Origin of the sequence: Acinetobacter celticus (assembly GCF_001707755.1) — a bacterium.
Classification (GTDB): Bacteria; Pseudomonadota; Gammaproteobacteria; order Pseudomonadales; family Moraxellaceae; genus Acinetobacter; species Acinetobacter celticus.
The window spans coordinates 1-57,671 of sequence record NZ_MBDL01000013.1; the positions used below are offsets into that span (position 1 = coordinate 1).

Sequence of the window (57,671 nt, forward strand, 5' to 3'; positions counted from 1 at the left end):
GTTTTAACCACGTGATTGTCTGCAACACGGCAGCAAAAATTGGTCAAGAGCAAGCATGGAACGACCGTGCACAACTTGTTCGTGAACAAGGCTTAAAACCCATTGCAGAGACAGCAGCATCACGTTGGTTTACCGAACCCTTTATCCGAAGCAACACAGCAATTGTAGAATCTTTGAGTAACGATCTTGGTGCTGGCAGCCCAGAAGGTTATGCAAGTTGTTGTGAAGCTTTGGCTAAAGCGGATGTACGTGAACAACTGAAAAATATTATTATTCCAACGCTGGTGGTTGCTGGTCAAAAAGACCCTGTTACCACAGTGGCAGATGCGCAATATATTATTAATCATGTTCGTAGCAGTTCATTATTTGAAATTAATGCGTCGCATATTTCAAACATTGAACAACCGAAAGCTTTTAATCAGGCTATTTTCAGTTTCTTGCAACAATAAAGTTCTGAGTCATTTTAAATTTGAGAAATCTATTCTCAAATCAAAGCCCCAGTTTTTCTGGGGCTTTTTTTCTGCTAATTTTTTTGTTTTAATAGCCACACAAAAAATGAAGATAAGACAATTCAAACAATGAAAAGCTCATATCAAAAACTCAGCATAGCCTTACTTTTGATCTTAACCACTTGCTTCAGTTCTGTCGTTTTCAGTGCACCTGACGTAACTAAAAATACTAACGGTATTCAAGCGTATACCTTAGTGAGTGGCGGTGGCATCGATGATCTATCTATCAGGCTAAAAGATGCCAAAAATCAATATATAAGTGCATATTGCCTGCATCAATGCGGAAATTGGTTTGCCTCTGATCCCGAATCTGATGGTTACCGTCTAAAGAAAAAATATAAAGGTGCAAAAGTTTGGGCTGAACTTTCCTTTGAGCGAAATAACGACCGTATTATTGGCCCAGGAGACGATGCAACACTTTATTTTGTCAAGAAGATTAAACTTGAAAGCATTCGGTAAATCATGGATACGTGGTCTATCCATATGCGCTTAGGCATAATCATTAATATCTTAATTTTATAGCTTTAATGAATAGCCAAAAGCCTATTTCACTAAAATCTCATGAAGCATATGACGTAACCATTGATGGCTCGCTTTATGATGGCAAGACATATGCCAATACTGTTTTACGCCATAACTTGGAAAGGCAATCGGTGCATCAAAAATTTTTAAATTACCACGTGATAGTAAAACCTCACTTAAATAATACGGGACTGTGGCAATTGCATCGGTGTCTTGCACCACCAGCCCGACCCCTAAATAACTAGGTAAGCGCATTAAAATATCGCGTTTTAATTCAAGGCTGAGTAATTCATTTTCAATATGGTAATGCCCCATTCCTGCATCAATATCAATATGCAATTCAGATAGATACTGCTCCGTTGTGATGCTGTCACCTGTTAAACGCGGATGATCTTTGGCTGCAATGACCACATAATATTGTTCAAAAAGCTTTTGTTGATAAAAACCACTGTCTAAATGCGGTAAAAAACCTAAAGCCAAATCAATTTCACCATTGGCCATTTGATAGCTGGTTTCAGTAGTAATTGGGCGAATATTTAAACGCACATGTGATGCATGATTTTTTAAATATTGTGAAATTTTAGGCAGTAAAACCAAATGTGATACATCGGTCATAGCCAAAGTAAATTGCTGGTGTGATGTTGCCTGATCAAAATTAATGGTGAAATTATTGATAATTTCAACCTTATTTAAGGCTTCACTGACCAATGGAAACAATTGTTTAGACAACTCTGTTGGCACCATTTCATTGCCAATACGCAAAAATAGTGGGTCGTTATAATGCTGTCTAATTTTATTTAAAATATTGCTTACAGTCGGCTGGCTCATTTCTAAATGATCAGCAGCAAGTGAGACACTTTTAAACTTATAGACGTAAAAAAAGATGCTTAATAATTTACAGTCCAATTCAAACACGAAAGACATTTTCCTTCTATTCAATCATCATAGGTCAATGCTTAATCATCTACCTATTTTTCATTATACCCAATGCTTAAATATTACTTTGAAACGTGTGCATTATCTAGGGTTGTTCACAGACTAAAATATATTTCTGCCCCTATCTACCATCCGATTTTCACCAAAAAGTGTTTCATTTTTTAACTTAGATTCTACTTAGAAGATGTCGATCATATTGTCTTGTAATAAAAATAGCGTAAAAACTGACTTCATTTTGCTTTATGCACCACGCATACTTGGCATATATGAAATTTGATGTCATGCACATGTTACAAAATAAAAAGTTGGTTTGTTTTGATTTAGATGGAACGCTCATTGATTCGGTTGGGATATGGAATCAAGTAGATGCACAATTAATTTATGAGCTATCGGGCCAAACGGTTGATTTAACGATTATTCAGCAACAACGTGATGATCAGCTCAAGAAATTTAAACAGGCGACTGACCCTTATTTGGAATATTGTGGCTTTCTTCAAGAACACTATTCAATTACCCAATTGGCTAAAAAAGACATTAAAATACGGCGCTATGCAGTCTCACACTATTTTTTAGACAATGTGATTGAGTTAAAACCACAAGCAGAAGTATTTATACACACGTTGCGTAGGCGGGGAATTTTAACAGCCTTAACCACGACTACAAGTTTGAGTAATATTCTACGCTATCAACAGAATAATCAAAAAATTTACTCAAAGCTTAATTTTAAAAATGATTTTGATTTAATTTTAACCCGTGAAAATGTACAAAATATAAAACCGCACCCAGAAGTTTATTTAAAAGCTATCGAGTATTTTAAACTGCAAGCCAAAGATTGTTTAATCTTTGAAGATTCTCTTATTGGTATTGAAGCCGCTCAACAAGCAGGAATTGATGTGGTTGCTATTTATGATCAATACTCGGCCCATGAATTAACAGAAATTAAAGCTCAGGCTAAATACTTTGTACCAGATTATGTAGGTCTTATACAAAAATATAATGATTAAGAGCGCATACTCAATAAAACACGTCAAAATTAGATTTAATTTAAATTGGACTCTCATTTTTTATATTAAAAATAAAAATGCGTTTTAATCGTGTAATTTTTAGGCTTAAAATATAGTTATTGCTTTAAACACAAAAAATAATAATCAAAATACAATCACACAAAAGTGTCGCGCATGGCTTAATTTTTAAGCAATTATTTTCATTCAAATCGGCAGTGCGTTCTAAGCTTGATTTAAGCGCTTACTTTTAAGCCAAACTATCGTGTCTTTCGCCACCATAGTGGAATGTAGACTTGCTTATTTTTGCAATATACTCTTAGAGTACTTTATTGATCTCTAGATGATGGAACGGAAAAGATGAGTTCAGTTCGCCAACAAAATTTTCTATTACGCAAAGAGAAAATTTTAGCCACGGCAGAAACCTTGCTACTGGATAATAATCAGGATATCACGCTCAGTGAATTAGCCAGTGAATTAGATATTGCCAAAGGCACTATTTACAAACATTTTAAAAGTAAGAATCAGTTATATTTAGAGTTAGTTATTTTAAATGAACAACGGTTATTAGAAATATCTAAAAAATATAATCATGATATCAAAATCTATGTATCTCAATATATGCTTTATAATATGTTAAATTCGAATAGAACAATATTATTACATATCATTGAAGAACGATTAACCAACAATGAAAAAAAACTGAAAGAGTTATTTGAAGAATTATATCAAATTCGTGAACAACGTATTTTAGAAATTAAAGAGTTATTTTCTCAACATCTCAAATTTTTAGACAGTGCCATGTCTATTCGTGATTATTTGTCCTATATTTGGACTGTTACCTATGGCGCTTCACTCTTATTAAACTCGACACATTATCAAAAGTCTATTGGTTCACGTGAACGATTAATTAAGCTCTATGTCAATCAGGCTTTGATGACACCAGATAAAATTTCATCACTTTAAAATTGGTATAAAAAAGCCTACATTTGCAGGCCTTTTTATTTTTAGGCATTTAACGCAGGAAAACCATCTTCTGCTAATGCCTCTTTAATTTTCTGTTCATCTACACTACTTTGAACATTGACCAGTTTGGTTGCAACATCAATATCAACCGTTGCATTTGGGTCAATATTTTTGATTGTTGCCGTTACGCTACGTGCACAGCCACCACAAGTCATATTTTCAATACGTAATTTCATACAATGTCTTCCTTATGTTAGGTTTAGAAAAACTATAAAGCTTCCCATAATGTCAAAGTCAAGCACTTCACTGCTGTTCTCAAAAATCTGTTTTCTTAATTCGTCAAGATGAATGAGCACCCTGCTCAATCTGATTTAAAATCACACATTCTGCTTGTTGGTCGCCTGCGCAACAATTCACGGATTGTTGCAAGGTATTGACCATTGCCTGCAAGTCGGTAATTTTTTGATTTAATACATCAATGTGTTTTTGTGTGAGTTGTTTTACTTCGGCACTTTGTCGGTCTTGATTTTTCCACAGTCCTAAAAGCTCTTTCATTTGCTCTGTCGAAAAACCCAATTTGCGCGAATGCTGAATAAAATTTAAGGTTTTAATATCCTGTTCGTTATACATGCGATAACCCGCATCTGTCCGTTTCGGTGTTTGTAGCAACCCAATTTCTTCATAATATCGAATCATTTTGGCTGAAATACCTGACTGTTTTGCTGCCTGTCCAATATTCATATCAGTTCTCCTGCACTTTCATCCAAGTCGGTTGATATCTTTTTAAACGTAATGCATTTGTAATGACAAACACTGACGACAGTGCCATGGCTGCTGCTGCAAAAATAGGCGACAGCAAAATACCAAAGAACGGATAGAGCACGCCAGCAGCCACGGGAATGAGCGCTGCATTATAAACAAAGGCCCAAAATAGGTTCTGACGGATATTATTCATGGTGGCTGTACTTAAGCCAATAGCAGTCGGTACAGCTTGTAAATTACCTGACATCAACACAACATCTGCGGCTTCCATTGCAATATCTGTTCCTGTTCCTATTGCAAGGCCAACGTCTGCTTGCGCCAAAGCAGGTGCATCATTAATACCATCGCCAACAAATGCAGTACAACCATATTCCTTTTGAAGTCTTTGCACGGCTTGAACTTTTTCATCGGGCAAAACTTCAGCAATGACTTCATCAATATTCAGTTGTTTAGCAATAGCTTCGGCTGTATGGCGGTTATCCCCTGTAATCATTGCGACCTTCAGGCCTTGATCATGTAACGCCTGTATGGCACTAAAGGTGGTTTCTTTAATTGGATCTGCCACTGCAATAATTGCAGCCAACTGATGATCAATCGATACATAAAGCGGTGTTTTACCTTGTTCACCCAAAGCCATGGCTTTCGTGGTAAATGCATCTGTATTTAAACCTAAATCTTGCATTAGGCGGTCTGCACCAATATGCAATTGTTGTCCGTTTACTTTGGCCTGAATGCCTGCGCCTGTAATAGAGTCAAAGGCATCGACCTCTAACAATGGAAGCTTCAGCGCTTGGGCTGCTTGTACAATGGCATATGCAATGGGATGCTCTGATTTTGCTTCTACAGAGGCCACTAAACTTAAAACTTGATCTTCATCAAAACCATCTGTCACCTGAAAATCTGTTAGTGCAGGTTTCCCTTCCGTTAAAGTTCCAGTTTTATCTACAGCCACGACTTTGGTTTCTTTTAAGCGCTGTAAAGCTTCACCTTTACGAAATAGCACCCCTAATTCTGCACCCCTACCGGTACCAACCATAATCGATGTTGGTGTTGCTAAACCCATCGCACATGGACAAGCAATAATCAGTACCGCTACGGCATTAATTAAGGCATACGTAAGGCTTGGTTCTGGGCCAAAGAAATACCAAACAAGGAATGTTAATGCAGCCAATGCCATAACAATGGGTACAAACCAGAGCGTGACTTTATCGACCAAAGTTTGAATTGGTAGTTTAGAACCCTGCGCCTGTTCTACAAGCTGAATAATCTGCGATAAAACAGAATCTTGCCCAACTGATGTTGCTTTTACTGTTAAATGACCATTTTGATTGACAGTTCCGCCAACGACTTGATGTCCAGCAATTTTTTCAACAGGAATCGGTTCCCCACTAATCATGGATTCATCAATATAACTTTTACCTAAAATAACTTCACCATCTACTGGAACTCGCTCTCCGGGACGAATTTCTAACACCATACCAGATTGTACTTGATCGATACTGAGCTCAATAAATTGACCATTTTGTTCAACACGTGCAGTTTTGGGTTGCATACCAATTAAATACTGAATCGCCTGCGAAGTACGGCCTTTGGCTTTCGCTTCTAAATAACGACCCAACAATATTAAAGCAATAATAACGGCAGCCGCTTCAAAGTACACATAGACCGTGCCTTGTGGTAAGACTTCGGGTACAAACGTTGCAACGCATGAAAAAATATAGGCAGAGAATGTTCCTACAGCAACCAAAGAGTTCATATCTGGTGCTGCGCGCAATAAAGCAGGCACACCATGCATATAAAAACGGCGACCAGGTAACAACAAAATTAAGGTTGTTAAGATAAATTGAATATACCAGCTGTTTTGTGTACCAAGGTTACTCTGAATGAAATGATGAAATGCAGGAATCATATGTGATCCCATTTCCAATACAAAAACTGGAATAGCCAATACCAGAGCAATAATTAAATCACGCCTTAAGGTATTCAATTCCTGTTGTTTTTTATCTGCGTGGGTTTGATCATTGGTCTGCACCAACTGTGCTTCATAACCTGCTTTTTTTACAGCGACAATTAAGTCGCTCAGTTGCCCACCTTGTATAAAGGCTTTTTCAGAAGCTAAATTGACCACGGCAGTCTGAACACCCGCTACATTTTTAAGTGCTTTTTCCACACGAGCAACGCAAGAAGCACACGTCATGCCTTCAATATTTAATTCAATGCCTTTAGAAACAACATTAAACCCTGCTTTTTCAATCACTGCATTTAACGCTGTAGATTCGACAGTGCTTAAAACCTGAACTGTCGCCTTTTCAGTGGCTAAATTGACCGAAGCCTGAATAACACCTGCTGTTTTGTTCAAGGCTTTTTCTACCCGTGCAACACATGAAGCGCAGGTCATTCCTTCAATTTTCAATTCAATGGTTTTCACGGGTACAGCGTAACCTGCTTTTTCAACAGCTTGAACCACTGCTTGCGTGATAATTGGTTTTGAACTAACGACTGTGACTTTTTCTGTCGCTAAATTCACTGTTGCTTGTTCGATGTTTTCAACTTTTTTAAGTTCTTTTTCAACACGTGCAACACATGAGGCACAGGTCATGCCCTCAACGTCAAAACTGAATTGATTTTTTACCGATGAATTTGGCATATTCATACATCCCTCATGCATCACTGAATATTGAATTTATAGCTTAAACATTCCCATATTGGTAAGGTCAAGCCCTTAAATAAACAAGAATGCTTTAACAAAAAATTCTCTACATAATTACTAAGTGAAAATTAAACTTAAGGCTTGATATTACTCTAAAAAATGATCATATAATTTAATAGCTCTATTTTTTATAATGCTACTTTTAGACACCAATACCAAAAATCTTCAAATTTCTTTTTTTAATATAAGTTCTTTATTTAATTCATTTTATCTTATTCTTCTGAACAAAATAATGTCAATATTGATGTAAATTTAGTACTCATTCCTATACTTTTAATTTCTACAGAACTTGATATCTACTTTAAAAATATTAACCAAACATTTACCCATCTAAAACAGATCAGCCTTAAAGATAAAAAGCCAAACAACATAAGTCATCTGGCTTTTTATAATGCAACACTTAATTTACAGTTTAATCGGCAGAAATATCTTCAAACAATACAGAAGATAAATAGCGTTCACCGCCATCAGGTAAAATAACCACAATGGTTTTACCTGCATTTTCTGGACGTTCAGCCAATTGAGCGGCAGCTGCCATAGCGGCACCACTCGAAATTCCCACTAAAATACCTTCGTGAGTCGCCGTCTTACGCGCCCATGCAATCGCATCGGCACTTTCAATTGCAATCACTTCATCAACCAAGTCTAAATCTAAATTTTTAGGAATAAAGTTTGCGCCTATACCCTGAATTTTATGTGGCCCTGGCGTTAAAGTTTCACCGCGCTTGGCTTGGCCAATAATTGGCGACTCCGCAGGTTCTACAGCCACTGAATAAATCGGTTGATTTTTAACTTTTTCAAAATAGCGTGAAATACCTGTAATGGTTCCGCCCGTACCCACACCTGCAACCAAAATATCAACTTTACCACCTGTTGCTTCCCAAATTTCAGGGCCTGTGGTCAATTCATGAATTTTAGGGTTTGCTGGGTTTTCAAATTGTTGTGGTAAATAATACGTTTCAGGATGCTCTGAAACCAAACGCACGGCTTCATCAATTGCACCCTTCATGCCTTTGGCAGGTTCAGTTAAAACCAAATTAGCACCAAAAGACTTCAGCACTTTACGGCGTTCAATACTCATACTCGCAGGCATGGTCAGCGTAATATCGTAACCTTTGGCAGCCGCAACAAAAGCCAAAGCAATACCCGTGTTACCACTGGTTGGCTCGACAATATGCATACCGGGTTTAAGTAAACCTTTTTCTTCTGCATCTGCCACTAAAGCGGCACCAATACGGCACTTTACGGAAAAAGCAGGGTTTCGGCTTTCAATTTTAGCTAAAACGGTAGCACCATTTGGAATTGAGCGGTTTATGCGTACCAATGGCGTATTACCAATTGCTTCTGCATTATTGTTATAAACCGCAATACCTAAATTTGCAGGTGCTGGAAAAGCTGAATCTGTGGTCATGAGTCTTTCCTTGATATTTTTACATCAAAAACTTCATTATGCATCATACATATATTTCGTCGAATGCGTATGTAAATTCGTGCAACAGATTAAAATTGCTTAATTTTTCATAAAAAATTACATCCGTATTAAACACTAAAAATAACTGATGCATCAATAAATTACATATCAATATAAATAATATTTGTTTTCACTAAAAATCATAAAAATTGTTCTATTTATTCAATGTATTAAACTACGATCACCGTATACTTAAGCCCTTGCAAAGCTTGAATGGACACTCTAAATGAATAGCGACCTAGAAATCAGCAATATGCACGATTCTGCAAATGTTGTGGTCGGCGTATTAAAATCACTGGCCAATACAGATCGGTTGTTGATTTTATGTCATTTGGCTCAAATGGAATTGAACGTTTCTGAAATTGAAAAAATCACCCAAATTAACCAACCAACGCTTTCACAGCAACTGATGATGTTACGCAAAAGTGATGTGGTAACGACTCGCCGCGACGGTAAACAAATTTATTATTCAATCAAAGATCAAAACTTAATTACGGTACTACAGACCCTGTATGAACTGTATTGCACGACACCTAAGAAAAATTTTGAAATTTAAGTCTTCATTGCTGACAGCAGAATCTTATAACTACACCGTTGACAGCGTTCATTTATTTTCCTTGCTCAATTTTTTCAGTCTTTAGATATTCTTCATTTTGACTTTACATCCCCAAATAAAATTGAATTTTCAGACTGGCTAAAAGCAATCAAAGACTTCTTAGCATTTTTTATGCATAATATATAATAAATTATGATTTAGATTTTTTTATGTCCGCTTTTAAACATCGCGTCTTACCGTATCTTCCTGCTTGGCACTGGCTGAAAGATTATAACGCTGGCAAATTTAAATCAGATCTAATGGCTGCGCTGATTGTTATTGCTATGCTTGTTCCTCAAGGCATGGCTTATGCAATGTTGGCAGGTCTACCACCGATTATGGGACTGTATGCCAGTATGATTCCCATGATTATGTACGCGTTGGTCGGAAGCAGTACCACTTTGTCTATTGGCCCAGTCGCGATTATCTCTATGATGACATTTGCGACATTAAATCCATTATTCGAAGCAGGGTCGCCTGTTTACATCGAAGCGGCCATGTTGCTCGCACTGATGGTCGGTATTATTTCATTATTGCTTGGCCTACTACGTTTTGGTTTTTTAATTCAACTGATCAGCCATCCTGTCATTAAGAGTTTTATCATTGCTTCAGCCCTATTAATTGCTTTGGGGCAGTTTAAATTTTTAGTAGATGTCCCACTGAATGGCAACAATATTTTAGATTTTGCAAAAAGCCTGTGGGAATACGGCGCATATAGCCATATGACGTCTTTCGTATTTGGTCTTGCCTCTATTCTCTTTTTAATTTACATCCCTAAAATTTTAAATACTCAATCTGTACAAAGCCGAATGGGTTCAACTAATTTTTTGATTAAAGCCGTACCATTAATTTTGGTGGTGATTTCAATTACATTCACTGTGTTTTGGGGATTAAAAGATTTTGGCATAAAAACTGTTGGAGAAATTCCTTCAGGTTTCCCACCTGTCCGCCTACCGCACTGGAACTTAGACCTAGTTTTAATGCTCCTGCCTGGTGCAGCCATGATTGCCATGATCAGTTTTGTGGAATCGCTTTCAATTGCGCAAGCCACTGCCTTACAGCAAAGAAGCAACTTAAACAGCAATCAAGAGCTCATTGCATTAGGCCTAGCCAATATCAGTGCAGGTTTAACCACAGCCTTTCCTGTGACAGGCAGTTTGTCACGTACTGTAGTCAATGCCGACGCTGGCGCAAAAACACCTTTGGCAGGCGTAATTTCATCACTATTAATTATATTAGTCACCCTATATTTCACAGGTTTTTTTAAAGATTTACCTTTAGTCATTTTAGCTGCCACGATTATAGTTTCCATTTGGAAACTGGTCGACTTCAAACCATTTTTTGATACTTGGCGCTATTCTAAAGCAGATGGTATCGCCATGTGGATTACCTTCTTTGGTGTTATCTTTATTGATATTTCCACAGGCTTAATTATTGGAATTGTTTCAACATTTATTCTCATGTTATGGCGAATTAGTCGCCCGCATATGGCAGTTATTGGCTTAGTCGAAGGCACACAGCATTTTAGAAATATTCAACGTCATCATGTAAAAACCTCACCAGCTCTCATGTCTATTCGTATTGATGAAAATCTAACCTTTTTGAATACCAATAGCTTAAAAGGATTTCTGATTAATCAAATGAGCCAATCGCCTAAATTACAACATGTGATTATTAATTGTTCCAGTATTAGTAGTATAGATTTTAGTGCCTTGGAAATGCTTGAGGACATGAATAGCGAACTCAATAAACTCAATATCCGCCTGCATTTTTCTGAAGTCAAAGGCCCAGTGATGGATAAGCTACAGCACTCTAAATTATTGAAACATTTAAGTGGTCAAATTTATCTAACACATTATCAAGCCATACAAGATCTATCTTCTAGCACTGCTGAATATCAAATTTAAATGATGAAATTTCTTATTTTATAGCGTCATGAATAGATGACTTGCATGAATCTAAAGGTGTTTAATATTCGTTTTAAAACAATCAGTACAGCCTCCATTCGGTTGGCTCAATTTTATGTCTTTTCGTCGGCATTAGGATGGGAAATGTGTAGTATCCATGCCACACTGATGAGTCTAATGCCTGTTAAAAAATTATTTTTGGGCTTTAGTTATGATTTTTTTGATTAAAAAGTGACTTATGAAAGGAATCTAATGTATCTAGTTTCATTATTTACATCTAAATGTGAAACATAAATACAAAATATCAACTGTAAAAATAAGTACTTAATTTTTATATTTAAATTTTTTCAAAGCATGAAAGCTTTTCAGTATAAAATATCGGGCTTATTTTTAATATTTTGTCATCGTAATTCTGACAAGGCTTCTCTATGTTTTCAGCTTTTACGCGTTTGAGTTTAGTAACCCGAATTATTATTGCCATCATTCTAGGTATATTGGTTGCTATTCTATTTCCAAACGCCGCGCCGTATTTAAGTTTGCTTGGTGACCTATTCATTAAAGCACTTAAATCCGTTGCGCCAATTCTTGTATTTGTCTTAGTGCTATCATCTATTGCTAACTTTAAAGTTGGTAGCAACAATGCCTACATTAAGCCAATTATGCTGATGTATGCCTTAGGCATGCTTTTGGCTGCATTTAGTGCAGTAGTTTCAAGTGTTTTGTTCCCTAGCACTTTATTTCTAGATGCACCTGCACAAGGTGCATTAACACCTCCTGGCAGTCTTGCAGAAATTTTGAAAAATTTATTGCTTAGCTTTATTGCTAATCCAGTGACTGCCATTAGCGAAGCCAACTTTATTGGTATTTTGGCTTGGGCCGTTGCTTTAGGTGTTGCTTTTCGTCATTCATCTGATCAAACAAAAGCATTTTTATCTGATGCTGCAGAAGCGGTCAATAAAGTCATCCGCCTCGTCATTAACTTTGCACCAGTGGGTATTTTTGGTTTAGTTGCTGTCACTTTTGCAGAGACTGGTTTTAGCACCTTAGTAAGCTACGCCCAACTTTTGGCTGTATTACTCGGTACAATGTTATTTGTCGCTTTAGTGGTCAACCCCATTATGGTTGCATTTATAACACGTGCAAATCCATATCCTTTGGTTTTTCAATGCTTACGTGAAAGCGGAATTACCGCATTTTTCACCCGCAGTTCGGCCGCCAATATTCCAGTAAACTTAGATTTAGCAAAACGCTTAGGTGTGCCTGAATCTACAGCCAGCGTGGCTATTCCACTTGGTGCTACTGTCAATATGGCAGGTGCTTCGGTCACTATTACAGTATTGACGTTAGCCACAGTACATACTTTAGGCATTTCGGTGGATTTCACCACCATGCTTATTTTATCTGTGGTTGCAACTATTTCTGCTTGTGGCGCATCGGGTGTTGCTGGTGGCTCATTATTACTTATTCCTGTCGCATGTGGCTTATTTGGTATTTCTTCTGATATTGCTATGCAAGTTGTTGCAATTGGTATGGTCATCAGTGTATTGCAAGACTCAACCGAAACTGCACTTAACTCTTCGACTGACGTATTATTTACTGCGGCGGTAGATCGTGGTTTAAGATAATATACTGATAAACGTATATTAATTATTCTACGGACTATGCCTTTTCAAATACTACCTCTCTGGATTCAATTCGGTGCATTTTGCCTTGCAATGAATGCGGGCATGATTAATGTTCTTGGACTGGTGACCGTGCTTCACCAGTCCGTTTCTCATATGACAGGCAATGTCAGTATGCTGGCTATGGCAGTCTTGCATTGGCACCCGTCCTCCGTTTTGTATCTTTTTCTGATTACCTTTTCCTATGTCATTGGTTCTTTTTATAGTGGCTTAATTTTAGGAAGTAGTTCTTTCCGCTTAGATCGGCTTTATGGTATTCCGCTAAGCCTTGTCACAATTTTTATTCTTTTATGTTGGATTTTTCTACCTTATTTCCCCCGATACGCCTTGCTTTGGGCTTGTGTTGCCATGGGCGTGCAAAATGCTATGATTAGCCACTATAAAGGCACAATTATCCGCACGACACATTTATCGGGTGTACTGACAGATTTAGGCTTAGCCCTCGGCTATCGCGCAAGAGGCTTAGACGTAGACCGCAAACGAGTTATTCTGCATTTACTCATATTATGTGGGTTTTTTCTTGGCGGGCTTATTGCCAGTTTGATTTATCCTTTATTAAAATTAGATTCATTCATCGTTCCTGCATCATTTAGCTTTGTTTTAAGCATGGTGTACTGGATCATCTACTTACGTTATCGACATATTCAAAATTGAGTTTGGACAAATATTATGGTTAAAAATGCATTACAGGCACAGTTACTAAAGGCTGGGTTGGTCGATAACAAAAAAGCCAAAAAACTCTCTAAACAAGCTGTACATGAACAACGTACAGGTCAAAGTAATGAAGCTGACATTAAGGCAAAAATTGTTCAAGATAAAGAACTGAAACAGGCCAAAGACCAAGCTATCGAGCAAGAGAAAAAAGCAATTTTGCATGAAAAAGAGCTGAAAGCGTCTATCGCTCAAATGATTGATCAGCACAAAATTCGCCATACAGATGGTGATGCGATTTATCAATTTATTGATGAAAATAAAATTAAAAAATTGTATATCAATCAGCAAATTTATAATGCTTTAGTTTCAGGTAGCCTTGTCATTGCCAAAGAAAATGACAACTATGCTTTCCTACCAAAAGCATTGGCGGAACGTATTAATGCCAAAATGGAAGGCTTTATTATTGTCAATAATGCAGAACAGAATGACCAAGTCACAGACGAGGAAGATCCGTATGCAGCTTATGTTATTCCAGATGATTTAATGTGGTGATTTTTTAAATCTTAGATTCTCAGACGAAGTGCAACAAAGATTAATTTAGCTAAGAAGTGAGGTGAGAATCTAAAATCTTAGATTCTCACTTAAAATTACTCCACAAGCTCTCTTCTTCAATCACATATAAAAATGACTTCTCTGATGCACTGATAATTCTATTCAAGATCACTTTTAGCCTGAAATAGCCAAAGAAAATTTAAATTTCCCATAAAGAATCCCCATCTTTAAAAGTCGAATATTCCGATCAGAACCATCCTATTTTATTAAATCTAAATACTCTTCAAACAATATTTGATCCAATAATTTTGGAATAATAGAGAATTCAATCTCCCCCTGAAATAAGTTGTTCAACAAAAAAAGCCACTTTTTTAAAGTGGCTTTTAAATGAGCTAAACTACCAAGCAAATTAATAAATTCGTTAAATACAACCAAACGTCAACATGTTATTTTGCATTTGCTGAAACCATTTGTTCTGGGCGAACCATTTCATCAAATTGCTGTTCAGTCACTAAACCTAATTCAACAGCAACCTGCTTTAAAGTTTTACCCTCTTTGTAGGCCGTTTTTGCTACTTTGGCTGCATTCTCATAACCAATCACAGGGTTCAATGCGGTCACTAACATCAATGAATCATGTAAAAAATGATCAATTCTCTCACGATTTGGCTCTATACCAACTGCACAGTGGTCATTAAAACTATTGCAGGCATCACCTAATAGCTGAATAGATTGCAATAAATTAAATGCAATCACAGGCATAAAAACGTTTAATTCAAAGTTACCCGAAGCACCTGCAATATTAATAGTGGTGTCATTCCCCATCACTTGTGCAACCACCATCGTCATGGCTTCACTTTGAGTTGGATTGACTTTCCCGGGCATAATACTTGAACCAGGTTCGTTTTCAGGTATACGAAGTTCACCAAAACCACAACGTGGGCCACTGGCTAGCCAACGAATATCATTGGCAATCTTATTTAAGCTCGCGGCTAAGGTCTTTAATGCGCCAGATGCAAATACAGCGGCATCACGTCCTGCTAATGCTTCAAATTTATTTGGTGCAGTAACGAACGGTAAGCCAGTTAACTTACCCAATTGTTCGGCTGTTTTTACAGCATAGTCTGGGTGTGCATTTAAACCAGTACCTACAGCCGTTCCACCCAATGGCAGTTCATATAACCCTGAAAGCGCTTGATGTAACCGTTTTAAGCCATGATCCAGCTGAGAGACATAACCACTGAACTCTTGCCCTAAAGTTAAAGGCGTTGCATCCTGTAAATGCGTGCGACCAATTTTAACAATATCTGAAAATTCGACCGATTTTGCTTCTAAAGTATCTCGTAAACGAGTAACTGCTGGAATTAGCAGTTCATTAATTTGAAGGCAGGCTGCCACATGAATCGCTGTCGGAAAGGAATCATTGGTTGATTGTGCACGGTTTACATGATCATTAGGATGCACAGGTTTTTGTGAACCTAGAGGATTACCTAATTTTTGATTCGCAATATTCGCAATAACTTCATTACAGTTCATATTACTTTGCGTACCTGAACCTGTTTGCCACACGACTAAGGGAAACTGTGCATCCCAATCTCCAGCAATAACTTCTTCAGCTGCACCAACAATATACTGCGATAGCTCTTGAGGAATTTGCTTTAATTCGGCATTGGTTATAGCGGCTACTTTTTTGACCAACCCCATCGCGCGGATCATTGACCGAGGCAAACGTTCTCCGCCAATTTTAAAATTTTGCAGACTGCGCTGTGTTTGTGCGCCCCACATCGCTTCACTTGGTACTTCCACTTCACCCATTGTGTCGTGTTCAATACGTGTTTGCATGGTGTAACCTCATTTCCTTGTTTAAGACGTTCACTCTTGTAAAACAGCGTCATTGGCTATTTTTAACAGTTTATGCAAGATGAATACAATTGTAAATGATAATTATTTTCAATAATGTTGTTTATTAAAATCATCAGCATTTATCTTTTAAATCAATAACTTTTATATTGTGTATGCTCTTTTATTGAGTCATTACATTAACTATTGATACCATTTTATACAGTACCAACCAATGCACATCTAACTTCTTTTACAATATGAATACTTTGAGCCTTATTCTGTTCTGAACCAAATTCAAAACATATCATTTTGAATTTATCGGGTTAATTGAACAATTACTGACTGCCTAAAGTTGTTTGATAAAAGCGCCACTCATCTTCTAACGCTTTTCTTAGACTATGTTCAGGCACCCAATGAAAGTACTGTTCTGCTTTGTTCGACTGACTTCCTAACTGATCAAATTCAGCAGATGGATAGTACGGCGCTGCAATGGTTTTAATGGGATTGTGGGTAATTTCAGCAATTAAATCTAAAAGTTTTTGCATTGAAATGAGTTCCCCTGAAATATTAAACGCTTCACAAGCATGCTCTTGCGTGTGCAACCAATTTAGGGCTAAAAAAATTGCCTTACAAGCATCTAATACATGTAAAAAACTACGCTCTGTCGTCTGATCTGCGGTATTGGCCTGTTTACGTAATTCTATAAATTCACGTTGCATAGCGCCCACTTGCATGGCAAGCGGTACAATATTTTTAGGTAAAGGCGTAATAAATTCGCCCAATACTGCATGTTCAAATGCACCTGCAATATTACCTAAGCGCAAAATTGCAATTTTCCATTCATTATCAGTCAATGCAGTATCACGAATAATATCTTCAATCATCTGCTGAGATTTGACGTATGGGTTTGGATAAGCATAGTTAAACGCCAAATTTTCGGTTAAATCTGTGGCTGATGTGCCATATACAGCTAAACTTGATAAATGCACCAATGTGCGTACACCAGTACGTTGCATAGCGCGCATCAGACTCATAATGCAACTCACATTATCATTATAATATTCCAGTGGTTTAAGCACAGATTCTTCTAATGACTTAAAACCTGCGGTATGTATCACAGCACTAATCGAAAATTGTTCAAAGACTTTATTTAATGCAGGTGTATTGCGAATATCAATTTTGACAAAAGGCACGTACATGCCCGAAATATACTCAAGGCGCTCTAAAATTTGTAAATTCGAATTTGATAAATTATCGACAATAATGACTTCTTGCCCTTGTGCCAAAAGACTTAAAGCAATATGCGAACCTAAAAAGCCTAATCCACCAGTCACTAAAATCATTGTATAGATACTCCTTATAATAATCAGCACTTTGCAAACGATTGGTGTTTTTTGGGTGTTATTGTCAATTTATCCACAGATATCAAACGTAAAAACCGACTCAAAATTTCTCTTGGGTCGGCTAATCTGCAAGAGCATTATAACGATATTTTACAGGTTGGGAATATTGGATGTGTTGCAGTTGTAGCTATTAACTGTATATTGTTTATAACAAGAAATAACATCAACTGTCCTGCGCAAGGCTGGACCAGCATTACAAATAGATGGAATAAAAATAAAAGCATGGCTCTACTTCTATATTGAGCACACTGTGAATAATGGGAAGCTTTTTTGTAAGGAAAGTGGCTGGGCTGTTAAAACTTATAGTTTTTAGAATAAGGAATAAATAGTGAAAAGTATCTGAACTGACTTCTGATCAATTACCTAGTGCTTTAGCTACTGCAATGAAAGTAAAAAATGTGCCTGCATTAGACTGGGATCTGTGCGGAAAGCTTATTGAGAAAGAGAAAATTAGCTTGGTGCGATCGTACTCAAGATGGACTGCATTTTATGTCGGCCCACGTGCTGATAGTAAAGAAGCTGAGCAAACTGCGGATACAGCAATTGAAGCTGTGGTGAAGTACTTTATTGAGAAGAAACTAGGCGAAGAAATTTAAGGAATACCAATCAATATCGTGAAGTTATGATCAATAGTAGTTGTGGAACATGAATAATCACAAAGAAACCATGATAGTGCGCTGAACCCCATCATGGTTTCATATATGATATTGATGCTTATGACTAAATTTCAAGCATTTCGCATAAGCGGTATTATTTTAATTTTAGAAAAAATTAAAAATTCACAGTATAACTTAGTGCAAAAGTACGACCTTCCGCAGGAGTTGCTAGAAGTGAATTGGCATTGGTCACTGCTGCTTGTTGAGCAAACACAGTTTTATATTGATTATCCCAAACATTGTAAATGCCAAAATCTACACGACCTTTAGCCACAGGTAAATGCGCCAATACATCCATAGTTGTATAACCTTTGATCTCTGCTGCACTGTTACTATCTGTGATTCCTGCTGCTTTTAACTCAAGGTCATCTTTATAAGCTTTATCTGTACCTTTAATCGCTAACATTTGGGCACGAATACCATAACCGTCTGCATTGCTCCATTCTGCAAACAATGTGCCTTTCATTGGCGAAACAGCAAAAGCATTTAACTCATGCCAATTATCGGTAATATCCTTATATTGACCACGGGTATAACCTAGAGTTCCACCTACTTTATAATTGTCCATAAACGGATAACTTACTGTCGCTTCTGCCCCATAAACGCGCTGATCTGTATCAACCACATTGACTGAGCGATCAGAGTTAAATTGAACTACTTTATCCGATGTATTATAAAAACCTGTTAAACCCAAATTTAAGCCTGAATCCTGATTTAAACGCCAACCAAGTTCATAACTATTGACAGTAATTGGCTCAATACCAGAAGTTGTTAAGGTGTAAGCTGCGACATCACGTAATACACGTTGCACATCTGGGTAGCTATAGCCTTGAGAGAAATTGGCATAAAGTTGTTGTGTATCACTTAGTTTGTAGACGGTTCCAAAATTGAACAGAAATTTATCTGAATCTGTCGAGTCAGCAGCCATTAAAGTATAAGGTTTACGTGCAGTTAAATAACTGTCTGTATCTGCTTGAACGTATTGGTAACGTATTCCAGCTTGAATATTAAGGCGATCAGTTAAAGCATAGTCCCCTTGTAAAAAAGTCCCAATATTCTGAATTTCTGTATCAGGCCCTGAACCTTGTGTTTCTCCTGTTGGGGTATAGACTAAACCAGTATTGCTTGGGATATAAAAGTCCGCCCACTGATGATCTTTTTCCCAGTCATAGTCCAACCCATAAGTTAATTTTAACTCATGATCAGCCACGTTAAAATCTGACTGTAAGGTCGATCTAATTCCCGCATAATCCACATTTGATTGACTTTGTTTAACACTCACTCCATCCGCTGAATACCCATAAGGTACAAAGCGTGATTTCTCATTTCGATAGTAAGCTTCTACATTCAGGACTTGACCTAAGAAATCCTGATTCTGGTACTGTGTATTAAAAGCATAACGTTTAGTAAATGGCTGATTATCTAAGCTCCACCCTTTGACTGCTTTGTAAGATGGATCTGTTTTTGTGAGTAAATAGGAATAATCAGGCCCGTATTCTGTGTCTTGTTCATCTTTATAGTACTGAGCACCAAAACTTAAGCTTTGGTTGTCAGTTAAATTAAAGTTTAAACGACCATTCACATCAATAGTGTCAGTATCCATGGTGCTGCCTTGCCAAGGGCTTAATGAAATACGATCGCCTCGACCATCAAATTGAGAGCCACGACTGGTATAGTCTACGCCTAGAAAACCATCAACTTTATCGTTGGAAAAAGAGGCAGTTTGTCCAAGTTGATACGCTAGGCTATCACTTCGAAAGTTATCGGCAGATGTCACACCCAATTTTGTCTGGAAACTTACAGGTTCAGATTTATTTGCACGTTTGGTAATAATATTAATAATTCCGCCTGTAGCACCTGAGCCATAGATACTTGTTGCCCCAGAAACTACTTCTATATGATCAATCATATTCGGGCTAATACTATTCAGTTGACGCGCTACATCACGTGAACCCGTTTGTGATACGCCATCAATCATTATCAGTACATTACGACCACGCATGGTTTGACCATAATTACTGCTTGTTCCACTGCTTGGCGCAAGTGAAGGTACAAGTTGCGCTAAAATATCAGCCACTTTACGACCTGTACCTGCTTGTTGTGATATTTCATCTGCTGAAATGGTTTGTACTGTTCCAGCAATTTCCGCAATACTTTTGGGTGTTCGGGTTGCAGTCATCACAATAGTTGGGAGTTTGATCGCAACATTGTTTGTCTCAGTTAATGCTGGAATCGTATCCTCAGCATAAAGATGGGTGCAAATCGCTACCGAGAGCAAACAAAGACCAAAGTCTGATAAGCGCATTACTATTCCCTTACAAATAAAATTTATTGAGAATGATAATCATTAATACTAACAATGTAAAATTTTTATAAAGATTCTTTCTTAATCACCCATTTAACATAATGGCACTTATACGAAATTGCCCCACTTGAGGACCTTCACTATTGAGCCATGCTTTGTCTTGCAGTCATAATGAATAATCACAAAGAAACCATGATAGTGCGCTGAACCCCATCATGGTTTCATATATGATATTGATGCTTATGACTAAATTTCAAGAATTTCGTATAAGGTGTATTATGTTAATTGTAGAGAAACTAAATACTCTTTAGATTTACACGTTTTGACAGCTCTTCTGCACTTTCAACTCGTTCAGAATAACGATCAGTTAAATAATCTGATTGTCCTCTAGTTAAAAGGGTAAATTTATAAAGTTCCTCCATTACATCCACAATTCTCGTGTAGTAAGAAGATGGTTTCATACGTCCATCTTCTTCAAATTCTAGAAATGCTTTAGGAATGGAAGATTGGTTTGGAATGGTGATCATGCGCATCCAACGACCTAAAATACGCATCTGGTTTAAGCTATTAAATGACTGTGAACCGCCACTGACCTGCATCAAAGCCAAAGTCTTTCCTTGCGTTGTACGAATCGCACCGCCTGCCAATGGAATCCAGTCAATTTGTGATTTGAAAATAGAACTCATCGAACCATGACGTTCAGGTGAACACCACACCATGCCTTCCGACCAAGCTAATAAGTCATACAACTCTTTAACTTTAAGATGTTCAGTATCTGCATCTTCAGGCAAAGGTAGTCCCTTTGGATGGAAAATTTTTACTTCAGCGCCAAAATATTCCAAGATACGTCCTGCTTCCATCACCGCAAGTCTGCTGTATGAGCGTTCTCGGTTTGAACCATAAAGCAGCAAAATACGAGGTGGATGATCAAGTTCTTTGGCTTGAACCTTGTCTAAAGTCGGTTGTTCAAGAAGATTCAAATCTACATTTGGGAGAGTCATAGTTTATACCTCTTTAAAAACTTTTTTTCTCAGCCAGAGTGAAACACTCACTAGGCCAATTAATACAGGCACTTCAACCAATGGTCCAATCACTGTTGTAAAAGCCACAGGTGATGCCAATCCAAAGGTTGCAATGGCAACGGCTAAAGCCAATTCAAAATTGTTACCTGCCGCAGTAAAAGAGATCGCAGCAGTTTTTGGATAATCATTCCCCATCCACTTACTCATAAAGAAGCTAATGAAGAACATCACCACAAAGTAAATGGTCAAAGGAATAGCGATTCTGAGCACATCGAATGGCAAGCTAACGACTTGACCACCTTTCAGGCTAAACATGGCAACAATGGTAAATAACAGCGCAATAAGGCTTAACGGACTAATTTTGGGAATAAATTTGCTTTGATACCAAAGCAATCCCTTTTGTTTGACTAGAATCAATCGGGTTAAAAAACCCAATAAAAAGGGAATCCCTAAATACACCAGAACCGCATGGGTAATGGTCCAGAAGCTGACATTAATAACTTGTGCTTCTACACCAAAATAAGGTGGTAAGAAGGTCAAAAATAACCAAGCATAGGTACTAAAGAACAGGATTTGGAAAATGCTATTAAATGCGACCAAGCCTGCAACATACTGATTATCACCACATGCTAAACCATTCCACACTAAGACCATGGCAATACAACGGGCCAAGCCAATCAGGATCACACCTGTCATATATTCTGGATAGGATTGTAGAAAAATGATGGCTAAAGTAAACATTAAACAAGGTGCAATGAGCCAGTTCTGAACCAAGGATAAAGTGAGCGTTCGTTTATCTTTAAAGACTTGTGGCAACGTTGCATAGTCCACCTTGGCCAGTGGTGGATACATCATCAAAATCAAACCAACGGCAATCGGGATATTGACTGAATCAATACTCATCTTGTCTAAGGCAACCGATGCTTGGGGGAAAAACACCCCAATCCCTACACCCAATACCATCGCAATAAAAATCCATAGCGTTAAATTACGATCTAAGAATGAGAGTTTTGACGTTGACATGCTATTACTCGCATTGAACCGAAATAGGTGAACCAATATTGCTATTAAGAACTTCTAAGACTGAATTTACCCATTCAGGTAAATTAGGATTCAATCGGTAATACACCCATTGTCCTTTGCGCTCGTCTAGCAGAATTGAAAGATTTCGAAGTAAAGCTAAATGTCGAGAAATCTTGGGTTGACTGAGCTGTAATTGCTCTGTGATCTCACAAACACAGACATTTTTTCTTGCCAAAATAAGCTTTAAAATATCCAAACGTGTCGGGTCAGAAAGACACTTAAAGAAATCTGCTTGATCCATAATCCATACTCACATATTTGCTATTGCGAATATACGCATATCCATATATAAATGCAATATTGCTAATACTAGAGTAAATTTCATGTCACAAAAGATTAAGATTTATCATAACCCTGCTTGTGGAACGTCAAGAAATACCTTGGCTTTGATTCTTAATACAGGGAATGAACCAGAAATAATTGAATACCTAAAAACCCCACCAAGCAAAGAGGAATTAATTAATTTAATTGAAAAGTCGGGACTCTCTGTGCGTGAAGCTATTCGGAAGAATGTTGAACCTTTTGAAAGTCAAAAATTAGATCAACAGCATTGGACAGATGATCAATTACTAGATTTTATGATTAAGTATCCGATTTTAATAAATCGTCCATTTGTAGTGACGGAACTGGGTGTTAAATTATGCAGACCATCTGAGTTAGTACTGGATATATTATCGGCTCCTCAACTCAATGCATTTAGCAAAGAAGATGGTGAAATGATCATTGATCAAGATGGCAATAGAATTAAGTAAATTTCACGTATTCAACATGTCTATTTAACATAAATCTCTTATACATAATAGCCCTCACTTGAGGGCCTTCACAATCGCACTATGTCGCGCTTTGCAGTCATAGTGATAATCACAAAGAAACCGTGATAGTGCGCTGAACCTCATCATAGTTTCATATAAGATATTGATGATTACGACTAAATTTTAAGAGTTTTGGATAATCCGTATTATGTTTACTCTTCTAAAAAAAATACGATATCTAGTTGAAATAGAATAATTAATGAAGTATAACATAGCAATTTATTCTAGCCTATTTTCATGTCAATTCCAATAAAGCGCAAAAGACTTTACTATACTTTATTTGCTCTTATGCTTCTTTTTATCGCTTGCAACATAATGCTTATGGGTATTGGCATTGATAATTCAGTAAGTGATATTTTTTATTATGTATTCTAATTATTCTGTGCAGTTCATCCAGAAAATTTTTTTATTTTTTTATTATTCCATTAGTTTCAATTTATGCAGTATATACACCAATCGGATTATTTTTTGGTAAAGTTTCATATCAATATGTGGCATCAATATTAGCTACAGATGTAAATGAATCTATTGAATTTTTTAAAAATATCCCAATTAAAAACTACTTACTAGGATTAAGTATAGTCCCTAGTATTCTTTTATATTACAATATTATCAAAAAATTTAATGTTAAATTTTATAGAAACAAAACATTATTAATAATTTTTATCATTACAGCTATGCTACAACAATCCCCATTTCAATTTTTTAGGGATAGCAGCGATGCAATTAAATTAGTAAATCAAGAGATAAAAAAATTAAATGATCTAAAGCATAAAAATACCTGGGGTAAGTCTACTTTAAACAACTCTAAATATGATACTTATATTCTTATTATTGGTGAAAGTGTAAGACGAGACTATCTTAATGCTTATAATTATCCAATCCCTAACACTCCATTTATGTCAAAATCAAATGGAGTTATTGTCGATGGATTAACAGCCACAGGAAATAATACTATTTCATCTCTGAGATTAATGTTGACACAACCTAAAAACAATATATCACCTCAATATGACAAAAATTTTATAGATTTAGTTAACTCCTCAGGAATAGAAACATATTGGATATCTAATCAAGGGTATTTAGGAAAATATGATACCCCAATAACTGCTATTGCTCAAAAAAGTAAATATAAATACTTTATTAAAAATTTAGAGTATAATTCAATGAACACTAGTGATTATTCACTCATTCCTGAGTTTAGAAAAACTCTTCAAAATAAGAATAAAAAACTTGTTGTCTTGCATTTATATGGATCTCATCCAAATTCCTGCGATAGAATCATAGATTATCCTAAAATTTTAGAAAATATTGATCCAAAATATGATGAAATAAATTGCTACATATCATCTATCAAGAAAACAGACTCAATTTTAGAAGACATCTATAAAATTTTACTAAATGAACAAAAAGTTAATAAATTAACTTTTTCAATGTTATATTTTTCTGATCACGGCCTATCTTCTAGTCTAAATAATGAAAATATTAATTTACGCGTTGGAGATCATAGACAATCTTATGAAGTTCCTTTATTTACAGTAAGCTCTGACTCACTGACTCAAAAAAGATGTACGTCTTTTAAATCAGGCCTAAATTTTACAAATGGCCTAGCTGATTGGATTGGAATTCTAAATAAGCAAGTTCCATCATATTCATTATTTGATTGTAAAGATGACGATGATGTATACAACCAAAAAAAACTATTAGATATAAAAGAAAATGAACCAGCTATTAATTTAAGTAGCCTTTAGATTTTCTTATAACTTATATCAGCCCTCACTTGAGGGCCTTCACTATTGAGCCATGCTTTTGTCTTACAGTCATAGTGAATAGTCACAAAGAAACCATGATAGTGCGCTGAACCCCATCATGGTTTCATATTAAGATATTGATGCTTATAACTAAATTTTAAGCATTTCGTATAAGCTGTATTGTGTTAATATCAAAAATATTTTGAATACTTCTTAAAAATTTAACTCTAATGAGAATTTTCCTAACTAAAATGCTTAGGCTCTGCCTAAAAATTAGGGATAATATTTAAAGAGTAGTAACCATAGTTTTAACTCCTATAACTAATGCTAAAGAATAATTATAAAAAAGCTTATTCAGTTATGAAATATAGTACTGAATAAGCCTAGAAAGTAAGTATTGAAATTTAACAATGGGAATTCTTAAACCATTGCTGGATCGCTAACAGAGTCTGTACCTATTTCTACACGACCAGCAAAGCGCCGATAAAACTTATTGTCTTGACTACATGTAACGGCAAAGTCATACCATTGCCATGTATCTTTTAACTCTCGGTGTTGAGTGACAGTCTCTTGAGCTTTAACATTAATTTTAAGAGGTTCATCTGTACGATAAGCAACAGGTGTTAAAATAAAATCTACTTCTTTAGTCGAAATATTTATCAAATCCACATAGACATTACCATTATTAATGTCATAACACACCCGTATTTCAGGATTGATTTGTAGATCTTGATTACGGTTTAAATCGCCTCGAAAATGTCGATGATAGCCATTTGGACCTATTACCCAAAGATCGTACATTCCTTGGTTATCCTTTTTGACACTCCAAACATCATCTAGTGTTTTTCCTGCTTCTACAATGTAACGACGTGGGATAGCACTAAGGTTTAACTTGTCATAGACATGGAAAACTGCACCTTGTGTACCTGTATTAGAGAAGAGTAATTTAACCGTGCCATCATTTTGACAACGTGCACTGGTATGTAATTCATAAGGTAATGCTTTAGAACGACGGATCCCACTGGCTTGGATTGGAAGTTGTAAATTGGTTGGAATCGGAACTTTAGGTAACTTTTGCTGATCTGAACGAAGCTGATCTGCCTGCTCACGAGTTTTTTTACCACTTAATTCTGGTAGTACATCTTCATTTGGATTTTCAAAGTTAAAGGCTGAGGTTAAATCACCACAAATTGCACGACGATAAGGACTGATATTACTTTCTTTTACACCAAAACGTTTTTCTAAAAACATTAATACTGAAGTATGATCAAATACCTGAGAATTAACGATTCCACCACGACTCCATGGTGAGATTACAAATAATGGTACACGTGGACCAGGTCCATATACCCCATTGTCTTTTTTAGGCTGACTGGTACTCCCCAATGGTGCATCATGCACATAATATTCATGTTGCATATCGGCTTGACTGAGTGTTGATTTGCCAGCATAAGTATTATCTACTTGTAGCGTTGGTGCAGAAGGTGAAGGAATATGATCAAAATAACCATCATTTTCATCAAAATTGATTAAAAAAACAGTTTTACTCCAAACCTCTGGTACTGCTGTTAACGCATCTAAGATTTCCTGAATAAACCAAGAACCTTGAACTGGGCTTGATGGACCAGGATGCTCACAATAGATTGATGGTGCATTGATCCAAGAAACTTGAGGAAGTTTTCCTGTTTTTATATCATTTTTAAAAGCATCTAAAAATTCTTCTGGTTTATTGCCGGGCAGGGTATTTGCAATACCTTTATACAGAGGATTTTTAGCATTATCGGTTGTGGCATCGTAAGCTTTATAAGGCAACGGTTGAGCCACCTTATTGTACGGACTATTCGGCGCACCACCACTTGAAACAGGGTAGCCTGAAGCAATATTAGCTTTTTTAAAAGTACGGAATGCACCGAGCATGTTATCACCCCATTCATCTGGCATATTTTGATAACAGATCCAGTTGATACCTGCTTCTTCTAAACGTTCGGCATAAGTTTTCCATGTGTAGCCGATATCAACATTTTTTGGATCACCATCAATCCAGTCCCATTCATTGTTAACAAAAGCGGTACTAGTCGGTACTGCACCATTGGTACCCGTTAAATGAAATGAACGGTTGGCATCTGTACCTGTGTGCATTGAACAGTGATATGCATCGCAAATAGTAAAGGCATTAGCTAAAGCAAACTGATAAGGGATTTCCTGTTCTTTAAAATAACCCATTGCGTAATCGGTTTTATAAGTTGGCCAATTTGACATTCGGCCATTGTCCCAAGCTTTTTGGCTGTCTATCCAAGTATGATTTGTACCAGGTGCGCGTTGCGCATTACTCCTTGATCCATCTAAATGGAAAGGCGTTAATAATGAACCATCACTACGTTGTTGTTGCCAAATACTACGCCCATTTTGCAGAGGAATAGTGAAACGATCTGCAAAACCGCGAATCCCTTTTAATGTTCCAAAATAATGGTCAAATGAACGGTTTTCTTGCATTAAGATAACTACATGCTCGACATCCTGAATTGTTCCGGTTTTATTATTTGCAGGAATAGCTAATGCTTTTTGAATACTGGCCGGAAATGTAGATAAGGCAGCAGCACCAAAACTTGTTTTAAGCGTATTTACTAAAAATTGACGACGATTAATCACAGTATTTCCCTTTTTATTCTTATTTTTATGGTGCACAACGTATTAATGGTTTTTTGGAATTATCAGGTGGAGTTATAGACTGATCATCATTTGAATCATTGCAGGCAGTGAGTATGAGTAAAATTGGCAGAAAATATGTTCGCTTAAAACTGCCCTTTAATTTTTGCAACATTTGCTTTATCCATAATAAAAGAAGCTAATACCATAGATAAGTGATATGACAATAGGGTGTCATATTTATTACGACATCACATATGTACAAATGGTTCATATCAATACAGTTGCTCTTTTTCTAAATTAAAAATGGTAATTAAAAAATATAAGAAACTGTATAAGGTTACATATAATTACTGCTCATTTAACATAAATCGCTTATACGAAATGCCCCTCACTTAAGGGTCTTCACTATCGCACCATGTCGCGCTTTGCAGTCACTATATTTGGCCACAGTGTCTACAGATTACAGCTTTACCCGCCCTGACTCCAATTTTTGCAAATCAGGGCAAGGTTCTAGTAAATTAGCTGGAATCACTTGCGATAAGTGAGTTGACGGCTGCCCCCCCATCATCATCAAAACAAAACTGCTTATACACAGGGCGATCAATGATCTTTTGTAGCTCATGTGTAACTGTTTCAGCTTTGATCCGCTGTTCTGATTTTGCTTTTTCATAATCTGCGCTCACTTGATTTATTGCATTCTGTTTTTCAGCCAAAGCTTTTATATGCTTTTGCTTAATTACTTGAATCTTTGCTGTGCACTGCTCACCACTTGCAACACGAAGCTTTTTTGATAAATGATTTGTGTATGCCAGTTGTCCAATACAGATAAAAGAAAGGACCGCAATTGCGATCCAGTATTTAAGTTTCCAAAGTGTTGCCCATATCATTTGAGGAATACCTCTTTCTCTTTCGCACGGCGATTTACTAATCCTTGCATGCGTTTACCACCAGCATTCACCCACACATCAAATTGTTCTGCTGCACCGCGAATATCACCAGCATTGAATTTTTTAACCAATGTTGATTTGCTAAAAGCGCTTGGACCAATATTGTAGGTAAGCGATACCAGCGCATCGAACTGATTTTGATTCAGTGGTACTGTTACAGCATTATTTACAGCTGATTCAAACTTCTTTAAATCATAGACCATGTAGGCCTTGGCTTGTGCTTCAGTGCAGGTATCACCTTTCTTAACACGTATGCCATTGGGATAAACCGTGGTACCAAAACCAATAGTCCACACTCCCACACCATCGTCATAGGCTTTTAAGCGCAAGCCCTCAAAGCCACATATGAGATCAATACCAAAAAGGCTAACGACCATTTGATCAATCGCAATACCCAACATATCAGCCACTGTTGAATCTGTAGCAGTTGCAATCACTTCATTGGTTGCATCAACTTGCTTTTGAGTAAGTGTTCCACCGCTGATCTTTCTTAAAAAATCGAATATTTGTTTCATTTCACTTTCCTTTAAGCATAAAAAAAACCGCCTACATGGCGGTATAAATTGAGCATGCTAAATGCCTATTAAGCAATAGACCATAAATAATAATATTTTTGGATATCTGGGTTTAAAAATTCATCACCATCAAGATCATAATGAAATGGCTTACCCTCTAAAAGCTCTACACTATTCAAAGAAGTTAGATATTTTTTTAAGAATTTTTGAAATAATTCAATTTTTTCAGGAAACACGCTTTCACCATCCCATAAAATCGTAGCCATTTTAAAAATCTCAAGAAAACCTATAAGCGCGAAGTATAATGATCACAATTAATCATTTCAATAATTTATTGAGAACTAAATCACATTTATTTTCTATTTGCGTAAATCATCTTTTGCACTTTTACTACATCAATAATGGTCTTTCCTTCCTGCTTATTAATGAAGTTAAATGTCCATCTGACAATCGCTCAACCCGGTAACCCGCACACTAAGAAGAAACCACCTAAAGCAATCATTCCCCAAATATCAGTGACCCACTCATGTAAGCCCTATTTCACAATGATGAATGCCCCCCAGCCAAACTTGATACAACTGTGCAAATTAAACCTACCGCCCATTCTTGCGGTGAACGTGGTAGACGCATCATGATCACAACCGTTGCAACAAATGCTATTGCTAAAGTGACCATAATTGCTGCACCATAAAACTTTAAAAACGTGACAAGGCTACTTGTAGACACTGGTTCCATTAATTCCTCCTAATTTTTGGCAATAAAAAACTCACCCTTAGGTGAGTTTTCCAATCTCTGCTTCCTATGAAATCAGATACATATATACTTTTGCTTTAAACGCATTCATAAAGACATTTAAAAGAACATCTTTAAGTTTTTCGAAAAATGACTTAACAAAAAAAATGGTAGCTAGCTTTAAATGTTCAAACAAGAACACTCGAAATAATTTCCATGAAAAACCAAATTCATTGTATGAAGATTTCAATAAAGTGCCCAACAGATGAAATGTTTCAAATGAAACTTCGACCACGATTGTCACAAGGTCAATTACAATTACTTTTAGAATTCCGCTCATTTTCAAAAACCTCTTTTGGATTTACAAAAATAGTGATCAACTTGTATTAAAAAAACAGATCACTATTTTGCCCGCCACTTTAAGAAGTTTTTTAGAAGTTGAGTTATGCATAAAGTTCTCATAAAATTATTGTGTTATGAGTTATTTATACCCTTAAAATTTAGTAGCGTCAAACAACTACTCAGCACCCAGAAAACTATGTAGTCCAACCTATTACAGAGTTCCCACAACACGCTGAAATATTAGTTTCTGATACAAACGGCGCATTCTTCGCAATTTCAACGAGACGTTTGACTGATTCATCCGCGCCCCATCGTTTGGTTTCACCAAAGAATACCTCTACGTCGTGACCAGCTAAGCAATGCTTAGGCAGGCCAGTGTTATCGCTATAGATTGGCTCACCATCTGCATCCCGCTCTACCCCACTCATGTTCAATCAAACGGCAAAACTCACGGTCAGTTGTATTTTCACAATAACTGGCATCAATGGTGATGAGATAAACAGGTACACAACCAAACCAGTCTCGCATCTGTTGCTCTTGTCGAGCCTTCTTCCAACCACCCTGATTAAACATCACCTTTTCACATTGTCACATTGACCCAATACCATGCGATTTTGAGCCATAAATGCAGATGAGGCCCAAGCAAATGCCAAAAAGTTCTCATCGTCGTGAATGAGCTCAGCAATATGGTCATGATCTGGGTTGTGAAGCTCTCCGCCAATCGTCAACCAGTTTTTAATCACCCAATCCTTCAAATCTACGGCGGGTGCAAGCAGAATTGCTTCTTGCTCTTCTGCTCGATCAATTAGGTCTGTTGGTGGAAATAGTCTGATCTGTTCCATCTTCTAATCTCCCTAAGTGATCTTGAATCCACTGAATGACATAACCCGATTCAATATGATCAGATTCAAAGCGTATATGCCTATAACCCATTTCCTCAGCAAAATCATATTTACAGAATGCGTTTGCTATCTTTTTCCCACCACGACCAACCGACCATGGGCTACCCACTATTTCAATAAGAAGTCTCAACTTCACAATATGAAAATCGAATCGCCAGTTTTTGGTAGGTTCAAATTGAAACTTACACTCATAACCAATTAGGTTTTTTTCTAATTCCTGAAATAGAGTTTCTTCAGCTTCTAAATATTTTTCTTTAGCCTTAGGTAAGGGTTTAGAGCGTAGTTTATTTTTAGGTGGGCGTTTCTTTGTTTTCCAGAAATAGCTGTCAGCATCCATAAATAGCACCCATTAAAAAACCGCCCGAAGGCGGTTTTTATATACTTTTAATTTTAAGAAAAATCTAATTCTTTTTCAAAACGTTTTAATTCATGGCGAGCCATAGCTAAGTTAGCTTTTTGACGATCTAAAACAAGGTATAGGAATAATGAATCATTCGTATCGAGTGGGCGAACCAAGTGATATTGCTTACCTAAAGTAATTAAAATATCTTCAATCGCATCATTCAAGCCTAAAGATTTTGCCACACGGCGTTTAGCGCGAATTACTTCTGTATTTCCAGCTGCAGCAAGCTCCAAGTCTAGGCCTGAACCCATAGAAGCCAAAGTTAAGCCACTCTCACTATCAACAAGTGCGCCAACTACAAAACCATCAATATCGTTTAAAGCTTCCAAGCTTAATTTAGCCATTAATAATAACCCTTTATGGAATAAAAAAAATAGGAGACAAATTTTTCCTAACAATTCTCAACAATTACATATTTCATTAATATTATCAATGACAAAATTTTACCTTTTATATCAAAACCCATAAAAACTTATCAAAAAATTAGAAAATATGTAAAGCTTCTCGCAAATTCCTAATTCGCTCTTTCAACTTAATCATGATGCCATCAATCGCCAGCATCTCATTCCGCGTCAATCCAGTTCGACTTAGGTTTTGATATTTTGACAGATCAGCACTGCAAAATTCTAAGTCTTGTTTCGCTTGCACACGGTCTGTCATGGATACCTCGAATAGAAAAGAAAAACCCCGCCAACATCTAGAATGCGACAGGGTTTTATGTGCCGTAATACGTTCGGCAATGGAGAAATTACTTAATCATCTTTACCGCATTTACGGCATTCTTGTGTATATCCACAATCAGGGTCGTAATCAAATTCATAAGCGTGAAGACAAAATAATTTACGAAGGAAATAGATCATAGCTTTCTCCTTAATCTCGATTATGGGATATGAGAGGGATTATCATTAGACGGCTATCCAGCATCCCCAATAATTTAATAGGGTTAATTCGAAATTTTTAAAGGTATCGAATTCGAGCTATTTAAAACTCAGGAAAGAAAAAAGCCTGTCCCTCTTGGAGAAAGAAACAGGCTATAAACTAAATGCACTACATGCCATGGTGAATCTGTTTATACGATAATGGTAACTGATTTTTAACATAATGCAATTAATAAATATACCAAATGGTAAATTATTTTCACATTTAAAAGCCCGATCAAATGACCGGGCTTTCGTTGCTATAATCAATTGAACTTATTTTTCAATATCAATTCAATTCGCCTAGTAGCATCACATATACTCATTTCTGTATGTCGCCAGAAATAAAATACCTGAGCATTAATAAGATATTTTTGCTTAATGTAATCAGAGATCTTACCTCTGTGAACTTCGCTTGCATTGAAGCGATTCTTATCTAACCTAATTACCCATCCCTCTAAATCACCACCAATACAAATATGCATCCCTGCCCACCATATGGTTATAACTTACCCACATTATACAAACAGCTGGCAAAAAAAACCTGCTCCTTGGGGAAGGCGCAGGCAGAAAACTTAAAAACTATTCTTCATTAACGAAGAGTATTCATATCATTATACTTGGTATATTTTGCGACTTCAATCACACTTCAAGTATATAAACAAAAAATACCCACTAATTTTGGGTAAGTGGGTATATAAACTTTTAATCTTAAAAAAAAATCCATCACAAGATGAGCTTTGGAAACTTTGTTGGTCAAACCACAATACGACCAGTATAGAAATAAGATACCCTAGTTATCATTAGATATGATAGCTTCACGCCTTCATTTCTTTGTAAGTATTTCTTTTATACATCTCAATAGCTTTTGATGCTTCATCAATTGCTGATTCAATCGCTAGAGCCATAAGGTTTTCATATCCCTTCCATGTGAGTCGATAAACATTCTGTGTCATCTGATGCCCATTAATCCCCGCATAATATAATCGACCTTGAGCAGTAAAGTTATTCTCAAGTGTTGGGTCCAAGGCGAAATCAATCACCATTCGGGCAACTAAATAAGCCATGTGGCTCATTGTGATTTGTTCAGGCTCTCGCCTCTTATATGCCACGGCGTTTTGAAGCATGATATTTACTAAGTGAATACGGACATCACTCTCGCACTTCCCATCAAACACAATCAGCGCTGTTACCGACTTAGCAAGTTGCGTCTCCATCGATGCAATAGCACCCAAATGATCTTCGTAATTCAAAGGTTTCTCCCCAGTGCCATGTGCTTGTGGCTCAAAGTTTGGTGACTTTGCAGTAATGCCATGAGTCAACCATTCAAATTTTTCTGCCATTACTACATTCATCCCAATCACCCTATTCGCTTTAAAATTTGCTCTAGTGCTAAACCGCTTTTTACTTGTTCAGTGCTGTACCGATATACCTGATAACCCAACCCCTGTGCCGAGTTATATTTATCCATATACCCTAAATAACCTTTACCCCCTTGTGTGACAGCCATTGCTCCAAATTCCGCCTTCAACCTCAATCAAAATCATTTTTTCTACCAGGTGGAAATCAGCTCTCCACTTCCGATCTGCATTAAATTTAAACTCCTGTTCAAACTTGATCTTGTGTGCCCTGAGGTGCTGAGATAAAACCGCCTCACCCTCACTCACCACTTGCTCTTTCTTGACCGATGCAGGACGCTTGGCCCTGCGTTTTGATTTATTGATCTTCTTGTAATCAGCGATTGAGATGCTGGTCACACAGTCACCCCAAATAACTGTTTTGCTTTGCCGGTGGCTCTATAAGTACAAACCGTTACCCGCTCCACATAACCCAAACTCATGAGGTCTAGCAGACAGGTTCTTATTGAATTTGCCCCAGCATCTATGCCACTTCCCTGAATAACCCCATGAGCTTTCACTACTCAACTATCACCCGAACACTAACCGTATTCGGGGTGAAAATGACACACATTTTTAAGAATACTGGCGATGGTGAAATTGAATAATTGGTCACTGATGCTAAATTTAAAGAAGTGACTTGGAGAGTGTGATGGAATTAAAACAATTAGAACCAGCTGAAATTGTGCGGGATAAATATGGATCATGGATGCATCCAGAATATCGTGAATATCTGGATAAGCATCATAACAATCAAGAATGGATTTCCCAGATTGAGTGCGATGAATTGAAGCGTCATTTCAATATCATTACTACAAAGTTTTATTTAGAAGCATCTGTTTCAGCTGATATCCACGAGGAAATGATGAATGCGTGCGATCTTTCAAAGTGGGACCCAATTGTGCCCCATGGTTTTTTCTTAATTGATATCGGTTTTACGGAAGATGACGCGGAAGCCGTCTTTGCAAAAGAAATCGGAAAAGAAAGTGAGGTCGCGTGATGGATATTCAGAAATTATTTGAAGAATTATATGTAAAAAATGCACGAAGCTGGTTATTAGAACGCGATCCAGATGGCTCATATAAATATCATACAACCCAATCCGCATTTGTGCTTTTTGAAAATCAGCAACTGGAAATTGAGTCTTTAAAGTCTGGGTTAGCTAAGGCTCAAGCAGTGTCAAAAGAGGTCCTTCTTGAAAGCGACTGCATGATTAACCAAACTTGGTTTATGAAAGGAATCTTGCATCAGCATTAATAAAGCATGCTGAAAATGCATATAAAAATGAAGTAATAGCCCAAAACTCAAAGATTAAATTCGGCACAGATGACAACGAGCATTAGTTTGCTCACGACGTACCATTTTTTGGAAGAGTTCAGATAGATCGCACTGAAGAACATGGGTTAGTTGAATGAGATATTTCTTTAATGGGTTTTGGCAAGAGCCTTTTGACACTAAATCTGGATGCATCAAGCTTTTAGAGGAATGTATTGCAGAAAAGCGTGAAGAAGAACAGGAGCAAGGCCATGATTGAGAAAACAGAAAATCTTAGATTTTGGCCTTGAACAGATCGAGGTTCTAATATCAGAACTTCAAGAAACCTTTGATGAATTCCATGCGAATCTCGGCCCTTTCGCACTGGACGAGTTTGGGGTTTCCATTGAGATTAAGACCAAATCTGGCGAATACAGCTACAACCTTGAGCAGTTAAAGAATTAAAGGAAGTGGATATTGAGCTTTTTTCTGCTTCTCAATTAGCTGAAAAATACAACATGTCAACAACAACAATCAGAGATCGTCTTGTGTCAATTAATCAAGGCACTAAAGGCAAGGCTTTATACAATCCTCGCTTAGCCCGTGATTTACTCACCACAAAAAACAAAAGAGGCAGACCGAGAGCTAATTAGCTCTCACTGCCGTTAAACATTTCTACTAGATCTTGAGCGTCAGGATTGTAGTAAGTGTTGATCAATATCCCAATTGTCTTATGCCCCGTTATTTTTGCTAAAACCTCAACAGGTAATTTGCGAACTTTAACCATTCTTGTGATTGCTTCGTGTCACGAATCATGAAAGTTAATTTGAGAAAGATTTGCCCTTTTTTTGGCTCTCACCCACGTTGCACAAAATATATCTTTGTCAATTGGAACCAATTGATCGCTATCCAAAGGTAACAATGAAAGTAGGCGCTTAGCTTCTTTAGACAATGGTACGTTCCGAGATTCGCCATTTTTAGTTATGGGTAGGTGTACAAAACCATCTTTTAGGTCTGCCCTACACATTGCAAGTATTTCACCTTGTCGCATTGCTGTTTCAAGCGCAAATAAAAACGCCCACGCTACATAGTGCTTGGACTTTTCAGGTGTGGTTAAACCACTCCAATCCAGTGCTTCAAGCAATATTTGTTGCTGTTCAGGTGTGATGCTTTGGTTTCAGGATTTCTCCTTACTTGGCATTGTTACGGTATGCCAAACGTTCGACTCAATTAAAAATAGCTCTTTCATTGCATAAGTAAAAACAGCTGAATAAATAGCATGCTCATTTCTTAATGTTGCTACCTTTACATCTTTTTTTCTATTACGCCACTCTGCAATATCGCTGGGCTTAAAATCATAAATAGATTTATCAGCAATATTTGGCGCAATACGATCAAGATTTTTTATCTTAAACATAATTGTTCTAGCAGATCGCATGTGTCGACCATGCTCTTGATAATACTTATCGCATAATTGACGAAATGGGTATGCTGGCTTTATCCCTTGCTCAAGATTAACCCTACCTGTTTTAAGTTCTAATAGTCTAATTGACGCCCAGTGCTCGCATTCTTTTGCTGTATCTCCGGTTGCTGAATATTGCTGGTTTTCAAAAGTGACTGTGATACGCCAAGTTGCCCCACGCTGTATTCGTTTTGGTAGTTTTATTTTGGTACAGATTGCCTTTCATTTTATCCATAATGTAGGGAAAAGGAAGAAAATGCGGGGAATTTCATGCAGACAAAAGAGAAGTTTTAATACCGTTAGATTTTAAATAAAAATTCAAGATATTGTTTTTTAATAATTATTTTTAAAATAATTTTAATATATGGGGCTGGATTCTTTAGATACCACCTAAAATCATTGTATACTATCTTTTTTTTATGAAGTCTGAGCAAGTCAACTACAGTTGCAAGCTCCCGCAGTGAATTTCTAATGAGTACATTATTACTAATTACCTCCTCACCGACCTCTGTTCACGCGTGGCATGCCTTGGGTCTAGCTCAAGCCCTACACAGTAATAAACAAGCCTTTCGGGTGTTTTTCTACCAAGACGGTGTTGCTGTTGCCAATGCTTTACAATGGATGCCAGATGATCAACGCAAACTCACTTCAGAATGGCAAAAACTGGCAATCCATTTACCCGTATGTGTAAGTGCTGCATTGGCCCGTGGCATTACCGATCAGGAAAATGCACAACGCCACAATATTCAGCAACATAACCTTGCTGATGGTTTTGAATTAGTAGGTCTGGGTGAACTTGCAGATGCTGTTCAAACCTCACATCGTCTTATTCAATTCTAAGCATTTATTTTTATAGAATTTGTTGCATTTAAAAGGTTTATTGTGTGAAAACTGTACTCGTGATATTAACTCAGTCAAATTTAACCAGCTTGCAAGTGCATGAAAGTTTATCTGCAACCATGGTTCTTGCTACTTTTGGCTGTGAAGTGAAAGTTTTACTACAAGATGGCGCACTCAGCCTATTGGCTTCTGAACTCGAATTTGACCAATTAAAATATACGTTTAAAATTGCATCAAATATGGTTGATAGCTTTGAATTTTATGATTTAACACCTGTATTGGTCGAAGAAAAATATAGAAACCATACTTTTGTTAAAAATTCAGAACAAGAGATTGAGTTTACAGCTTTTGATGCGACTCTCATTCAACAGTTTGATCATGTGCTGTATTGGTAAATGGTGAAAAATATGTCTGAACAATTTATTTCAAGAAATACCCTGTACCTTATTCAAGCCAGCTATGCGTCAACCCCACTTGCGCTGTCTAAGTTAAAACAACTTTATACGCAAGGTGACAAAGTTGTTTTAATGGGTGAAGCTGTCATGCATGCGACGCATGAAGTCATTCAAAAAATTGTAGAATGCTATGTGTTGGAAAATGAACAACCTTTGTTAACTGCTCATCCAGCACATATTCAGCTGATTGATTATGCAACGTTCGCAACACTTTGCCTGCAATTTAATCGTAGCATTAGCTTAAAATAAACTTTCAGTATTGGTTTTTAAAGATGAATTTAGAACTTGACCAAGATGGCCATTTAGTTGATTACACCATTTGGAATGAACCCGTTGCACAAGAGCTGGCAAAAACTTTAAATTTGGAATTGTCACCTTGGCATTTTGAGGTTTTGCAGGCTGTCCGTCAGTTTTATCAGCAATTTGGCCATTCTCCAGCAACCCGCCCGCTCATTAAGTTTTTGATGAAAACAGTTGACCCTAAAATTGACAATGCTCTTTTGCAAGACAAGTTTAATACAGGGTTAGTGGCACGTCATCTGAGTCGTTTAGCAGGTATTCCCAAACCTGCAAATTGCTTATAAACTTGCAGAATGTAGTTTACTTTTGATGTTATGCATTTCATTTAAGCCTGTTTTTTCTTATTTAACATAGTCTCATTATTTTGAATAAAAATAGGCTTTACCTGTTGTGCATGTAATTCTTCGCTACATTCTGAACAAACTAAAATAGGCTGAAATATTTTTTCACACGTTTTGTGAATGTATTGTACTGGCGCACCTTGCCCTTCATCCATCCATTTATCTGCCCATTTCGACATTGACAGTAAAATTGGATATAGCTCTAGCCCTTTTTCGGTTAAGCGATATTCAAAGCGTTCTTGACGGTCAAAATATGCGACTTTGATTAAAATACCATGTTCAACCAAACGCTTTAATCGATCAGATAATACATGACGTGTCACACCTAGGTTTTGCTGAAAATCATCAAAACGGCGCATACCAGTAAAAGCATTACGCAAAATCAGCATTGTCCAACGATCACCCAAAACCGATAACGTTCGCGCAATTGAACATGGCTGACTACCAATATCGTCCCATTTCATCCTAATCGACCACCAATAAATTTATAGCTTCAAATTAATCGAATATACGCTGTTTTGCAAAGTCCATAACGTATAAATTCTTAAAATCAAATTTCAGCTCAATGCTGTTAAATACTTTCAAGTCATGCTTAAAGGCCAATTTAGATTTAAATTTTCTAAAAGGCTAACAGTATATTTTTGTTTATCCAACCGATCTTCAAGTTTTTGAGCAACAATGCAATTTCAACATTGGTTTCGACCATTTTAACAATAAAGCTCTACTGGCTACTTTTGCACACAGTCCTAGGTTAAAGATTAAATAATAGCGCAGGACTCTTGCCTCAACTCAATTATAGAGCTAAACAATTGATTAAACTAATTTTATGAATTTAAATTAGGATAAATGATGTATTTTTTTCATTTTAATCATTAAAATATGCTTAGGCTATTTATATTGAAGATAGAAGCTGATGAAGCACTATTTCCAACATAAATAATCAAAATATCCTATAGATTTACGGCGTATTCAGTTTTGTCTATTTATATCATCATGTTTTTTGAGTTTTAAATAAATAATCGCCTGAACAATAGTTTCGCCCTTGATTGATGTAATTTGTAATTGCCCGCCCATTCTTTCGACACGTGTTTTCATACTACGCATGCCAATACTCATCCCATTTTGAGTCATACAGGCCACATTAAACCCTAACCCATTATCTTCTATCTGTAGCTCTAATTTATGCTGATCAATAAAACCTAATGTTACGCGTACTTGCGTTGCCTGACTGTGCTTAATAATATTGGTCAAACTTTCTTCCAATACTCGACTTAAATTCAGACATTGCAAAGCCGTTGGCTCAGCCTCCCATTGTTTGGCTAAATTCCACGTAGCTTGAATATCCATTTCATCCATTAACTGGCTAAAACGATGACGAATAGGTGCCAACCAAATTATAGGGGTTTCTGGAATTTTATTATCTGTCTCTGAACCACTATCAATAATTTGCCTTAAATCATCACGAAGTAATTTAAGCATCGATAAAAATTGCTGATTTGGAATATTTGTCGCACATTGATCAACTAAAATCATAGAACGGACTATCGAAGATCCCAAACCGTCATGCAAATCGTGTGCTAACTTAATACGTTCTTGTAAGCGCGCATTCGTTAATGCAAGACGATGTTTATCGTTCAAACTTGAGCTCAAATCTAAGCTGACTTGCTGTACTTTTGTCGAGAGTTCTTCGTTAAATTTTTCAATTTTTTGAAAGTTTTTATTTAAGCGAGAAGCTAAAAGTATCACAATAAACAACATAATAATGGGTGAAGAATACGGCGATAAAGGTGCAACTTCATGCCCTGTATTTGTAAAAAGTAAGTAAATATCAAACACAGAAAATATTAAAATGATGCTCATGCACACAGCTAAAAAAATAAAATCTAGGCGTTTGGTTTTAAAGGAAACAATACACAAGTAAACGTACACAACAAGCAATGTAACGCAATAAAACAGGAACACACTGCTAGATAATTTTGGCATTAAGTTTAATGGAACCATCCATAAACTTAAAATAAGAACAAATGCAATGATCAACATTACACATTCTGTTTTTGGCTTTTTCACATGAATAAAACGCAAAATATAGGTGCATAAACTTAAAATATAGAGCGCAAAAAAACTAATGTTAGCGCGAGCAGCAACTAAGGAACTTGAAAATGGGTAAGTTTCGGTACTGAGTGTATTCGCAATAAATAAAATCCAGAAAAAAGTACTGAGTGCAAACCAACCAAAACTACTTTCTGAACGGCGAAAAAGCCAAATAGATAAGCAAATTATGCCCAAGCAACCTGATAAAATAATATTAATTTGAAATAATGTTCGCGAATTCCAAAGTCGTTGCTGATTATGTATATCGGCCGTTTTAACATCACTAAATTTGAGTTTACCTATACCTGCGCTTTGCGCTGCATAACCATAAACATAAATCAGAATTTCATTATTGTCTTGTTTTAGGCCCGAAATAGGCAATACCCAATATCTAGGCATATTCCAACTTTTAGACAGCGGTTCTGTTAAGTGTTGATCACGCCATAACAAATCACCATTTAAAAAAACTGCACCCGCTGAATTAATATAGTTGAGAGATAACGCAATAGGTTCAGCCAATCTGGCATTGTCATTACATTGCCATCCCCACTTTAACCTATACCATGCACCACCTGAATAGTTAGGCCATGTTAAGCCCCAACGGTCAGGTAATGTCTTAACTGGCTCCCAGCCCATTTGTGGCAATTCTAAATTGGAAGCAGTTTTGGCCTTAGATAGTTCGTCCAGTTTGACCTGACATTGGTCATTAATTTCATATACATTAGCAACAAATGCATTGCTGTATGTACCGATTAAACAGCACACGATTAGCCATACAAATGCCCATTTCTGCATTATAAAATTCCCAATGACCTTGCTGTGCTTACGGCTTTTGTGCGTTTAGTCACGGACAGTTTTCGGTAAATGTGTTTAATGTGGCTTTCTACGGTATAACGTGAAACAAATAGCTGTTCAGCAATTTCACGATTGCTCAACCCTTGTGCAACAAGATTAAGAATTTCTTTTTCACGAAACGTTAACAGCCCTCGATCTGCTTCAGAAGCTATTTGTGGCTCAATAATACTGATACTTTCTGATACAGCAATTTGCTTTAATATTTCACGCGCAATAAAAGGATCTATCGGTGCTCCGCCACGCAAAATACTGCGAATAGACAATAAGACTTCGGCATCATCACGCTCTTTGAGCACATACCCTGTAGCACCTGCCTTAATAGCAGCAAATAAGCTTTCTTGGGTGCTCCACGCCGATATTACTAAAATAAGGGTATTACTTTCTAATAAACTAATTTTTTCAATAATTTCAAGGCCATTTCCATCTGGTAAGCCTAAATCCACCAAAGCCAAAGAAATAGGCTGTTCTTCTATAAGTGCAAAAGCCTCTTTAACATTTTTTGCAAATAACAGAACATCATCGGTATATCCCAAATCAATTAAAATTTTTCGCAATCTTAACTGGATGATTTCTTCATCCTCAACAACTAAAACTGGGACTGGTAAAACGACTTCCAATACCATGTCCGTTCACTCCTTAAGTAAATTTTCTTAGCTTAATCAAATTCATATATACAGTATATCCCCAGAATTAAGTATATTTTTAGAATGTTGCACATCAAAAAGCTAAAATGCTGCTATTTCCATCTATTTATGACGTAGCCTTGAAAAAAACTGCGCTGAAAAAATTTCTCTTCACACAGGATTTTTTTATTTATTGCCCATATTGTTTCTTTAAATAATCGACAATTTTGGCGGATTCAAACATTTGGGTATTGGTATTTGGGTCAATAAAATAAGGAACCTGTATATTATCCCCCATTATTTTTAATACTTGTTCGCGTTTTCCACCCGTTAATGGTTGATATTTTCCAGGCTTTAATCTGAGTACCGCCAAACCCTGATCCTGCCAACGCTCTTTGGCAACATTATGAAATTTAAAGGGTAATTCTAATTCCGTCAGTAACGCGCGAACAATACGGGTGTATGGACTGGCTTCAAAACCCCATAATTCTAAAAGCTGTGCTGGCGCTTCGCGATTCAAAATTTGTTTATTTACCCAAACCCCACGTGCGCCATTAAGGATCGTACCAGCTAAAGCAACAACAGGTATTTTAGGATAATTCGCATATTTTTTTGGCGTTTTTCCAGTTTTACCATAATGCTTAAAAAGATGATGAATAATATCTTGTGACTCATACAACTGTGTTGCTGTATTTTCATCGACTAAAAAAGGAAATTGACGTCGACCCCCCAATTTTTTCATTTCTTGGCGATAACGTTGCCCACCTTTCGGGCATGGGTAAACTTCGTAATCTAAGTTTAATGTGGTCATGACTTCGCGTACACGTCGACAAAATGGAGAACCTTCAAACTCATACAGTTTTAAGGCTTTTTCAGGCTGTTTAGGATGAGATGTACCAGTTGTCCCTCGTCCACCTTCTGCAACGCCTGACAGTAGTGCCTGTGCCACTTTAACTTGATGATAAAGCATCTGAGAATCCTTTCTTGTTTTACTATTGGTATTTACTGATGTTGGGATTGATCAATTTAAAATTGCTCAATCCCTTATGATCGATTGGCTTATAAGTTTAGCAGTTGGCTAATTGTTCATTTGCAATGACAATGCCATTATTATCTGCATAAATATAATCGCCAGACTTAATATTTACGCCACCAAAACTCAATTGAATATCAGTTTCGCCCGCACCTTTACGGTTACTTTTTTGTGGAATAGCTGCAAGTGCATGTACCCCTAAATCCAGTGTAGCAATCGCGTCAACATCACGGATACAGCCATAAATGACCACCCCATTCCAATGGTTTTTTACAGCCGATTCTGCAATTAAGTCGCCCATTAAGGCACAGCGCATAGATGCACCACCATCTACAACTAAAACCTTACCTGTGCCTTCAGTTGCCAACAGTTCTTTTACCCGTGAGTTATCTTCAAAACATTTAACAGTAACGACTTGACCACCAAAGCTTTTGCGGGCGCCATAGCTTTTAAAAAATTTACCATCCATTAATGGCGTCACCACTTGCAATTTTTTTTCTGGATGATCATCAAGTAAATCACAAGTTACAAAAGGCACTGTAGACACGATTAAATCCTTCATTTGGTTTTTTGTATGCGTAAATTATCATAAATCTGAAATTTTTCAGTTTGTGTGCTCGCGACATCGACCATAGTATGAGCCACTTGCTCTGCTGTCACTGGCTTATATTTGAAACTATTCGGTACTAAATGCGAAAAGCGTTGATACAGCTTTTGTGTCGCATCTTCTAACATTCGCTGTTCTTTGCGTTGCCCTAAAAGCAATGACGGTCGAATAATCGAGGTTCGGTATAAAGATAAGCTTTTGACGTAGTATTCCAATTCACCTTTAACGCGGTTATAAAAAATAGGTGACTTGGGATTTGCGCCCAATGCACTCAGCAAAATAAAGTGTGTTTCCATATTTTCTAACAGTTCAGCAAAATGTGCATTAATTGCAAAATCTGTATTATAAAAATTTTCTTTGGAACCTGCTTGCTTCATGGTCGTGCCTAAGCAACTAAACGCATGAGTATATTCACTCACATCTTGTTCGTTTAACAATAGAAAATCGTCTAACTCAAATTGTTGTACTTTTTCCAAATGATTGAGTTCTTCGTCTCGCTTACGAACAACAGCGGTAATGTTTGCACACTTTTCATTCTGACTAAGCTGGCGAATGAGCGTTCTGCCAACCAATCCAGTGGCACCAATCACAATTACATTCTCTATAGATTTAATCATTTTTTGTACGATCCCCTTGCTATCAGACTAATCTAACGTTTTCTTTCAAGTTTTTCTGCATCTAAAATGTTGTCAAAGCATGTCAAGACTTGACTTCCATGCATATTTTAATCAGAATATGGCACTTGTTTACGGGCTGGGTATAGATCATCGGATGTTGGTTTTCAGTTGATTTGCAGCCCGCCCAGACCAATCTATTTCAAGGAGTGCACGAGTGGCAAACTCTGCTCAAGCTAAAAAACGTGCTCGTCAAAACGTTCAAGCACGCAAACACAACGCTAGCTTACGTTCAATGGTTCGTACATACATCAAACGCACACTAGCTGCTATTGCTGCTGGTGACCATGCAGTTGCTACTGAAGCTTATAAAACAGCTGTTCCAGTAATCGACCGTATGGCTGACAAAGGCATTATTCATAAAAACAAAGCTGCTCGTCATAAGAGCCGCTTGAACGCACAAGTTAAAGCTTTAGCTAACTAATTTGTTGCAATAAAAAAAGTCCTTTTTAGGGCTTTTTTTATTGCTGTTTTTTTCAGTTATTTCAATAAAAATATTCAAAATTTAATGTTACGCTAAAAAACCACCATCTATTTAACCTTAAAAAAGCCGTATAACATTGATTAATAAAAAACCCTCAAATTAAAACTTGAGGGTTTTTTAAATTCAGACACTGCCCACAAATTGTGACATGGACTTTTGATAATTTAAGTACAGCCCTATGAACCTTTGCTCTCGCGCTATGCTTCGCTTTACAATCATTGTATTTAGCAATACTGCTTTTAATCAATAGGGATATTTAGAGACTGAACCAGTTACAGGAATTGTCATCCAAACCCCCTCGTTTAAATAGTTCGATCTATTTAAAGGTTGCGCATAGAAATTCAATGGTGCTTCATCTAGATTCAGCATGCCAACAGATGCACGTGCAATATCGGTTAAAGGCAAACCATAAAGCTTGAACATCTCTTTTAAGTCATAACCCATAATTTTTGAACTAAGCACATATATCATATCAGGTCGACTCAAGTCATTCGCCGTAAATGCACCCAAGCCAAGTTTATTCTTATCTACTTCAGAAGCTTTACTCAAGTCTATTTTCTTATAAAGTCGCTCTGAAATATTTAATAAGCGCATAAATTCAAAGACACCTTGCGAATCAGGTTGTGATTTACCTTGATGTAACTTGGTATAGTTATAAGCGAGCTGCATGTGGAATGCTTGTTTCGCATTATCATCACCTTGCCAAAGACGTTTTTCCATGTCTAAACGCAATGCTTCTCCACTTAAGTTCGTATTACGATTATCTAAAATATTGCTATATAAACGTGGATGATTGAAATTATTACCATTGTTATCCAGAGCATAAATTTCATTTTTACGCAGCATACTCAAGCCTGCCAAAATATTGTTATTACATTCGGTACCGCAACCAATGGTGCTTTTATTATTCTCAGTAGATGGAAAAGTCATGGTCAGTACACCCTGAACAGTATTATGTCCAAGTTCATGTACCCAACCCCAGCCTATATCCAGACCCGTTGCTCCATCTGATGGATTACCTGAGCAAAGGAAGCCACAAGTGGCAATCCAACCAATAAAATGCTGAACATTCGGTGCGCGGTGAATAGTACTGGTACAGTCCCAACCTAAAGTATTACAGTATTGCTGAGTGCTGTTATCTAAGGGCATATTGTTATAACCATTGGCAATATGGTTACTGTCGAAAATAATGGTCTTAATTTTGTTAATGTAATCACGTGGTGCAGTGTTGCCAATCGCCTGGAGTGCGTAAGGCGTGATTTGCTGAATTTCACCGCCTACAAATTTAAAGGTATTCCATCCAAAGGTTCTACTTTGCAAACTTGCGCTGGCTGCATCAATATCTGCATCAGTAATTGGCTGAGTAAAATCAAAATGTGCATATTTTGCACTGCCTTTGATTTTTAAAGTAATGGTGCTACCCGCTGTCGCATTGTTGTAATTCAGCATAAGTGGCCCACCAAATGGGCTGATAAATGCATTAGCAACTTGATTATTCAGCTTTACACTATAACTGTTCGGACGCATTGGGCGTTGATAGCCACCATCACCAAATGGATTGCCCCAAGTACGAATATGACTGGTTTGCACAGCAAGATTTGCACCTTGAGCATCCACAATCTGTATCTCCACTGCTTTAGCAGGAATACTGGCACGACCAATCGCTGTTACTCCGCCGCTTTGCGGAATTGTCACGGTAATAGTTTCCCAATTACTGCTAACTGGCATATTTTGTGCTGTTGCTGGCATATAGTCACCAGCACCTTGTACAGCAGCCGTGGTTTGACTACGTTTGTAATCTAACCAAGCATCTGAAGCATAGGTTTGTATAAAAGTCAGTGGATCACCGTTTTTATTTAAACCTGTATAGTTCACAGCTGGACGCCACAAATCGGCAATCAACACCAATGCTTTTAAAATACTATTTCTATTTTCTGCACTAAATGCCGACAAGCCCTGACCATTCAATCTCTGCAATGCGCTTGAATGCGTAAGCATGCTTTGAATCATTGCATTGTTGGCGTTAAGCTCACCTACAGTGACAGATGTAGGAGCAATAAAGTATTGTAAGGTCTTAATGGTGCCATCAATCTGATTAATTCGCTCCCAACGTTGCTCAATATTCGCAGGATTGGACATCAGTAATGTACGTTCATCTCTGAACCAATTCATATCAGCTTGAACGCCTATAGCATTCAAAACTTTTTGAGTATTCGCTTGGATATCCCAATAAGACCCTTGGAAATAAATCGCTTTACCGGCTTTTAAATATTTGTCGATCAGCTCTTTTTCAAACTTCTCACCCTCAATACCTTGCCCCAAAACAATCAAATCAATATCTTTCCAACAGATATTTTCAGGATTTAGTACATTACATGCAGGGTAATTAACCGTTGTCGCTAATTGCTTTTCAAGATAGTTCTTAACATCAACATTCGATGTCCCCTTAACCACAACATTCAGCGTTTTATTTACCGCTTGATGCGCATCACCCGTAATCAGCCAGCGCAGACTATTATTCATCACTTCTGTAAACTGAGTAAAATTAGCATTATTATTTAAAATTGAGCTAAACATTTCCTGACCATAAGCCAGAACTCGCCCTTCACCAATTTTTGTTACAACGCCTAACCCGCAACCTTTACCTGATTGGATAGCAAATGAACCATCACAAACACTATCTCCCATCGCAAAAGGTATGCCTGTACTTAAATCAGTTGGATAAAGATTTAATGATGGATGCGCTGTAAATTGTAAAGATGTCTGTATAATTTTATGATTGGCATTGGAATATAAAGAACCTAGCAGGTTTTTTTGCCAATAATGCTGCTGTTCAGCAGTACTGAGCGCCCATTTTAGCAAGGATGTCTGATCCTGTAGCGTCAGGTTCACTGTGCTACCCGTGTTCAGTGCAGCACTGGTACGAGCATTGATGAAATCTCCAGGCTTTGTAGAAGGTGGTGCGACTTCCGTCCATGAATCATTGGTAGATTCCCCGCTCTCACCGCCTCCTCCACCACCGCAAGCAATTAATCCTATTGCTAATGATATCGTCAATAGCGCGTTTCTAAACACGAAAGCATGCTTAGTCATTATGATTTTCCCCTACAAAATAAAATAACGACATGAGGTGTAAAATATCGTTAATAATTGATAGCGATTATAAGGGTATAAAAAACTATATCGAATAAATTATTAACTTAACCTTTTGTTTTTTAACACTATTAAAATCACAAGAAATTAAATTATTGTGATGCATTTAGAACTATAAGATTATTTTGTAAATCGCTCCATTAGTAAGCTTAGGGTATTCTTACAGCAAAAATATCAATACGCCTCAGATCACAAAATAAAACCCCGCCAACATCTAGCATGCGACGGGGTTTTATGTACCTTAATACGTTTGGCAAGTTGAAGAATTAATTAATCAATTTTTCCACATTTACGGCATTCTTGTGTGTATCCACAATCAGGATCGTAATCAAATTCATAATCATGAATACAAAATAATTTACGAAGGAAATAGAGCATAGCTTTCTCCTTAATCTCAATTATGATGTATGAAAGGAATCTTACTTAGACGAGCTATCTAACAGTCTCAGATAATTAATAGGGTTAATTCCACAATTTTAAAGGGATTGAATTTGCCTCTTTCACAGGGAAGCCACCCGACATAAAAAAGCCACTCAGAAATAGAGTGGCTTTATGGGTTCTTCTTAAACTTGGATTTATTTCACAAATCGGCCAACACAATACTTATAGTTTTCATAAATCATTAATTTTATTTTGTTTTTTCACCAAAAAAAACGTGAAAATTGATCTGTCTTTTTTAACATTAACCATAACTTGAATTACTCAAAGTCACGGCGGTCCTTTTCTTGGGGGTATTTTCCGATGTTGCAACCATTTATAATTTTTTATTATCCATTTCCGTATTCTTCTACGCTTAAAACCCAAGTGGGTTATCTAAAAGACCAACAGACAACCCTTTAACTAGTGCATGTAGCGAAGTGTATTGCACAAAATAGACAGCCATTTAAAGGCTCTAATCAATTAATACCATTGGCTCTTCATCTCCAAATATATGATTGTAAGTCGTGATAATTTGGTGGGTTAACTCTTCATTATTGGGCACCACAAACCAATATGGATTTTCTTGCTCAATCACCAGTAGTGCCAAATCATAAGGCTCTACAAATAATTTAATATTGTTAAAAATAACGTTAAAGATCAACTCAGAATCATAAGCATATACCGCTTGTGGGTCTGGATGATCATCTTCATACATTTCATCAAAGACGCCCATTTCATTTTCAATCTGATTTCTAAGTTCATCTAAATCAATATTAAGTTGTTGTAAACGATGACATTCATCAATCCCACTCTGACGAAAATCCATCATATTTAATTGTTGTAGATTCGAATAAAACTGATTCATCCATGTCTTAAAACTTTCAAAGTTATCTTGTTCATCTGGCAAAGGTGCCTCTTTCAGCTCAGGAAAAGCGATGGTGAGTGCTTCATACAAGGTCTTGTGCATAGTGATACTCCTAATAAGTATCTCCATTTTATAAGCTTTTGTTAAATATAATTTTGTAAGCCACGTAGCTGGAGTACTCATAAACCGATAAAATATCCAAATATTAGCTTAGATGAATCAATGCGCATTTTATAGCCAACATTCGTTAATAAATATGACATAAATATAAGGAATTACTTCTATGGCTCAGTTTGCAGTCATTGGTCTAGGAAGTTTTGGTGCAACTGTTGCCACGGAACTGATTGGACTCAACCATGATGTGATTGGCATCGATAGCAACAAAAAGTATGTAGAAAATATTTCAGATCAACTAACCCATGCGGTCATTGCAGATGCGACCGATGAACATGTATTGAATGAATTAAATATTCAAAACTGTGATGCCGTCGTGGTTGCCATTGGTGAAGACATTGAAGCCAGTATTCTGTGTGTGCTACATCTTAAAAATTTAGGCATTGAAAAAATTTGGGTAAAGGCAAAATCAAAAGCTCATCATATGATTTTGACTCATTTAGGGGTGAATAAAATTATCCATCCTGAAGAAGATATGGGTGTACGTATTGCCCAATCTCTAAGCTATCCGATGGTCAGTCGTTATATGGCCTTGGAAGATAATCATTATATGGTCAAAGTAGAATTGAAAGAGGCACAACAAGGTTTGCGTTTTCATCAACTCATGGATCATGCAACAGACATTAAAACCTTGCTACATAAACGTGGCCCAGATATTTTATTTAATATAGACCCAAATATGGTTTTACAAAAAGGTGATGTTTTAGTTGTTGAAGGCCTTTTAGAACCCTTACGCAGACTGTCTAAACAATTTAAAACCATATGAAAAAACTGCACAATAAAAAACATGGCACCATTAACCTTAGCCCGCCTAGTCTACTTGCACTGGGCTTTCTTGCACTAATTATTTTAGGGACTTTACTGCTTAAACTCCCCTTTGCACATCATGGTGATTTGTCGTGGTTACATGCGGCCTTTACCGCCAGCTCTGCCGTGACCATCACGGGTTTATCGGTTGTCAATATCGGAGAAGCTTATACCGTCTTTGGTAAAATCGTCATTATGTTTTTGTTGCAGTGTGGTGGTTTAGGCTTCATGACTTTTGCAATTTTGGCCGTCATGAGTTTATCGCCCAAACTTGGTTTAAAACAGCAAATTATGGCGCAGGACACTATTGGCGAAACCAGTCTTAAAAAAGTCACATTCACCATTAAAAGTGTTTTTTTATATTCATTATTTTTTGAAGCCGTCGGAACCGTTATTTTAACCATTGCGTGGATGCAAGATTACAACTTTGCTCAAGCCTTTTTTTACGCTGCCTTTTATAGCATTTCTGCATTTAATAATGGTGGCTTTTCACTATTTCCAAATAGCTTAATGAGCTTTGCTGATCAATACATTATTACTTTTACTATCAGTGTGTTGTACATCATTGGCGGTATTGGGTTTTTGGTATTAATGGACATTAAACGCAATAAAGTTTGGAAAAAACTCAGTCCGAATAGCAAATTAATTCTATCGACCATTGCAGGCTTAAATATTTTCGCTTTTGTTGTCATTTGGTGTTTAGAAGCCAGTAACCCACTGACCTTATCAACAATGAGTCTGGGCGATCAAGCTGTAAACGCATGGTTCCATGCCACTGTCCCGCGCTCTTCTGGCTTTAATAGCTTACCCATGGAGCAACTTTCAGACGCATCTTCTTTAATTACCATGATGTTGATGTTTATTGGTGGAGGTTCTCTGAGTACTGCAGGTGGCATCAAAGTCGGTACATTTATTATTGTGGTTCTCAGCGTGATCAGCTTTTTACGCCGTGAAGATGAAGTCCGAGTTTTCAATCACTCCGTTCCACAAAAAGCCACCCTTAAAGCCTTAGCAGTTATCTTTATCACGGCCACACTTATTTTTATTGGCTTTTTTAGCCTGCTATTGATTGAACCCGATCAGCGCTTTCAAGATTTATTATTTGAAGCCGTCTCTGCTGCCTGTACCGTTGGACTTTCTAAAGGAATTACCAGTGAATTACAACCGGCCAGTTTAGTCATTTTAATGCTACTAATGTTTGCCGGCCGTTTAGGCCCTCTTACTTTGGCTTACTTAATTGCAACTCCTAAAAAGAGTCGTTTAAAACACCCTCCTTCAGAAATTCAAATTGGCTAATGAATGTAAATGCCATAAAAAAACCGCGCCCAAGCGCGGTTTTTTTATGATTCAAATGACAAGAACAACATCATTAGAACCAATTCATTAAAGATACACCCAATCCAACATAGGTTGCGCGGTGGTTATAATCAATTAAGCTTTCGCCATAGCCATCAAATAATTGAAATTGACCACGTAACTTCCCACTGATTGGAAAAGTCCAGTCAAACTGTACTGCACCATGTGAATCTTCTCCGCCTTTAAGCGAATGGCGTAGCATTAAGCTAAAATCATTCTCTTTATAACGATAGAAAGCGGTTAAATCACCACGGCCAACGTAATTTTTAATGTCTGGGTTATTGTCGTCTTCTGCACTTTCTTCAATGCGATACCACGGGCGAAGCATTAACGCAAAATTATCACGTTCGAAGCCTAAGTTCAAAATCACACGGTTCCAACTACGTGACAATGGATCAGAACGCCCATTCGACTGATGATTTAATGTCACCCCAAGCATCCGCCAATTTAGGCCCAATACTTCATAATTGGTACGAAAAACCAAGCTGGCTTCTGGTTCGTAATTGGTCTCACGAAATGGTCGCGACTCCTCTGCGTTATAAACTTGCCAACGTGAAGACTGCGTATAACCCATCCACACATCACCATTATTACCAAATAAGTTTTCAACCGCTTTGGTTTTTAAAGACAATTGAAACTTTGCTTCCATCGATTTCAGCTTCTGCTCTTCATCTGGCTGTACCGTATTCACAGGATTTGGGCTAAATGGACGTTCATTTTTATCCGAAGTCCAATAACCAGGCATCAAATAAACAGGCTGATAACTACGAATGTTCCATGTGCCTAATTTACTTTCAGGTGAAAGCTCCCAACGACTATCTAACATCGACAAATTGGGACTTAGCTGCGGTGCTTCAACGGCAAATAAGCGTTCTGAAAAAGCATGACTGACTTTTTCCTTTAAGCTTAATTTTTCAGTGATTTCGGGTTTTAATTCCTGCGCAGCTAAACGCTCAGAAACCAATACAGGTTTAACCTCAGCAGGTATTTTATAGAGTGCATCATAACAAGCCAATCTGTCTGCATTCGACGCCAACGCCACGCATGCCTCAGGTGTCGCAGGTTTAATAGCCGGAGCGTTGTTCTGCGCGGATGCGTTTACCGTTGCCATTGCGCTGAGCAAAATACCCAACTGCAATGTCTTACGCTCAGAATAAATGAACGTCATAATGCCCCCTATATTTTTAATTGACTTGTTTAATTTCAAAACCAAGTTCAGCCAATATTTCACGTTTCGCAACAGGTGCTACAACGGCTTTCACTGGTTTTTGATCCAGTAAATAAGTTTTAGCAACACGTTTTAAATCGTCCAAAGTCACAGCCAACAAGCGTTCACGCAAAACCTTTCTAAACGCAGGTGTACGTTTATGCAATAAAGAATAACACGCTGTTATTGCTTCGCCTGCAGGTGAACCAGGTTTATCCATACCTGCAATTAAACCCAAAATAGCTTCTTCAAGCTGATGGTCTTTTTGCTCTGCATTAAACAACCATTGCACACTGGCTTCAAAGTCTTTAAACGTTTCAGCTAAGCGTGGGTCACGGTAACTATAGAAACGGAATGAACAGGCGTTGCCGTCATAACTTGCCCCGCCACCATATGCACCACCTTTCTCACGAATGGCACTATGTAAAAATCCATTACGCAAATACGCAGCCAAAATCATTAAAGAAGCAGCGTCAGGGTGAGAAACATCGACCGCAGGATATGCCGTCGCGCAGAATTGTACATTGGCTTGAATTAACCAAGCTTCATCTGTATGGCTATGTTCAGGAGTCACTTGAATGAGGTCACGTTGAATATCCTCAATCGCCACTTTATCCCAAACTGTTTGCACTTCTTCAACCAAACGTTCAGATTGTTGTTCTTCGCAGACCAACAAGAACTGTTTTGGCGCTTTGAGCAATTGATTATGAATGAGTTTTAGCTCATCGATAAGCTTGTTGTATTCAGCTTCATCATTTTCAATTTTTGTCGTTAAATCAATTAACCAATTCAGTGCACCAAGCCCAGTATTGTCGTAGTCACGTTGTGCTAATGCACTATGATTACGGCTGGCAATTTGCATCGCATAGCTATGTCCAGCCCCCGAAACACGTGACTGCCAACGCGTCTTACGTTGTTGAAGCAACTCAATAATACGGTCTTTCTCATCAAAACGTAGTTGCTCAAAAGCCAGCTTTAACAACTCAATCGCTTTGAAATTATTCACTAAAGACTTAGTCGTTAAGGTCATCCACGCACTGATTTGGTCTTTATCATCAACTTTAGAGCGTAATGAAGCGCCCATACCCAAACCACCACTCACTGCTGTTTGCAGTTGTTGCAGTTCAAGATAGTCGTACTCACCTGCGCCGACTTCACCTAGCAAAATAGACAACAAATTGAAGTAAGGTGATTTGACAATTTCATTCGGTATTTGAATCAATACTTGTTGGTAATAAATACCATTCGTACCTGCATGATACAAATTCAGTGGCATATCCATATTATTGGAAATAATTTCACGCAACTGACCTTGCACAATGTGTAATTCTGCAGGCACATCTTCCAAACCGACTTTTGGCAATAAATCCAAATCATCTGGAGTATCTTGACGAATATTCAGTGCTTCAGTCTGCGCAATAATTTCAGCTTTTTCTGCTTCAGTCAGTTTTGCACCAATTTCAGCCAGACGAGCCTTTTCAGCTTCAGCTTCTTTTGCAGATTTCTGTGCATCTGGAATTAAAGTCATTTGCACACGATGCGGATTATCAATCAAATGTGTTTTGATTAAATTAGATAACCACATTGGGTCTTTCAATTCTTCTTTCACTTGCTCAATAGCAGTGTCTACATCCCACACATGAATTGGGTCTGAATGATGAATTGCACTCCCTAGACCATTCAAAATGAGGCTAAGGCCATAAGGCGTGCCATCACCATTAATTTCACGTTGATGCAATTCAATTTGATGCAAAATTGCATCAACCATGGCGGTATCAACTGGTTTAGAAGCCACATCTTCTAAAATATTAAATACACCATTTTTAAACTCTTCAGCATGCTCTGGATTAGAGCCTTGCACGCCACAAAAGAACGTCATTTCAAAATTCGAGTCATCCACCCCTAAAATTGGGCCTGTAGACTGTGCATAACCACAGGTTTCTAAATAATGACGCAATGGTGAAGATGAATCTTCAAGTAAAATACCTTCCGCTAAACGCATCCCTAAACGCAATTTCACATCGCTGGCTTCTGGTAGCAACCAAGAAATAATATGATAGGTTTTATCTTTTAAATCTTCTGCATCTACAGCATAGGTTTCAGTCACAACAACGGGCTGAGTCAGGCGACGTTCAGGTTTTGAATACAGTGTTTCACCACGGCTAAACTTAGACAACGCTAAAGTTTCAAACTGTTCCTGCAATTTATACGCAGGTTCATTACCAAAGGTCATGAATACAGCATTACTTGGGTGATAATGTGACTTATAGAAATGAACCAACTCTTCATATGTTAAGTCAGGAATATCTTTCGGGTCGCCACCAGAATTATAATGATAAGTGGTTTCTGGGAATAAATGATGCGCCAATTGGTGATACAACTGATCTGAAGGCGAGCTCATTGCCCCCTTCATTTCATTAAAGACCACACCTTTATATACAGGTTCGCCATTTTCTAATTCAATACGAATGCCTTCTTGGGCAAAATCTAATGGATTTAAATTGGCAGAAAAAGCTGCATCTAAATACACTTCCAATAAATTTTGAAAGTCTTTTTTGTTCTGCGTTGCAAATGGATACGCCGTCCAGTCTGCAGCAGTAAATGCGTTCATAAAAGTATTTAATGAACGACGAATCATTAAAAAGAATGGGTCACGCACAGGGAATTTTTCAGAACCACACAAAGCAGTATGTTCTAAAATATGCGCTTCGCCTTTTGAATCCATGGGTTGTGTACGGAATGCAACCAAAAAGACATTTTCATCATGTTCAGATGCCAAATGATAATGCACAGCGCCTGTGACTTTATGTTTATATTCAGACACTGCAATGTCTAAGGCTTCAACATGGTGTTGACGTACCAACTGAAACGCGGGATGAACAGTTTGTGAAATGGTTTCAGTGACATCTACAGTCATGTGATCTCCTAAATTAAAGCATTTTAAAGTGACTTGAGTATACCTTAAAACCCATTTAGGATGAACACAATAACAATTTCCGAGTAAATCAGTCGACTTTTAAATACCGCCAAAGAAGAATGAAAATGACTGTAATTTTAAACCTTGTTCAAATTTACCCTAATTATGTCGTACGCTTAATTTGATTCGGCTGTTTATACTGCGCCCAATAGACACACGCTATAATAGCAACCAACAATATCGCTGATGCTGTAAAACGGCTGAAATCCAATCCACCTGAACTGATTGGCTTATCTAAAAAATCACCTACGACTGCACCCAACGGCCGAGTCAACACAAAGGCAGACCAAAACAGTAAAGTACGTGAAATATGTGTAAATTTATAAAGCACAAATATCAGAACAATCAGCCCTGTAAATAGCACCATTCCTCCTGTATAGCCCAAGCCTGCTGTATCCGCAGACCAATCACCTAAGGCCGTACCTAAAGTTTGGGAAAAAGTAATCGTCAACCAATAAAACAGTTCAGCTCTAGGATGGTTTACCGCATGAGGTGAAATACTGCCTTCTGTTCGATACCAAATAAACAACGAAATACACACCAAAGACAGTAAAATTGTACTCCCGCCGACATAGCCAATACCCAATGAGCGGTCGACAAAATCTGCCAAAGTTGTACCGACGGTCGTACTGGCAATAATTGCAAACCAATATAAAAATGGATGATAAGTTTTAGACTTAATTTGTAAATACACGACCCCCATAAAAATGGTTGCAAAAATAAATGTGCTGAGCAAATAACCCAAATTGAGCGACATTGAAAGTGCATCACCAGCCGTTTCACCAAATGTCGTTGCAAAAATTTTAGTGACCCAAAACAGCGCTGTAATTTGTGGCACTTTCATCAACACTTCGTGCACATTATTATTCGAAGAAGCGACATCAATAGACATAATGAAAGTCCATATAGGAAATAAATTCTATTGTTCGCGTATTGGCTTAAAGTTAGATTAAAAAATTCGTACTGATAACGCTAATTTGATTTATTTTTATTGTCCATTTTTTCATAAGTTATTTTAATCAATACAAATCACTCCTACAGCCAAAAACTAATTTTTTAACAAATATTAAATTCATGCGTATGGTATGAGCGTCACAGATTTTCCATCACTACAACAAGAGGTTTTGATTTATTCCAAATCTTTTAAAAGTAAACAGAATGTCCGCAAAAGACATAAGAATAGAATCAATCCAATGAAGTCATGCAAACTTAAAAAATGCAGGTTGAACTTTTTTTGCTTGATGCAAAGGTTCTAGTCATAAAGTAATTAAGCTGTATTGTAAAAATGAACAATACAGCTTTTTATCATTTTTTTATTCAAAAACCATTAGGCAATCAAATATTTAAAATAATTGTAGTTTGGATGATTTTCTACAAAAACATAATTTTGTTTTTGATAAAAATGAGCGGCTGATTTTGTATCAGTGTTTAAGCAAAGTGCTGAATAAAATGGACGGGCCTTTTTTTCAAGTTCAATCAAAAGTTGCTTGCCCACACCATGCTGACGGTATTGCGGATGGACATAAAAGCGTCTTACGCGACCAATACGCGCCTCAACCTCTGTATCGCCCCATTGCTGATTTAAACCGCCACAGCCCACAAGTTTGTCACCATCATAGGCCACCAATAGACACTCACCCGTTTGGTCAAAACGGTTTTTCCCGCTTTGAAACTCATCAATTAAACGCTGAATAAATATATAGCCTTCCTGAGTTGCCAAAGCTGCTAGGTTTTCGATGTGTTGTGGTA

Annotated in this window: 52 protein-coding genes and 7 pseudogenes (1 of these 59 running past the window's edge); 23 read left to right on the plus strand and 36 right to left on the minus strand. The window is 37.2% G+C overall.

Features of this window, described 5'->3' with window-relative positions:
* Positions 1–449: alpha/beta hydrolase (locus BBP83_RS13400; protein ID WP_171258112.1), on the plus strand; the 449-nt coding region annotated here is incomplete at its 5' end.
* 129 nt (positions 450–578) lie between these two features.
* Entirely contained in the window at positions 579–968 is a 390-nt protein-coding gene (locus BBP83_RS13405) for a hypothetical protein (protein ID WP_068889404.1), read from the plus strand.
* 84 nt (positions 969–1,052) lie between these two features.
* Here the strand turns inward: BBP83_RS13405 and BBP83_RS13410 are convergent, their stop codons facing one another.
* Entirely contained in the window at positions 1,053–1,946 is an 894-nt protein-coding gene (locus tag BBP83_RS13410; protein ID WP_068889602.1) for a LysR family transcriptional regulator, read from the minus strand.
* 308 nt (positions 1,947–2,254) lie between these two features.
* Here BBP83_RS13410 and BBP83_RS13415 point away from each other — a divergent pair, with 308 nt between their 5' ends.
* Together BBP83_RS13415 and BBP83_RS13420 are read left to right on the plus strand one after the other, a co-directional pair.
* Positions 2,255–2,971, plus strand: a complete 717-nt coding sequence (locus BBP83_RS13415; protein WP_068889604.1) for an HAD family hydrolase — start codon at positions 2,255–2,257, stop codon at positions 2,969–2,971.
* Between the two features lie 357 nt (positions 2,972–3,328).
* On the plus strand, positions 3,329–3,934 hold the full coding sequence (locus BBP83_RS13420) for a TetR/AcrR family transcriptional regulator (RefSeq protein WP_068889405.1): 606 nt from the start codon (positions 3,329–3,331) through the stop codon (positions 3,932–3,934).
* A gap of 41 nt (positions 3,935–3,975) precedes the next feature.
* Here the strand turns inward: BBP83_RS13420 and BBP83_RS13425 are convergent, their stop codons facing one another.
* The 5 genes and pseudogenes from BBP83_RS13425 to cysK form a co-directional block, all read right to left on the minus strand.
* Positions 3,976–4,170 (minus strand): heavy-metal-associated domain-containing protein, encoded by a 195-nt coding sequence (locus BBP83_RS13425; protein ID WP_068889407.1) that lies wholly within the window; start codon positions 4,168–4,170, stop codon positions 3,976–3,978.
* 103 nt (positions 4,171–4,273) lie between these two features.
* Positions 4,274–4,675: a Cu(I)-responsive transcriptional regulator gene (gene cueR / locus BBP83_RS13430; protein WP_068889415.1), complete on the minus strand. Its 402-nt coding sequence runs from the start codon at positions 4,673–4,675 to the stop codon at positions 4,274–4,276.
* Position 4,676: 1 nt separating this feature from the next.
* Positions 4,677–6,911, minus strand: a pseudogene (locus BBP83_RS13435) (heavy metal translocating P-type ATPase); the annotation flags it as partial.
* A 27-nt stretch (positions 6,912–6,938) separates the two neighbouring features.
* Positions 6,939–7,349: pseudogene (locus BBP83_RS15685) on the minus strand (copper ion binding protein); the annotation flags it as partial.
* A 469-nt stretch (positions 7,350–7,818) separates the two neighbouring features.
* Complete coding sequence (cysK, locus tag BBP83_RS13440) at positions 7,819–8,817, minus strand: cysteine synthase A (protein ID WP_068889419.1); 999 nt, start codon at positions 8,815–8,817, stop codon at positions 7,819–7,821.
* A 286-nt stretch (positions 8,818–9,103) separates the two neighbouring features.
* Between cysK and BBP83_RS13445 the strand changes: the two genes are divergently transcribed.
* The 5 genes from BBP83_RS13445 (at position 9,104) to BBP83_RS13465 (ending at position 14,267) form a co-directional block, all read left to right on the plus strand.
* Entirely contained in the window at positions 9,104–9,433 is a 330-nt protein-coding gene (locus tag BBP83_RS13445; protein WP_068889421.1) for an ArsR/SmtB family transcription factor, read from the plus strand.
* Between the two features lie 209 nt (positions 9,434–9,642).
* Positions 9,643–11,379 (plus strand): SulP family inorganic anion transporter, encoded by a 1,737-nt coding sequence (locus BBP83_RS13450; RefSeq protein ID WP_068889426.1) that lies wholly within the window; start codon positions 9,643–9,645, stop codon positions 11,377–11,379.
* 428 nt (positions 11,380–11,807) lie between these two features.
* Positions 11,808–13,004, plus strand: coding sequence for a serine/threonine transporter SstT (gene sstT / locus BBP83_RS13455; protein ID WP_068889428.1), 1,197 nt, complete (start codon positions 11,808–11,810; stop codon positions 13,002–13,004).
* A 36-nt stretch (positions 13,005–13,040) separates the two neighbouring features.
* A complete protein-coding gene (locus BBP83_RS13460; RefSeq protein WP_068889430.1) occupies positions 13,041–13,715 on the plus strand; it encodes a YoaK family protein in 675 nt (224 codons plus the stop codon).
* A gap of 15 nt (positions 13,716–13,730) precedes the next feature.
* On the plus strand, positions 13,731–14,267 hold the full coding sequence (locus BBP83_RS13465; RefSeq protein ID WP_068889432.1) for a DUF2058 domain-containing protein: 537 nt from the start codon (positions 13,731–13,733) through the stop codon (positions 14,265–14,267).
* 446 nt (positions 14,268–14,713) lie between these two features.
* Here the strand turns inward: BBP83_RS13465 and fumC are convergent, their stop codons facing one another.
* Both fumC and BBP83_RS13475 read right to left on the minus strand, forming a co-directional pair.
* A complete protein-coding gene (fumC, locus tag BBP83_RS13470) occupies positions 14,714–16,108 on the minus strand; it encodes a class II fumarate hydratase (protein WP_068889434.1) in 1,395 nt (464 codons plus the stop codon).
* Between the two features lie 335 nt (positions 16,109–16,443).
* Entirely contained in the window at positions 16,444–17,451 is a 1,008-nt protein-coding gene (locus tag BBP83_RS13475) for an NAD-dependent epimerase/dehydratase family protein (protein ID WP_068889436.1), read from the minus strand.
* Between the two features lie 443 nt (positions 17,452–17,894).
* Between BBP83_RS13475 and BBP83_RS13480 the strand changes: the two genes are divergently transcribed.
* A complete protein-coding gene (locus BBP83_RS13480; protein ID WP_068889438.1) occupies positions 17,895–18,107 on the plus strand; it encodes a phage protein NinX family protein in 213 nt (70 codons plus the stop codon).
* A 175-nt stretch (positions 18,108–18,282) separates the two neighbouring features.
* Here the strand turns inward: BBP83_RS13480 and BBP83_RS13485 are convergent, their stop codons facing one another.
* The 4 genes from BBP83_RS13485 to BBP83_RS13500 form a co-directional block, all read right to left on the minus strand.
* Complete coding sequence (locus BBP83_RS13485) at positions 18,283–20,472, minus strand: TonB-dependent receptor (protein ID WP_068889440.1); 2,190 nt, start codon at positions 20,470–20,472, stop codon at positions 18,283–18,285.
* Positions 20,473–20,768: 296 nt separating this feature from the next.
* Positions 20,769–21,473 (minus strand): arsenical resistance protein ArsH, encoded by a 705-nt coding sequence (gene arsH, locus BBP83_RS13490; RefSeq protein WP_068889442.1) that lies wholly within the window; start codon positions 21,471–21,473, stop codon positions 20,769–20,771.
* 3 nt (positions 21,474–21,476) lie between these two features.
* Complete coding sequence (gene arsB, locus BBP83_RS13495) at positions 21,477–22,517, minus strand: ACR3 family arsenite efflux transporter (RefSeq protein ID WP_068889444.1); 1,041 nt, start codon at positions 22,515–22,517, stop codon at positions 21,477–21,479.
* A gap of 4 nt (positions 22,518–22,521) precedes the next feature.
* Entirely contained in the window at positions 22,522–22,818 is a 297-nt protein-coding gene (locus BBP83_RS13500) for an ArsR/SmtB family transcription factor (protein ID WP_068889445.1), read from the minus strand.
* 82 nt (positions 22,819–22,900) lie between these two features.
* Here BBP83_RS13500 and arsC point away from each other — a divergent pair, with 82 nt between their 5' ends.
* Both arsC and BBP83_RS13510 read left to right on the plus strand, forming a co-directional pair.
* The gene (arsC, locus tag BBP83_RS13505; protein ID WP_068889446.1) at positions 22,901–23,329 is read left to right on the plus strand and encodes an arsenate reductase (glutaredoxin); all 429 of its coding nucleotides are present in this window, start codon (positions 22,901–22,903) and stop codon (positions 23,327–23,329) included.
* 551 nt (positions 23,330–23,880) lie between these two features.
* Positions 23,881–25,140: a phosphoethanolamine transferase family protein gene (locus BBP83_RS13510; RefSeq protein ID WP_078055452.1), complete on the plus strand. Its 1,260-nt coding sequence runs from the start codon at positions 23,881–23,883 to the stop codon at positions 25,138–25,140.
* Between the two features lie 420 nt (positions 25,141–25,560).
* Here BBP83_RS13510 and BBP83_RS13515 read toward each other — a convergent pair whose 3' ends face one another.
* The 11 genes and pseudogenes from BBP83_RS13515 to BBP83_RS13570 all read right to left on the minus strand — a co-directional run bounded on the left by BBP83_RS13515 (position 25,561) and on the right by BBP83_RS13570 (position 34,304).
* The gene (locus BBP83_RS13515; RefSeq protein ID WP_068889447.1) at positions 25,561–27,789 is read right to left on the minus strand and encodes a phosphocholine-specific phospholipase C; all 2,229 of its coding nucleotides are present in this window, start codon (positions 27,787–27,789) and stop codon (positions 25,561–25,563) included.
* A gap of 518 nt (positions 27,790–28,307) precedes the next feature.
* The gene (locus BBP83_RS13520; protein ID WP_068889448.1) at positions 28,308–28,676 is read right to left on the minus strand and encodes a hypothetical protein; all 369 of its coding nucleotides are present in this window, start codon (positions 28,674–28,676) and stop codon (positions 28,308–28,310) included.
* Entirely contained in the window at positions 28,673–29,251 is a 579-nt protein-coding gene (locus tag BBP83_RS13525; protein WP_068889450.1) for a lysozyme, read from the minus strand. Before BBP83_RS13525 ends, BBP83_RS13520 begins: the two co-directional genes overlap by 4 nt.
* Before the next feature lie 68 nt (positions 29,252–29,319).
* Positions 29,320–29,517, minus strand: coding sequence for a hypothetical protein (locus BBP83_RS13530; protein WP_068889451.1), 198 nt, complete (start codon positions 29,515–29,517; stop codon positions 29,320–29,322).
* Between the two features lie 86 nt (positions 29,518–29,603).
* Positions 29,604–29,986: pseudogene (locus BBP83_RS13535) on the minus strand (hypothetical protein).
* 533 nt (positions 29,987–30,519) lie between these two features.
* A pseudogene (locus BBP83_RS13545) lies at positions 30,520–31,167 on the minus strand (putative metallopeptidase).
* Positions 31,127–31,564 (minus strand): DUF559 domain-containing protein, encoded by a 438-nt coding sequence (locus tag BBP83_RS13550; RefSeq protein ID WP_068889454.1) that lies wholly within the window; start codon positions 31,562–31,564, stop codon positions 31,127–31,129. The pseudogene BBP83_RS13545 and the gene BBP83_RS13550 overlap by 41 nt, the downstream one beginning before the upstream one ends.
* A 53-nt stretch (positions 31,565–31,617) precedes the next feature.
* Positions 31,618–31,974 (minus strand): roadblock/LC7 domain-containing protein, encoded by a 357-nt coding sequence (locus tag BBP83_RS13555; protein ID WP_068889455.1) that lies wholly within the window; start codon positions 31,972–31,974, stop codon positions 31,618–31,620.
* Between the two features lie 139 nt (positions 31,975–32,113).
* Complete coding sequence (locus BBP83_RS15340; RefSeq protein ID WP_171258113.1) at positions 32,114–32,290, minus strand: hypothetical protein; 177 nt, start codon at positions 32,288–32,290, stop codon at positions 32,114–32,116.
* A gap of 1,075 nt (positions 32,291–33,365) precedes the next feature.
* Positions 33,366–33,902, minus strand: a complete 537-nt coding sequence (locus BBP83_RS13565; RefSeq protein WP_068889458.1) for a hypothetical protein — start codon at positions 33,900–33,902, stop codon at positions 33,366–33,368.
* A gap of 5 nt (positions 33,903–33,907) precedes the next feature.
* Positions 33,908–34,304: pseudogene (locus tag BBP83_RS13570) on the minus strand (PDDEXK family nuclease).
* 292 nt (positions 34,305–34,596) lie between these two features.
* On the opposite strand from BBP83_RS13570, the gene BBP83_RS13575 reads away from it, so the two are divergent.
* The 4 genes and pseudogenes from BBP83_RS13575 to BBP83_RS15565 form a co-directional block, all read left to right on the plus strand.
* Positions 34,597–34,944: a hypothetical protein gene (locus BBP83_RS13575; protein ID WP_068889460.1), complete on the plus strand. Its 348-nt coding sequence runs from the start codon at positions 34,597–34,599 to the stop codon at positions 34,942–34,944.
* The gene (locus BBP83_RS15560; RefSeq protein WP_245669762.1) at positions 34,944–35,201 is read left to right on the plus strand and encodes a hypothetical protein; all 258 of its coding nucleotides are present in this window, start codon (positions 34,944–34,946) and stop codon (positions 35,199–35,201) included. Before BBP83_RS13575 ends, BBP83_RS15560 begins: the two co-directional genes overlap by 1 nt.
* Before the next feature lie 273 nt (positions 35,202–35,474).
* Positions 35,475–35,663 (plus strand): hypothetical protein, encoded by a 189-nt coding sequence (locus tag BBP83_RS13585; protein WP_068889462.1) that lies wholly within the window; start codon positions 35,475–35,477, stop codon positions 35,661–35,663.
* A pseudogene (locus BBP83_RS15565) lies at positions 35,651–35,851 on the plus strand (DNA-binding protein); the annotation flags it as partial. The gene BBP83_RS13585 and the pseudogene BBP83_RS15565, both read left to right, overlap by 13 nt.
* Here the strand turns inward: BBP83_RS15565 and BBP83_RS13590 are convergent.
* A pseudogene (locus BBP83_RS13590) lies at positions 35,848–36,864 on the minus strand (tyrosine-type recombinase/integrase). The pseudogenes BBP83_RS15565 and BBP83_RS13590 overlap by 4 nt on opposite strands.
* Before the next feature lie 267 nt (positions 36,865–37,131).
* Here BBP83_RS13590 and tusD point away from each other — a divergent pair.
* The 4 genes from tusD to BBP83_RS13610 are packed head-to-tail and all read left to right on the plus strand — an operon-like array spanning position 37,132 to position 38,539.
* Complete coding sequence (tusD, locus tag BBP83_RS13595) at positions 37,132–37,500, plus strand: sulfurtransferase complex subunit TusD (protein WP_068889463.1); 369 nt, start codon at positions 37,132–37,134, stop codon at positions 37,498–37,500.
* Between the two features lie 44 nt (positions 37,501–37,544).
* Positions 37,545–37,895, plus strand: coding sequence for a hypothetical protein (locus tag BBP83_RS13600; protein WP_068889465.1), 351 nt, complete (start codon positions 37,545–37,547; stop codon positions 37,893–37,895).
* Between the two features lie 12 nt (positions 37,896–37,907).
* Positions 37,908–38,204 (plus strand): DsrH/TusB family sulfur metabolism protein, encoded by a 297-nt coding sequence (locus BBP83_RS13605; RefSeq protein WP_078055456.1) that lies wholly within the window; start codon positions 37,908–37,910, stop codon positions 38,202–38,204.
* Positions 38,205–38,227: 23 nt separating this feature from the next.
* A complete protein-coding gene (locus BBP83_RS13610; RefSeq protein ID WP_068889467.1) occupies positions 38,228–38,539 on the plus strand; it encodes a TusE/DsrC/DsvC family sulfur relay protein in 312 nt (103 codons plus the stop codon).
* A gap of 41 nt (positions 38,540–38,580) precedes the next feature.
* Here BBP83_RS13610 and BBP83_RS13615 read toward each other — a convergent pair whose 3' ends face one another.
* The 6 genes from BBP83_RS13615 to BBP83_RS13640 all read right to left on the minus strand — a co-directional run bounded on the left by BBP83_RS13615 (position 38,581) and on the right by BBP83_RS13640 (position 44,422).
* A complete protein-coding gene (locus BBP83_RS13615) occupies positions 38,581–39,060 on the minus strand; it encodes a winged helix-turn-helix transcriptional regulator (protein WP_068889469.1) in 480 nt (159 codons plus the stop codon).
* Between the two features lie 505 nt (positions 39,061–39,565).
* The gene (locus BBP83_RS13620; RefSeq protein WP_068889471.1) at positions 39,566–41,482 is read right to left on the minus strand and encodes a sensor histidine kinase; all 1,917 of its coding nucleotides are present in this window, start codon (positions 41,480–41,482) and stop codon (positions 39,566–39,568) included.
* Complete coding sequence (locus BBP83_RS13625; protein ID WP_068889473.1) at positions 41,482–42,165, minus strand: response regulator; 684 nt, start codon at positions 42,163–42,165, stop codon at positions 41,482–41,484. Before BBP83_RS13625 ends, BBP83_RS13620 begins: the two co-directional genes overlap by 1 nt.
* Positions 42,166–42,355: 190 nt before the next feature.
* The gene (locus tag BBP83_RS13630; RefSeq protein WP_068889475.1) at positions 42,356–43,135 is read right to left on the minus strand and encodes a glutathione S-transferase N-terminal domain-containing protein; all 780 of its coding nucleotides are present in this window, start codon (positions 43,133–43,135) and stop codon (positions 42,356–42,358) included.
* 97 nt (positions 43,136–43,232) lie between these two features.
* On the minus strand, positions 43,233–43,745 hold the full coding sequence (gene rraA, locus BBP83_RS13635) for a ribonuclease E activity regulator RraA (RefSeq protein ID WP_068889477.1): 513 nt from the start codon (positions 43,743–43,745) through the stop codon (positions 43,233–43,235).
* An 11-nt stretch (positions 43,746–43,756) separates the two neighbouring features.
* Positions 43,757–44,422 (minus strand): NAD(P)H-binding protein, encoded by a 666-nt coding sequence (locus tag BBP83_RS13640; RefSeq protein ID WP_068889478.1) that lies wholly within the window; start codon positions 44,420–44,422, stop codon positions 43,757–43,759.
* A gap of 214 nt (positions 44,423–44,636) precedes the next feature.
* On the opposite strand from BBP83_RS13640, the gene rpsT reads away from it, so the two are divergent.
* Positions 44,637–44,903: a 30S ribosomal protein S20 gene (gene rpsT / locus BBP83_RS13645; RefSeq protein ID WP_068889480.1), complete on the plus strand. Its 267-nt coding sequence runs from the start codon at positions 44,637–44,639 to the stop codon at positions 44,901–44,903.
* Between the two features lie 303 nt (positions 44,904–45,206).
* Here the strand turns inward: rpsT and BBP83_RS13650 are convergent, their stop codons facing one another.
* Together BBP83_RS13650 and BBP83_RS13655 are read right to left on the minus strand one after the other, a co-directional pair.
* A complete protein-coding gene (locus tag BBP83_RS13650; protein WP_068889482.1) occupies positions 45,207–48,056 on the minus strand; it encodes an ImpA family metalloprotease in 2,850 nt (949 codons plus the stop codon).
* A 952-nt stretch (positions 48,057–49,008) separates the two neighbouring features.
* Entirely contained in the window at positions 49,009–49,503 is a 495-nt protein-coding gene (locus tag BBP83_RS13655; RefSeq protein WP_068889484.1) for a hypothetical protein, read from the minus strand.
* Between the two features lie 181 nt (positions 49,504–49,684).
* On the opposite strand from BBP83_RS13655, the gene BBP83_RS13660 reads away from it, so the two are divergent.
* The gene (locus BBP83_RS13660; protein ID WP_068889486.1) at positions 49,685–50,341 is read left to right on the plus strand and encodes a potassium channel family protein; all 657 of its coding nucleotides are present in this window, start codon (positions 49,685–49,687) and stop codon (positions 50,339–50,341) included.
* Positions 50,338–51,678 carry a TrkH family potassium uptake protein gene (locus BBP83_RS13665; RefSeq protein ID WP_068889488.1) on the plus strand — a complete coding sequence of 447 codons (1,341 nt, stop codon included), beginning with the start codon at positions 50,338–50,340 and terminating at the stop codon, positions 51,676–51,678. The genes BBP83_RS13660 and BBP83_RS13665 overlap by 4 nt, the downstream gene beginning before the upstream one ends.
* Before the next feature lie 73 nt (positions 51,679–51,751).
* Here the strand turns inward: BBP83_RS13665 and BBP83_RS13670 are convergent, their stop codons facing one another.
* From BBP83_RS13670 to BBP83_RS13685, 4 genes are all read right to left on the minus strand, one after another.
* Entirely contained in the window at positions 51,752–52,906 is a 1,155-nt protein-coding gene (locus BBP83_RS13670) for a phospholipase A (protein ID WP_068889490.1), read from the minus strand.
* Between the two features lie 16 nt (positions 52,907–52,922).
* Positions 52,923–55,862 carry an insulinase family protein gene (locus tag BBP83_RS13675; RefSeq protein WP_068889492.1) on the minus strand — a complete coding sequence of 980 codons (2,940 nt, stop codon included), beginning with the start codon at positions 55,860–55,862 and terminating at the stop codon, positions 52,923–52,925.
* 163 nt (positions 55,863–56,025) lie between these two features.
* Entirely contained in the window at positions 56,026–56,814 is a 789-nt protein-coding gene (locus tag BBP83_RS13680) for a COG4705 family protein (RefSeq protein ID WP_068889494.1), read from the minus strand.
* 435 nt (positions 56,815–57,249) lie between these two features.
* Positions 57,250–57,671, minus strand: the 3' portion of a protein-coding gene (locus BBP83_RS13685) for a GNAT family N-acetyltransferase (RefSeq protein ID WP_068889496.1). Its footprint extends 31 nt past the window's final position; the window shows 422 of its 453 coding nt (coding positions 32–453); its start codon lies beyond the right edge, outside the window; the stop codon is at positions 57,250–57,252.

Bases quoted from the DNA above. Each gene is read 5' to 3' on its own strand.
- BBP83_RS13405 (WP_068889404.1), top strand. From the start codon at position 579: ATGAAAAGCTCATATCAAAAACTCAGCATAGCCTTACTTTTGATCTTA.
- BBP83_RS13415 (WP_068889604.1), top strand. From the start codon at position 2,255: ATGTTACAAAATAAAAAGTTGGTTTGTTTTGATTTAGATGGAACGCTC.
- BBP83_RS13420 (WP_068889405.1), top strand. From the start codon at position 3,329: ATGAGTTCAGTTCGCCAACAAAATTTTCTATTACGCAAAGAGAAAATT.
- BBP83_RS13425 (WP_068889407.1), bottom strand. From the start codon at position 4,170: ATGAAATTACGTATTGAAAATATGACTTGTGGTGGCTGTGCACGTAGC.
- cueR (WP_068889415.1), bottom strand. From the start codon at position 4,675: ATGAATATTGGACAGGCAGCAAAACAGTCAGGTATTTCAGCCAAAATG.
- cysK (WP_068889419.1), bottom strand. From the start codon at position 8,817: ATGACCACAGATTCAGCTTTTCCAGCACCTGCAAATTTAGGTATTGCG.
- BBP83_RS13445 (WP_068889421.1), top strand. From the start codon at position 9,104: ATGAATAGCGACCTAGAAATCAGCAATATGCACGATTCTGCAAATGTT.
- BBP83_RS13450 (WP_068889426.1), top strand. From the start codon at position 9,643: ATGTCCGCTTTTAAACATCGCGTCTTACCGTATCTTCCTGCTTGGCAC.
- sstT (WP_068889428.1), top strand. From the start codon at position 11,808: ATGTTTTCAGCTTTTACGCGTTTGAGTTTAGTAACCCGAATTATTATT.
- BBP83_RS13460 (WP_068889430.1), top strand. From the start codon at position 13,041: ATGCCTTTTCAAATACTACCTCTCTGGATTCAATTCGGTGCATTTTGC.
- BBP83_RS13465 (WP_068889432.1), top strand. From the start codon at position 13,731: ATGGTTAAAAATGCATTACAGGCACAGTTACTAAAGGCTGGGTTGGTC.
- fumC (WP_068889434.1), bottom strand. From the start codon at position 16,108: ATGCAAACACGTATTGAACACGACACAATGGGTGAAGTGGAAGTACCA.
- BBP83_RS13475 (WP_068889436.1), bottom strand. From the start codon at position 17,451: ATGATTTTAGTGACTGGTGGATTAGGCTTTTTAGGTTCGCATATTGCT.
- BBP83_RS13480 (WP_068889438.1), top strand. From the start codon at position 17,895: ATGAAAGTAAAAAATGTGCCTGCATTAGACTGGGATCTGTGCGGAAAG.
- BBP83_RS13485 (WP_068889440.1), bottom strand. From the start codon at position 20,472: ATGCGCTTATCAGACTTTGGTCTTTGTTTGCTCTCGGTAGCGATTTGC.
- arsH (WP_068889442.1), bottom strand. From the start codon at position 21,473: ATGACTCTCCCAAATGTAGATTTGAATCTTCTTGAACAACCGACTTTA.
- arsB (WP_068889444.1), bottom strand. From the start codon at position 22,517: ATGTCAACGTCAAAACTCTCATTCTTAGATCGTAATTTAACGCTATGG.
- BBP83_RS13500 (WP_068889445.1), bottom strand. From the start codon at position 22,818: ATGGATCAAGCAGATTTCTTTAAGTGTCTTTCTGACCCGACACGTTTG.
- arsC (WP_068889446.1), top strand. From the start codon at position 22,901: ATGTCACAAAAGATTAAGATTTATCATAACCCTGCTTGTGGAACGTCA.
- BBP83_RS13520 (WP_068889448.1), bottom strand. From the start codon at position 28,676: ATGATATGGGCAACACTTTGGAAACTTAAATACTGGATCGCAATTGCG.
- BBP83_RS13525 (WP_068889450.1), bottom strand. From the start codon at position 29,251: ATGAAACAAATATTCGATTTTTTAAGAAAGATCAGCGGTGGAACACTT.
- BBP83_RS13530 (WP_068889451.1), bottom strand. From the start codon at position 29,517: ATGGCTACGATTTTATGGGATGGTGAAAGCGTGTTTCCTGAAAAAATT.
- BBP83_RS13550 (WP_068889454.1), bottom strand. From the start codon at position 31,564: ATGGATGCTGACAGCTATTTCTGGAAAACAAAGAAACGCCCACCTAAA.
- BBP83_RS13555 (WP_068889455.1), bottom strand. From the start codon at position 31,974: ATGGCTAAATTAAGCTTGGAAGCTTTAAACGATATTGATGGTTTTGTA.
- BBP83_RS15340 (WP_171258113.1), bottom strand. From the start codon at position 32,290: ATGACAGACCGTGTGCAAGCGAAACAAGACTTAGAATTTTGCAGTGCT.
- BBP83_RS13565 (WP_068889458.1), bottom strand. From the start codon at position 33,902: ATGAATGTAGTAATGGCAGAAAAATTTGAATGGTTGACTCATGGCATT.
- BBP83_RS13575 (WP_068889460.1), top strand. From the start codon at position 34,597: ATGGAATTAAAACAATTAGAACCAGCTGAAATTGTGCGGGATAAATAT.
- BBP83_RS15560 (WP_245669762.1), top strand. From the start codon at position 34,944: ATGGATATTCAGAAATTATTTGAAGAATTATATGTAAAAAATGCACGA.
- tusD (WP_068889463.1), top strand. From the start codon at position 37,132: ATGAGTACATTATTACTAATTACCTCCTCACCGACCTCTGTTCACGCG.
- BBP83_RS13605 (WP_078055456.1), top strand. From the start codon at position 37,908: ATGTCTGAACAATTTATTTCAAGAAATACCCTGTACCTTATTCAAGCC.
- BBP83_RS13610 (WP_068889467.1), top strand. From the start codon at position 38,228: ATGAATTTAGAACTTGACCAAGATGGCCATTTAGTTGATTACACCATT.
- BBP83_RS13615 (WP_068889469.1), bottom strand. From the start codon at position 39,060: ATGAAATGGGACGATATTGGTAGTCAGCCATGTTCAATTGCGCGAACG.
- BBP83_RS13620 (WP_068889471.1), bottom strand. From the start codon at position 41,482: ATGCAGAAATGGGCATTTGTATGGCTAATCGTGTGCTGTTTAATCGGT.
- BBP83_RS13625 (WP_068889473.1), bottom strand. From the start codon at position 42,165: ATGGTATTGGAAGTCGTTTTACCAGTCCCAGTTTTAGTTGTTGAGGAT.
- BBP83_RS13630 (WP_068889475.1), bottom strand. From the start codon at position 43,135: ATGCTTTATCATCAAGTTAAAGTGGCACAGGCACTACTGTCAGGCGTT.
- BBP83_RS13640 (WP_068889478.1), bottom strand. From the start codon at position 44,422: ATGATTAAATCTATAGAGAATGTAATTGTGATTGGTGCCACTGGATTG.
- BBP83_RS13650 (WP_068889482.1), bottom strand. From the start codon at position 48,056: ATGACTAAGCATGCTTTCGTGTTTAGAAACGCGCTATTGACGATATCA.
- BBP83_RS13655 (WP_068889484.1), bottom strand. From the start codon at position 49,503: ATGCACAAGACCTTGTATGAAGCACTCACCATCGCTTTTCCTGAGCTG.
- BBP83_RS13660 (WP_068889486.1), top strand. From the start codon at position 49,685: ATGGCTCAGTTTGCAGTCATTGGTCTAGGAAGTTTTGGTGCAACTGTT.
- BBP83_RS13665 (WP_068889488.1), top strand. From the start codon at position 50,338: ATGAAAAAACTGCACAATAAAAAACATGGCACCATTAACCTTAGCCCG.
- BBP83_RS13670 (WP_068889490.1), bottom strand. From the start codon at position 52,906: ATGACGTTCATTTATTCTGAGCGTAAGACATTGCAGTTGGGTATTTTG.
- BBP83_RS13675 (WP_068889492.1), bottom strand. From the start codon at position 55,862: ATGACTGTAGATGTCACTGAAACCATTTCACAAACTGTTCATCCCGCG.
- BBP83_RS13680 (WP_068889494.1), bottom strand. From the start codon at position 56,814: ATGTCTATTGATGTCGCTTCTTCGAATAATAATGTGCACGAAGTGTTG.